General features: G+C 66.3%; 53 protein-coding genes and 2 pseudogenes (2 of these 55 running past the window's edge). 15 read left to right on the top strand and 40 right to left on the bottom strand.

Going from position 1 to position 56,020, the window contains the following annotated elements; translation table 11 throughout:
• The 3 genes in view from KHC24_RS05530 to KHC24_RS05520 are tightly spaced (at most 50 nt apart) and all read right to left on the bottom strand, a layout consistent with a single transcriptional unit that may run on beyond the window.
• On the bottom strand, positions 1–817 hold the 5' portion of the coding sequence (locus KHC24_RS05530; protein WP_213360245.1) for a transporter substrate-binding domain-containing protein. It extends 17 nt beyond the left edge of the window; only the first 817 of its 834 coding nucleotides appear in the window; it begins with the start codon at positions 815–817; the stop codon falls past the left edge of the window.
• 50 nt (positions 818–867) lie between these two features.
• Entirely contained in the window at positions 868–1,509 is a 642-nt protein-coding gene (locus KHC24_RS05525; RefSeq protein ID WP_213360242.1) for an amino acid ABC transporter permease, read from the bottom strand.
• A gap of 7 nt (positions 1,510–1,516) precedes the next feature.
• Positions 1,517–2,185, bottom strand: coding sequence for an amino acid ABC transporter permease (locus KHC24_RS05520; protein ID WP_213360239.1), 669 nt, complete (start codon positions 2,183–2,185; stop codon positions 1,517–1,519).
• Positions 2,186–2,472: 287 nt separating this feature from the next.
• Here KHC24_RS05520 and KHC24_RS05515 point away from each other — a divergent pair, with 287 nt between their 5' ends.
• The gene (locus tag KHC24_RS05515) at positions 2,473–3,066 is read left to right on the top strand and encodes a TetR/AcrR family transcriptional regulator (RefSeq protein WP_271180656.1); all 594 of its coding nucleotides are present in this window, start codon (positions 2,473–2,475) and stop codon (positions 3,064–3,066) included.
• A gap of 46 nt (positions 3,067–3,112) precedes the next feature.
• Here the strand turns inward: KHC24_RS05515 and aroQ are convergent, their stop codons facing one another.
• Genes aroQ through KHC24_RS05495 form a run of 4 tightly spaced genes read right to left on the bottom strand, consistent with a single transcriptional unit; the run spans position 3,113 to position 6,200 of the window.
• Positions 3,113–3,556 carry a type II 3-dehydroquinate dehydratase gene (gene aroQ / locus KHC24_RS05510; protein ID WP_213360229.1) on the bottom strand — a complete coding sequence of 148 codons (444 nt, stop codon included), beginning with the start codon at positions 3,554–3,556 and terminating at the stop codon, positions 3,113–3,115.
• 33 nt (positions 3,557–3,589) lie between these two features.
• Positions 3,590–4,795, bottom strand: a complete 1,206-nt coding sequence (gene pcaF, locus KHC24_RS05505; RefSeq protein WP_213360225.1) for a 3-oxoadipyl-CoA thiolase — start codon at positions 4,793–4,795, stop codon at positions 3,590–3,592.
• A gap of 11 nt (positions 4,796–4,806) precedes the next feature.
• Positions 4,807–5,496 carry a 3-oxoacid CoA-transferase subunit B gene (locus KHC24_RS05500; protein WP_213360222.1) on the bottom strand — a complete coding sequence of 230 codons (690 nt, stop codon included), beginning with the start codon at positions 5,494–5,496 and terminating at the stop codon, positions 4,807–4,809.
• A complete protein-coding gene (locus KHC24_RS05495) occupies positions 5,493–6,200 on the bottom strand; it encodes a 3-oxoacid CoA-transferase subunit A (RefSeq protein ID WP_213360219.1) in 708 nt (235 codons plus the stop codon). The genes KHC24_RS05500 and KHC24_RS05495 overlap by 4 nt, the downstream gene beginning before the upstream one ends.
• A 137-nt stretch (positions 6,201–6,337) precedes the next feature.
• On the opposite strand from KHC24_RS05495, the gene KHC24_RS05490 reads away from it, so the two are divergent.
• Entirely contained in the window at positions 6,338–7,126 is a 789-nt protein-coding gene (locus KHC24_RS05490) for an IclR family transcriptional regulator domain-containing protein (RefSeq protein WP_213360211.1), read from the top strand.
• 10 nt (positions 7,127–7,136) lie between these two features.
• Here the strand turns inward: KHC24_RS05490 and KHC24_RS05485 are convergent, their stop codons facing one another.
• Positions 7,137–8,177 carry an LLM class flavin-dependent oxidoreductase gene (locus KHC24_RS05485; RefSeq protein ID WP_213360196.1) on the bottom strand — a complete coding sequence of 347 codons (1,041 nt, stop codon included), beginning with the start codon at positions 8,175–8,177 and terminating at the stop codon, positions 7,137–7,139.
• Between the two features lie 147 nt (positions 8,178–8,324).
• On the opposite strand from KHC24_RS05485, the gene KHC24_RS05480 reads away from it, so the two are divergent.
• Positions 8,325–8,957 (top strand): TetR/AcrR family transcriptional regulator, encoded by a 633-nt coding sequence (locus tag KHC24_RS05480; protein WP_213360193.1) that lies wholly within the window; start codon positions 8,325–8,327, stop codon positions 8,955–8,957.
• A 49-nt stretch (positions 8,958–9,006) separates the two neighbouring features.
• On the opposite strand, the gene hydA is transcribed toward KHC24_RS05480, so the two are convergent.
• Together hydA and KHC24_RS05470 are read right to left on the bottom strand one after the other, a co-directional pair.
• On the bottom strand, positions 9,007–10,464 hold the full coding sequence (gene hydA, locus KHC24_RS05475; protein WP_213361231.1) for a dihydropyrimidinase: 1,458 nt from the start codon (positions 10,462–10,464) through the stop codon (positions 9,007–9,009).
• 132 nt (positions 10,465–10,596) lie between these two features.
• On the bottom strand, positions 10,597–11,562 hold the full coding sequence (locus tag KHC24_RS05470) for a LysR family transcriptional regulator (protein ID WP_213360185.1): 966 nt from the start codon (positions 11,560–11,562) through the stop codon (positions 10,597–10,599).
• Between the two features lie 523 nt (positions 11,563–12,085).
• On the opposite strand from KHC24_RS05470, the gene KHC24_RS05465 reads away from it, so the two are divergent.
• Complete coding sequence (locus KHC24_RS05465; RefSeq protein ID WP_213360182.1) at positions 12,086–13,201, top strand: NADH:flavin oxidoreductase/NADH oxidase; 1,116 nt, start codon at positions 12,086–12,088, stop codon at positions 13,199–13,201.
• 117 nt (positions 13,202–13,318) lie between these two features.
• Here the strand turns inward: KHC24_RS05465 and KHC24_RS05460 are convergent, their stop codons facing one another.
• From KHC24_RS05460 to KHC24_RS05445, 4 genes are read right to left on the bottom strand one after another with little or no spacing between them, the layout of a single operon-like run.
• Entirely contained in the window at positions 13,319–14,110 is a 792-nt protein-coding gene (locus tag KHC24_RS05460; protein ID WP_213360173.1) for an aldolase/citrate lyase family protein, read from the bottom strand.
• 9 nt (positions 14,111–14,119) lie between these two features.
• A complete protein-coding gene (gene hpaH / locus KHC24_RS05455; protein ID WP_213360171.1) occupies positions 14,120–14,902 on the bottom strand; it encodes a 2-oxo-hept-4-ene-1,7-dioate hydratase in 783 nt (260 codons plus the stop codon).
• 17 nt (positions 14,903–14,919) lie between these two features.
• The gene (locus tag KHC24_RS05450; RefSeq protein ID WP_213360169.1) at positions 14,920–15,756 is read right to left on the bottom strand and encodes a cyclase family protein; all 837 of its coding nucleotides are present in this window, start codon (positions 15,754–15,756) and stop codon (positions 14,920–14,922) included.
• On the bottom strand, positions 15,753–17,015 hold the full coding sequence (locus KHC24_RS05445; protein ID WP_213360167.1) for an MFS transporter: 1,263 nt from the start codon (positions 17,013–17,015) through the stop codon (positions 15,753–15,755). The genes KHC24_RS05450 and KHC24_RS05445 overlap by 4 nt, the downstream gene beginning before the upstream one ends.
• A 240-nt stretch (positions 17,016–17,255) precedes the next feature.
• Here KHC24_RS05445 and KHC24_RS05440 point away from each other — a divergent pair, with 240 nt between their 5' ends.
• The 3 genes from KHC24_RS05440 to KHC24_RS05430 all read left to right on the top strand — a co-directional run bounded on the left by KHC24_RS05440 (position 17,256) and on the right by KHC24_RS05430 (position 20,037).
• On the top strand, positions 17,256–18,188 hold the full coding sequence (locus KHC24_RS05440) for a LysR substrate-binding domain-containing protein (protein ID WP_213360165.1): 933 nt from the start codon (positions 17,256–17,258) through the stop codon (positions 18,186–18,188).
• Positions 18,189–18,359: 171 nt separating this feature from the next.
• On the top strand, positions 18,360–19,442 hold the full coding sequence (locus KHC24_RS05435; RefSeq protein WP_213360162.1) for an SGNH/GDSL hydrolase family protein: 1,083 nt from the start codon (positions 18,360–18,362) through the stop codon (positions 19,440–19,442).
• A gap of 304 nt (positions 19,443–19,746) precedes the next feature.
• The gene (locus KHC24_RS05430) at positions 19,747–20,037 is read left to right on the top strand and encodes a hypothetical protein (protein ID WP_246546162.1); all 291 of its coding nucleotides are present in this window, start codon (positions 19,747–19,749) and stop codon (positions 20,035–20,037) included.
• Positions 20,038–20,043: 6 nt separating this feature from the next.
• On the opposite strand, the gene KHC24_RS05425 is transcribed toward KHC24_RS05430, so the two are convergent.
• Positions 20,044–20,235, bottom strand: coding sequence for a hypothetical protein (locus KHC24_RS05425; RefSeq protein WP_213360158.1), 192 nt, complete (start codon positions 20,233–20,235; stop codon positions 20,044–20,046).
• Between the two features lie 298 nt (positions 20,236–20,533).
• Here KHC24_RS05425 and KHC24_RS05420 point away from each other — a divergent pair, with 298 nt between their 5' ends.
• Together KHC24_RS05420 and KHC24_RS05415 are read left to right on the top strand one after the other, a co-directional pair.
• Entirely contained in the window at positions 20,534–22,456 is a 1,923-nt protein-coding gene (locus KHC24_RS05420; RefSeq protein ID WP_213360155.1) for a M10 family metallopeptidase C-terminal domain-containing protein, read from the top strand.
• 340 nt (positions 22,457–22,796) lie between these two features.
• Positions 22,797–25,943 carry a multicopper oxidase family protein gene (locus KHC24_RS05415; RefSeq protein WP_271180654.1) on the top strand — a complete coding sequence of 1,049 codons (3,147 nt, stop codon included), beginning with the start codon at positions 22,797–22,799 and terminating at the stop codon, positions 25,941–25,943.
• Positions 25,944–26,142: 199 nt separating this feature from the next.
• On the opposite strand, the gene KHC24_RS05410 is transcribed toward KHC24_RS05415, so the two are convergent.
• From KHC24_RS05410 to KHC24_RS05350, 13 genes are all read right to left on the bottom strand, one after another.
• The gene (locus tag KHC24_RS05410; protein ID WP_213360153.1) at positions 26,143–26,949 is read right to left on the bottom strand and encodes a c-type cytochrome; all 807 of its coding nucleotides are present in this window, start codon (positions 26,947–26,949) and stop codon (positions 26,143–26,145) included.
• A gap of 79 nt (positions 26,950–27,028) precedes the next feature.
• Positions 27,029–28,000 (bottom strand): YncE family protein, encoded by a 972-nt coding sequence (locus KHC24_RS05405; RefSeq protein ID WP_338078389.1) that lies wholly within the window; start codon positions 27,998–28,000, stop codon positions 27,029–27,031.
• Positions 27,997–28,524, bottom strand: coding sequence for an SRPBCC family protein (locus KHC24_RS05400; protein ID WP_213360138.1), 528 nt, complete (start codon positions 28,522–28,524; stop codon positions 27,997–27,999). Before KHC24_RS05400 ends, KHC24_RS05405 begins: the two co-directional genes overlap by 4 nt.
• A 16-nt stretch (positions 28,525–28,540) precedes the next feature.
• A complete protein-coding gene (locus KHC24_RS05395; protein WP_213360135.1) occupies positions 28,541–29,518 on the bottom strand; it encodes a vWA domain-containing protein in 978 nt (325 codons plus the stop codon).
• The gene (locus KHC24_RS05390; RefSeq protein ID WP_213360132.1) at positions 29,515–30,087 is read right to left on the bottom strand and encodes a hypothetical protein; all 573 of its coding nucleotides are present in this window, start codon (positions 30,085–30,087) and stop codon (positions 29,515–29,517) included. Before KHC24_RS05390 ends, KHC24_RS05395 begins: the two co-directional genes overlap by 4 nt.
• Positions 30,084–31,157 (bottom strand): vWA domain-containing protein, encoded by a 1,074-nt coding sequence (locus tag KHC24_RS05385; protein ID WP_213360129.1) that lies wholly within the window; start codon positions 31,155–31,157, stop codon positions 30,084–30,086. The genes KHC24_RS05390 and KHC24_RS05385 overlap by 4 nt, the downstream gene beginning before the upstream one ends.
• Positions 31,154–32,095 carry a nonribosomal peptide synthetase MxaA gene (locus KHC24_RS05380; protein WP_246546160.1) on the bottom strand — a complete coding sequence of 314 codons (942 nt, stop codon included), beginning with the start codon at positions 32,093–32,095 and terminating at the stop codon, positions 31,154–31,156. The genes KHC24_RS05385 and KHC24_RS05380 overlap by 4 nt, the downstream gene beginning before the upstream one ends.
• Complete coding sequence (locus tag KHC24_RS05375) at positions 32,096–32,956, bottom strand: DUF58 domain-containing protein (RefSeq protein ID WP_213360126.1); 861 nt, start codon at positions 32,954–32,956, stop codon at positions 32,096–32,098.
• A complete protein-coding gene (locus KHC24_RS05370) occupies positions 32,953–33,984 on the bottom strand; it encodes an AAA family ATPase (protein WP_213360123.1) in 1,032 nt (343 codons plus the stop codon). The genes KHC24_RS05375 and KHC24_RS05370 overlap by 4 nt, the downstream gene beginning before the upstream one ends.
• Positions 33,985–34,209: 225 nt before the next feature.
• The gene (locus KHC24_RS05365; RefSeq protein WP_213360121.1) at positions 34,210–34,527 is read right to left on the bottom strand and encodes a methanol dehydrogenase [cytochrome c] subunit; all 318 of its coding nucleotides are present in this window, start codon (positions 34,525–34,527) and stop codon (positions 34,210–34,212) included.
• 46 nt (positions 34,528–34,573) lie between these two features.
• The gene (gene moxG, locus KHC24_RS05360; RefSeq protein ID WP_213360118.1) at positions 34,574–35,152 is read right to left on the bottom strand and encodes a cytochrome c(L), periplasmic; all 579 of its coding nucleotides are present in this window, start codon (positions 35,150–35,152) and stop codon (positions 34,574–34,576) included.
• A gap of 89 nt (positions 35,153–35,241) precedes the next feature.
• Positions 35,242–36,129, bottom strand: coding sequence for a methanol oxidation system protein MoxJ (moxJ, locus tag KHC24_RS05355; RefSeq protein WP_213360115.1), 888 nt, complete (start codon positions 36,127–36,129; stop codon positions 35,242–35,244).
• Positions 36,130–36,223: 94 nt separating this feature from the next.
• A complete protein-coding gene (locus tag KHC24_RS05350; protein ID WP_213360100.1) occupies positions 36,224–38,128 on the bottom strand; it encodes a methanol/ethanol family PQQ-dependent dehydrogenase in 1,905 nt (634 codons plus the stop codon).
• 451 nt (positions 38,129–38,579) lie between these two features.
• Here KHC24_RS05350 and KHC24_RS05345 point away from each other — a divergent pair, with 451 nt between their 5' ends.
• Genes KHC24_RS05345 through KHC24_RS05335 form a run of 3 tightly spaced genes read left to right on the top strand, consistent with a single transcriptional unit; the run spans position 38,580 to position 41,241 of the window.
• Entirely contained in the window at positions 38,580–39,128 is a 549-nt protein-coding gene (locus KHC24_RS05345) for a hypothetical protein (RefSeq protein ID WP_213360097.1), read from the top strand.
• Positions 39,125–40,576 (top strand): ATP-binding protein, encoded by a 1,452-nt coding sequence (locus KHC24_RS05340; protein WP_213360095.1) that lies wholly within the window; start codon positions 39,125–39,127, stop codon positions 40,574–40,576. The genes KHC24_RS05345 and KHC24_RS05340 overlap by 4 nt, the downstream gene beginning before the upstream one ends.
• Positions 40,573–41,241, top strand: coding sequence for a response regulator transcription factor (locus KHC24_RS05335; RefSeq protein ID WP_213360092.1), 669 nt, complete (start codon positions 40,573–40,575; stop codon positions 41,239–41,241). Before KHC24_RS05340 ends, KHC24_RS05335 begins: the two co-directional genes overlap by 4 nt.
• A gap of 33 nt (positions 41,242–41,274) precedes the next feature.
• On the opposite strand, the gene KHC24_RS05330 is transcribed toward KHC24_RS05335, so the two are convergent.
• The 7 genes and pseudogenes from KHC24_RS05330 to guaB form a co-directional block, all read right to left on the bottom strand.
• On the bottom strand, positions 41,275–41,982 hold the full coding sequence (locus KHC24_RS05330) for a glutathione S-transferase (protein WP_213360089.1): 708 nt from the start codon (positions 41,980–41,982) through the stop codon (positions 41,275–41,277).
• Positions 41,983–42,190: 208 nt separating this feature from the next.
• Entirely contained in the window at positions 42,191–42,709 is a 519-nt protein-coding gene (locus KHC24_RS05325) for a cupin domain-containing protein (protein ID WP_213361194.1), read from the bottom strand.
• Positions 42,710–43,045: 336 nt separating this feature from the next.
• Positions 43,046–44,301: pseudogene (locus KHC24_RS05320) on the bottom strand (tyrosine-type recombinase/integrase).
• Between the two features lie 294 nt (positions 44,302–44,595).
• Positions 44,596–46,170: a glutamine-hydrolyzing GMP synthase gene (guaA, locus tag KHC24_RS05315; protein ID WP_246546157.1), complete on the bottom strand. Its 1,575-nt coding sequence runs from the start codon at positions 46,168–46,170 to the stop codon at positions 44,596–44,598.
• 90 nt (positions 46,171–46,260) lie between these two features.
• Positions 46,261–47,562 (bottom strand): RsmB/NOP family class I SAM-dependent RNA methyltransferase, encoded by a 1,302-nt coding sequence (locus tag KHC24_RS05310; RefSeq protein WP_213360087.1) that lies wholly within the window; start codon positions 47,560–47,562, stop codon positions 46,261–46,263.
• Positions 47,563–47,577: 15 nt separating this feature from the next.
• On the bottom strand, positions 47,578–48,015 hold the full coding sequence (locus tag KHC24_RS05305; RefSeq protein ID WP_213360085.1) for an MAPEG family protein: 438 nt from the start codon (positions 48,013–48,015) through the stop codon (positions 47,578–47,580).
• Positions 48,016–48,076: 61 nt separating this feature from the next.
• Positions 48,077–49,567: an IMP dehydrogenase gene (gene guaB, locus KHC24_RS05300; RefSeq protein WP_213360083.1), complete on the bottom strand. Its 1,491-nt coding sequence runs from the start codon at positions 49,565–49,567 to the stop codon at positions 48,077–48,079.
• Between the two features lie 305 nt (positions 49,568–49,872).
• Here guaB and KHC24_RS05295 point away from each other — a divergent pair, with 305 nt between their 5' ends.
• Entirely contained in the window at positions 49,873–51,309 is a 1,437-nt protein-coding gene (locus KHC24_RS05295; protein ID WP_213360081.1) for an MFS transporter, read from the top strand.
• Between the two features lie 12 nt (positions 51,310–51,321).
• Here the strand turns inward: KHC24_RS05295 and KHC24_RS05290 are convergent, their stop codons facing one another.
• The 5 genes and pseudogenes from KHC24_RS05290 to KHC24_RS05270 form a co-directional block, all read right to left on the bottom strand.
• Entirely contained in the window at positions 51,322–52,038 is a 717-nt protein-coding gene (locus KHC24_RS05290) for an RlmE family RNA methyltransferase (protein ID WP_213360078.1), read from the bottom strand.
• Positions 52,035–53,159 (bottom strand): Ppx/GppA phosphatase family protein, encoded by a 1,125-nt coding sequence (locus KHC24_RS05285; protein WP_213360068.1) that lies wholly within the window; start codon positions 53,157–53,159, stop codon positions 52,035–52,037. The genes KHC24_RS05290 and KHC24_RS05285 overlap by 4 nt, the downstream gene beginning before the upstream one ends.
• A 582-nt stretch (positions 53,160–53,741) precedes the next feature.
• Positions 53,742–53,945 (bottom strand): hypothetical protein, encoded by a 204-nt coding sequence (locus tag KHC24_RS05280; RefSeq protein ID WP_213360066.1) that lies wholly within the window; start codon positions 53,943–53,945, stop codon positions 53,742–53,744.
• Positions 53,897–54,430 (bottom strand): annotated as a pseudogene (locus tag KHC24_RS25615) (autotransporter domain-containing protein); the annotation flags it as partial. The gene KHC24_RS05280 and the pseudogene KHC24_RS25615, both read right to left, overlap by 49 nt.
• 104 nt (positions 54,431–54,534) lie before the next feature.
• On the bottom strand, positions 54,535–54,900 hold the full coding sequence (locus tag KHC24_RS05270; protein WP_213360064.1) for a hypothetical protein: 366 nt from the start codon (positions 54,898–54,900) through the stop codon (positions 54,535–54,537).
• A gap of 626 nt (positions 54,901–55,526) precedes the next feature.
• Here KHC24_RS05270 and KHC24_RS05265 point away from each other — a divergent pair.
• Together KHC24_RS05265 and KHC24_RS05260 are read left to right on the top strand one after the other, a co-directional pair.
• Positions 55,527–55,754, top strand: coding sequence for a hypothetical protein (locus KHC24_RS05265; RefSeq protein WP_213360062.1), 228 nt, complete (start codon positions 55,527–55,529; stop codon positions 55,752–55,754).
• On the top strand, positions 55,751–56,020 hold the 5' portion of the coding sequence (locus KHC24_RS05260) for a hypothetical protein (protein WP_213360059.1). It continues 54 nt past the right edge of the window; only the first 270 of its 324 coding nucleotides appear in the window; the start codon lies at positions 55,751–55,753; its stop codon lies off the right edge, out of view. Before KHC24_RS05265 ends, KHC24_RS05260 begins: the two co-directional genes overlap by 4 nt.

Below are 56,020 nucleotides of genomic sequence, written 5' to 3'. Positions count from 1 at the left end.
GGATGCCTTCGAGACTGTCGGGGAACTGATGCACCGGCACCTTCATCCACTTGTCGTAGAGCTTCTTCAGCTCGCCATTGGCCCTGATCTTGTCGATGAAGGCATTGAGCGAGGCGTTGACTTCCTTCTCGCCGAGGCGGGTGCAGGCGCCGTTGTACAGCTTCTGGAATTCCAGCTTGTTCTCGAACTCACCGGGACGGGCCTGCTCGACGCGCTGGAGATAGAAGATGTTGCCGCCGATCGCCTGCACCTGGCCGGAGACCAGCGCCTGGATGCTCGGTGCATCGCCGTCATAGCGCCGGATGGTGGTACCGGCCGGCGCGTTCTTGGTCACCTGGGTGTCCTGCGCGGCGCCCTTGGCGACGCCGATCGAGACCTTGGCCATGTCGGCATTGGTCTTGATCTCGACCGACTTCGGCGCGATCAGCACGATGGCGTTGGCGACATAGGGCTTGCTGAACTGCACCGCCTTGGCGCGCTCGGGCAGCATCGCCATGGTGGCGAACAGCACGTCGACGCGGCCGGAGGTCAGCGCCGGGATGCGGTTGCTCACCTCGAGCGGCACGAACTCCACTGTGACGCCCAGCTCTTTGGCGTAGAGGCGTGCCATGTCGGCGTCCAGGCCGTCCTGCTTGCCGTCGCTGGTCACGAAGCCCCAGGGCGGATTGTCGCCCTGGATGCCGACGATGATCTTGCCGCGCGCCTTGATCTCCTCGGTGGTGATGGCGGAAGCGGGACGGGTGGCGATTGCCGGCAGGGTCAGCGCCGCGACGACGGCGGCCAGCACGAGACGGCGGGTCGGCGTAAAGCGGGTCATGTTTCTCTCCCTTGATAGTGGCGTTTTCAGTTTCTTGCTTGGCTGCACCGTCACCGCGAGGCGACGGCGAGACGGTTTTCGAGATGCGAGCCGTAAAGCGACAGCGGCCAGCACATCAGGAAGTAGAGAATGCCGACGATCCCGAAGACGAGGAGCGGCTCGAAGATCTGGTTCGAGACGATGTTGCCGGCCCGTGCCAGCTCGGTGAAGCCGACGATGGAGGCGAGCGAGGTGCCCTTGATGAGCTGCACCAGAAAGCCGATGGTCGCCGGCAGCGAGATGCGGATCGCCTGCGGCAACACCACATCCTTCATCCGCGAGGTATATTTCAGGTTCAGCGCGCTGGCGGCCTCGGTCTGGCCGCGCGGCACCGCGTCGATGGAGCCGCGCCAGATCTCGCCGAGATAGGCGCTCGCATGCAGGGTGAAGCCGATGGAGACGGCGACCCAGGCGCTGAGATGCAGGCCGATCAGCGCCAGCCCGTAATAGACCACGAACAGCTGCATCAGCAGTGGCGTGCCCTGGAACAGGGCGATGTATCCCGCCGCCAGTCGCTCCAGCCCCCGCACGCCGGAGGTACGCAGCAGCGCGATGGCGAGCCCGCCGACCGAGCCGCAGACGAAGCCGATCGCCGACAGCGCGACCGTCCATTTCAGCCCGGTGAGAAGGAACAGGAATTCGCCGAGCCCCATTTTTCCCTCACTTCACCGGATAGCTGAAATAGCGGGTCGAGATCGTCGAGAAGAAGCTCATCATCAGCCAGGAAATGCCGAGATAGAGCAGCGTGATGACGCCGAAGACCTCGAAGCTGCGGAAGCTCTCGGACTCGATGCGCTGCGCCACCGAGGTCAGCTCATAGGCCGAGATCGCCGAGGCGACGCTGGTGGTCAGGGTGAGCAGAATGAACTGGCTGGTGAGCGAGGGGAAAACCGCCCGCAGCGCCGGCTTGAGCACGATCAGGCGGAACACCAGGCCCTTGTGCAGGCCCAGCGCCAGCCCGGCCTCGACCTGGCCGCGACTGATCGACTGCGCCCCGCCGCGGATGATCTCGATCGCATAGGCGCCGCCATTGATGCCGAGGGCGAGAATGGCGGTCGGCGTCGGGTCGAGCCGCAGGCCGGCCAGCGGCAGCGCGAAATAGATGAAGTAGATCTGCACCAGGAACGGCGTGTTGCGGATCAGCTCGACAAAGCCCTTCACCGCCCAGCGTATCGGCTTGTGGCGGGAGTCGCGCAGCACCACCCCGCTAATGCCGATGACGATGGCGATCGCCATCCCGCCCAGCGCGAGCAGCAGGGTGCCGAGGCAGCCGGCGAGCAGATCCGGCAGCCCGTCGAGCACGGGCGTGAAATCGAGCACGTAGTTCATGGCGTTTCCTCGACAGCCGACCTTCTGCGGGTCGGTCCGTTTCCCTTATCCGGCGCCTCTGCGGGCGGCTCGGCAGATACCAACGCGTGGCTTGCGCGATGTTTTTGGCGAATGATAAAATGTACCAACTAGTTCATTTGGTCAAGACGAATGGACCAGATGGTACATTTCACCTTGACGCTTTCCGCAGCGCCGCTGCGCGCCTTTTTTGGTGCTTGATGGACAAGACAGACACTCCCCTTCGACCCAACAGGAAATCGCTGTCGTGGACTCAGGATCCCGAAGGCGTGCGGCGCAGCATTCTCGACGCCGCGCGTATCGAATTCGTCGAGCACGGCCTCAGCGGCGCGCGTGTCGACGAGATCGCCGCCAAGACGGCGACCAGCAAGCGGATGATCTATTACTATTTCGGCGACAAGGAGGGCCTGTACCGCGCCGTCATCGAGGAGATGTACGACCGTATCAGGCGCTTCGAACGCAGCCTCGATCTCGCCGCCCTGCCCCCGGACGAGGCGATGGCCAAGCTCACCGGCTTCACTTTCGATTACCACGCCGACAACCCGGATTTCGTGCGGATGGTGATGATCGAGAACATCCACCATGCTCGCCACCTCGCCAGTTCCACCAAGATCGCCACGCTCAACCTGTCGATCATCGATGTGATCCGGGATATCTACCGGCGGGGCGTCGCTGAGGGCCTGTTCCGGCCGGGCATCGAGGCGCTCGACATCCACCTCACCATCAGCGCGCTCAGTTTCTACAACGTGTCGAACCGCGCCAGCATCCGGCAGGTGTTCGGCCATGACATGGGCGCGCCCGACGTGCTGCCGCAGCGCCGCCAGGCCGCCATCGACACGGTGATGCATATGCTGCGTCACTGATCTCGCCTCCCATCGGCCGGGGTGCGCCCGGGTGCCGCGCCTACCCTCAGGCCTTGCCGGCCAAGGCCGCCATCGCCTGGATCGCCAGTTCGTAGCCCCCGGCGCCGAAGCCGATCATCACGCCGGTCACCACCGGCGAGATCAGCGATTTGTGATAGACGCTCTCCCGCGCATGCACGTTCGAGATGTGCAACTCGATCTTCGGGCCGTCGAACATCTTCAGCGCGTCCATGAGCGCGACCGAGGTGAAGGTGTAGCCGGCCGGATTGATGACGATGCCGCACGCCTCGCCACGCGCCTGTTGCACGCTCTCGACCAGCTCGCCCTCGAAATTGGTCTGCCGGAACTCGACCTCGAACCCCAGCGATCCGGCCTTGGCGGCGCAACGTTCCGCGATCTGCGCCAGCGTCGTGGTACCGTAGATCGTCGGTTCGCGCTGGCCGAGCAGATTGAGATTCGGCCCGTTCAACACATAGATGCAGTGCCCCATCGTCCGTCCCCTTCTGGTTTGAACGCCGCGTGCCTAGACACGCTCCAGCGCCATGGCGATCCCCTGCCCGACGCCGATGCACATGGTGGCGAGGGCGAAGCGCCCGCCCGTGAGACTGAGCTCCAGCCCGGCCGTGCCGGCGAGGCGGGCGCCGGACATGCCGAGCGGATGGCCGAGCGCGATCGCCCCGCCATTGCGGTTCACGCGCGGATCGTCGTCGGCAATGCCGAGCAGGCGCAGCGTGGCGAGCCCCTGCGAGGCGAAGGCTTCGTTGAGCTCGATGACGTCGAAGCGCTCCGACGCGAGGCCCAGCCGCGCCATCAATCTCTCGCTCGCCGGTGCCGGGCCGACGCCCATCACCCGCGGCGGTACGCCGGCGATGGCGCCGCCGAGGATACGGGCGATCGGCGTCAGCCCGTGCCGACGCGCCACCGCCTCGGTGGCGACGATCAGAGCCGCCGCGCCGTCGTTCACCCCGGACGCATTGCCGGCGGTGACGGTGGCGCCGGCAATGGCGTTGATCGGCTTCAGCTTTGCCAGCGCCTCGAGGCTGGTGGCGCGCGGATGCTCGTCGCGGTCGACCACGAAAGGGTCGCCCTTTCTCTGCGGAATGCTCACCGGCGTGATCTCCCGCGCCAGCCGGCCATTCGCCTGCGCCGCCGCCGCCTTGGCCTGGCTCGCCGCCGCGAAGGCGTCCTGATCCTCGCGCGAGACGCGATAATCGATGGCGACGTTGTCGCCGGTCTCCGGCATGGAATCGACGCCGTACTGCGCCCGCATCAGCGGATTGACGAAGCGCCAGCCGATTGTGGTGTCGTGGATCTCGGCCTTGCGAGAGAAGGCGTTCTCGGCCTTGGGCAGCACGAAGGGCGCCCGGCTCATGCTCTCGACGCCGCCAGCGAGGACGAGCTCGGCCTCTCCTGCCTTGATGGCGCGGGCGGCGGTGACGACGGCGTCCATGCCGGAGCCGCACAGCCGGTTGATGGTGGTTCCGCCCACCGAGACCGGCAGGCCCGCCAGCAGCCCGCTCATGCGGGCAACGTTGCGGTTGTCCTCGCCGGCCTGGTTGGCGCAGCCGAGGATGACGTCATCCACCGCCTCCCAATCCAGCGACGGGTGCCCGGCCTTCAGCGCCTTGAGCGGGATCGCGCCGAGATCGTCGGCGCGGACGCCCGACAGCGCGCCACCGAAACGGCCGATCGGCGTGCGCAGATAGGCGCAGATGAACGCTTCGGCCATACGCCCGCTCCTCATATGTCCGGCGCGACGAGATCGGCAACCTCGCCGTCGACATGCAGCGTGGCGCCGGTCATCGCCTGCAACTCGGCGAACGCCTGCCCCGGCAGCTTCTCCCGCAGCACGAAGCGCCCATCAGCGATGTCGACCACCGCGTGGCTGGTGTAGACGCGGGTGACGCAGGCGACGCCGGTGAGCGGGAAGGAGCAGGCCTCGACCAGCTTCGGCTCGCCGGCCTTGGTCAGGTGCTCGGTGATGACGAAAACCTGGCGGGCGCCGTGCACCAGATCCATGGCGCCGCCTACCGCCGGCACGCCGGTGCTGCCGACCCGCCAATTGGCGAGATCGCCCTTCTGCGACACCTGGTAGGCGCCGAGGATCGCCACGTCGAGATGGCCGCCGCGCACCATGGCGAAGCTGTCGGCGTGGTGGAAGAACGCGGCGCCCAGCTTCAGCGTCACTGCCTTCTTGCCGGCATTGATTAGGTCCCAATCCTCCTCGCCCGGCGCCGGCGGCTCGCCGAAATTGAGGATGCCGTTCTCGGTATGGAAGATGGCCTCGCGCCCCGGCGGCTGATAGCTCGCTACCATTTCCGGTAAGCCGATGCCGAGATTGACATAGGCGCCGTCGGCGATGTCCTGCGCGGCGCGCCAGGCGATCTGGGCGTTGGAAAGCCTGCTGTTCGGCCGGGTATTTTGTGTCATGCGCAGGCCGCCCCGGCGCGGACGAGATCTTCCTCCTGCTGCGGATGCGGCACCTCGACCACCCGGTCGACGAAGATGCCGGGCGTAACCACGCTCTCGGGATCAATGTCGCCGGCCGCCGCCAGCCGTGACACCTGCACGATGGTGGTCGCCGCCGCCATGCACATCAGCGGGCTGAAATTGCGCGCCGCCTTGTTATAGGTGAGGTTGCCCTGCGGGTCGCCGAGATGCGCCTTCACCAGTGCGAAATCGGCCTTGAGCCAGCGCTCCTGTACGTAACGGCGGCCGTCGAACTCCGCGATGGGCTTGCCCTCGGCGAGTTCGGTTCCATAGGCGGTCGGCGTGTAGAAAGCGGGTATCCCGGCGCCGCCGGCACGAATGCGTTCGGCCAGCGTGCCCTGCGGCACCAGTTCCAGCTCGATCTCCCCGGCGAGGTATTTTTCCGTGAAGGCGCGCGGATCGGAGGAGCGCGGGAAGGAACAGATCATCTTGCGGACCATGCCGGCATCGATCATCGCTGCCAAGCCGACCCGGCCGGTACCGGCATTATTGTTGATAACGGTGAGATCTCTCGGCCGCTTGTCGATCAGCGCATGGATCAACTCGATCGGCGCGCCGGCGCCGCCGAAGCCGCCGATCATCACCCGCGCGCCATTGCCGATCCCGGCGACCGCGTCCGCGACGCTGCCGACCCTCTTGTCCACGACGTCACTCCCTAGGCTGTACCCTCATTGGCTCGGGGCACCTTGAGCAAAGGGATAGAGGCGAGACCGGTCGACAGCAAGAATTTTGTGCGCTATTTGATATTTGTTCATATATCGCACCAATATGGAGAGCGAAGGTGAAACAGACCGACTTCGTCGGCGGTTTTGCAAAGGGATTGCAGGTCATCGAGGCCTTCAACGCCGCGACCCCCAAACTGACCATCACCCATATCTCCGCGACCACCGGCCTCGATAGGGCGACGGCGCGGCGCTGTCTTCTGACGCTGGTCGAGCTCGGCTATGCCCGTCATGACGGCAAGCATTTCGAGCTGACGCCGAAGGTGCTGCGGCTCGGCCATGCCTATCTTGCCGCCACCCCGCTGCCCCGGCTGATCCAGCCGCATCTCGACGCTCTCTCCGAGGAGGTCGGCCAGAGCGCTTCGGCCAGCGTTCTGGAGGGAACGGAAATCGTCTACATCGCCCGCGCGGCGCAGAAGCGGGTGATGTCGATCAGCCTGATGCCGGGCTCGCGGCTTCCGGCCTGGTGTGCCTCGATGGGCCGGGTCCTGCTGGCGGCGCTGCCGGAAGTGGAGGCACGCGCAATCCTGGAGCGCTCGCAGCTGCACGCGCTCACACCGTTCACCCGTACCACCGTGGATGCGGTCATCGACGAATGCCGGCGCGTGCGCGAGCAGGGCTATGCTGTCATCGACCAGGAACTCGAGCTCGGCCTGTGCTCCATCGCCGTGCTGCTGGTCGACGCGCGCGGTCGCGTGGCGGCCGCGCTGAATATCGGCGCTTCGGCATCGCAAATCCCGGCCGCGCAGATGCCGGCGCTCTATCTGCCGGCGCTGCGACGGGTTCAGGCCGCACTGCGCCCGCTGCTGCACCCGGCCGACATACGGTCCGACAGCCCGACCGCGTGACCGAAGGCGCTCAGCGTCCTTCCAGCGCCGGCTCCGGCTCGGCGGCAGCAACCGCCGCCGATTCAGTCTGGATACCGGCGGCCTGGGCGATCAGTTCCACCGAGCGCAGCCGCTGGGCATGGTCGTAGACGTCCGACACCACGATGAGTTCATCGGCCCCAGTCTCGGCGACCAGCGCGGCAAGGCCGGCACGCACCGTCTCCGGCGAACCGATGATGGAGCGGGCGAGCATGCGCATCGCCTGCGCCTTCTCCATCGGCGACCAATAGCTCTCAATGTCGTCGATCGGTGGCCGGCTCAGGCCGCGGGCGCCGCGGAAGATATCGGCGAACGACATTTGCTGCGTCGTCGCCAGCCGGCGCGCTTCGGCATCGGTCGGCGCGGCGATGACGTTGACGCCGACCATGGCATAGGGACGACTCAGCTGCGCCGACGGCTTGAAGCGGCTGCGATAGATGTCGAGCGCCGAAAGCAGCATTTCCGGCGCGAAATGCGAGGCGAAGGCGTAGGGAAGGCCGAGCTCGGCGGCGAGCATCGCCCCGAAATTGCTGGAGCCGAGAATCCACAACGGCACTTCGGTTCCCGCCGCCGGCACCGCCTGGATCCGCTGGCCGGGTCCGGCCGGCGCAAGGAAAGCCTGCAATTCGAGCACGTCCTGGGGGAAGCTCTCGGCGGATTCGTTGGTGCGGCGCAAGGCGCGCAGCGTCGTCTGGTCGGTGCCCGGCGCTCGGCCGAGCCCAAGGTCGATGCGGCCGGGAAACAGCTGCGCCAGCGTGCCGAACTGCTCGGCGATCACATAGGGCGAATGATTGGGCAGCATGATGCCGCCGGCGCCGACCCGTATGCGCGTCGAACCGGCGGCGATATGGGCCAGCACCACCGAGGTCGCGGCGCTGGCGATGCCCGGCATGTTGTGATGCTCGGCCACCCAGATGCGGCCATAGCCCCATTTTTCCGCGTGAGCCGCAAGGTCGCGGGCATTGTCGAGCGCCCCCCGTGCATCGGTATCTTCGGTGATGCGGACGAGTTCGAGAATGGACAGTGCCGTCATCGCTTGCTCCCAGCGCACCGCAATCGGACGGCATGGGCTGATACGCCCCTTGCTGCCGTCAGAAAACGGAGATTGTCTCCACTTATCTCGGTGCTATATGGAGACTGCCTCCATATCTAGTCAACCGGATCAAGCAGCCGAACGCGCATGAGTACCGACGTTGTGAGTGGTGAACCGTCCCGGCTGCGCGCCGATGCGCGGCGCAATCGCGAGCGCATCCTGCGCACCGCCATGCGGCACTTCTCGTTGCATGGCATCAACGCGTCGCTCGAGGAGATCGCCCGCGAGGCGGAGGTCGGGGCCGGCACGCTGTACCGCCATTTCCCTTCACGCGAGGCGTTGCTCGCCGCGGCGCTGGAGGACCAGCAGAAGGAATTGCTGGCATGCGCGCAGCGGGCCGGAAAGCTCGCCGATTCCGGTGCGGCGCTCGGCGCCTGGCTCGGGGCGTTGCAGGATTACCTGCGCAGCTTCAACGGGTTGCCGGCGCCGGTTCTGGCCGCGGTAAAGGAACGGGAATCGCCGCTCTGCCTTTCCTGCAATGCACTGGTGTCGCTGACGGATGAGTTCCTCGTCCGCGCGCAGCAGGACGGGCGCGCCCGTGCGACGGTGACGGCGAACGAGCTGTTCCTCAGTGCCCTTGGCATCGCCTGGGTGCTGAACAGGGCGGAAGCCTGCGGCACGACGCGTCAGGCGCTGGAGAAGGTGCTGGCGCATGGCTACCTCGCGGCTACGGACGAGCCGCCTGCACCGATGATGACCGCGCCCCCTCCGGGGGACTGAGCCGCACGCGCGAGGCGGCCAAGCTGTGCCGCCTGCCCGGCCGCCTCGGCTACACCCCGATCGGCATCAGCGCCGGGTCGCGTGGCACGGCGCGCGGCGCCACCAGCGCCTTCCACGTCGAAAGTGCCCGATTTGCCGATGGGAAGGCCGGCCGCGGGATGAAGCGCCCCCGCCCCGGCCGCGGCGCGTCGTTGCGCCCCTGCGAGAACACCACCTCGCCGCGCGACAGGGTGAAACGCGGCAGGCCACGCACCTCCACTCCCTCGAAAACATTGTAGTCGATGATCGACTTCTGCCCGGCGGCGCGGATGGTCTTTCCCGCCTTGGGGTCCAGCACCACGATGTCCGCATCGGCGCCGGGCACAATGGCGCCCTTGCGCGGATAGAGGTTGAGGATACGGGCGATATTGGTCGAGGTCACCGCGACGAACTCGTTCGGCGTCAGCCGGCCGGTCTCTACACCGCGGGTCCACAGCACCGGCATCCGGTCCTCCAGCCCGCCGGTGCCGTTGGGAATGCGGGTGAAGTCGCCCAGTCCCATGCGCTTCTGCGCGGTGGTGAAGGCGCAATGGTCGGTCGCCACTACCTGCAGCGAGCCGGCCGACAGCCCGGCCCACAGGCTGTCCTGATGCGCCTTGTCGCGGAACGGCGGCGACATCACCCGCTGCGCCGCATAGTTCCAGTCGGGATGCTGATAGACCGCCTCGTCCAGCGTCAGGTGCTGGATCAGTGGCTCGCCATAGACCCGCATGCCCTTCTGCCGCGCCCGGCGGATCGCCTCATGCGCCTGCTCGCAGGACACATGGACGATGTAGACCGGCACCCCGGCGGCATCGGCGATCATGATGGCGCGGTTCACCGCCTCGCCTTCCACTTCCGGCGGGCGGGAATAGGCATGCGCCTCCGGCCCGCGAATGCCCTCGGCGAGGTATTTCTGCTGCAGGGCGGCGACGATGTCGCCGTTCTCGGCGTGCACCAGCGGCAGCGCGCCGAGCGCGGCGCAGCGCTGGAACGAGGCGAACATCTGGTCGTCGTCGACCATCAGCGCGCCCTTATAGGCCATGAAATGCTTGAAGCTGTTGATGCCGCGCCCGACCACCGCCTCCATCGCCGCGAAGATCACCTCCGACCAGCCGGTGACGCACATGTGGAACGAGTAGTCGGCGCTGGCCTGACGGCTGGCGCGCGCGTCCCAGGCGTCGAGCGCCCCGATCAGATCGTCGCTGTCGGGGATGACGAAATCGACCACCATGGTGGTGCCGCCCGACAGCGCCGCGAACGTGCCGCTCTCCCAGGTCTCCGCCGCCGTGGTGCCCATGAACGGCATTTCGAGATGGGTGTGCGGATCGATGCCGCCCGGCATCACATAGGTGCCGCTGGCGTCGAGCACGGTGTCGCCGGAAAGCCCCTCGCCTATCGCGGCAATGGTCTCGCCCTCGATCAGCACGTCGGCCACATAGGAGCGGTCGGCGGCGACGACGGTGCCGCCCTTGATGACGATGGACATCATTTGCTTCTCCTTCACACCACTTCCGCCCCCCGGCCCGCTCAGGGACCGAACACCGGGGTGGCGCGCACGACTTCGTTCATGCAGCAAGCATCGTGCCCGGCGGCCGGCGGTGCCCGGCGCCCCGGCCGGTCACGCGCACGTCTCGGGTTCCGGCAAGGCCTTGGCAGCCATCCCACCGAACTCCTGCCCGGTTTGCAGGCAGCCGCAGGTCTCGAACAGCAGCATGCGTACCCAGCGATGGCCGGGATCGCGATGCGTGCGCTCATGCCAGACCGCCAGCTTGGTGAAACCGGGAATCTCCACCGGCGGCTCCAGCGTGGTGAGACCGTCGACGCACGACACCAGGCGCCGCGGCGCCACGGCGATCAGGTCCGTCGCCCGCAGCACTTCGCCGAGCACCAGGAAGCTGGTCACCGTCAGGACCACCCGCCGCTTGCGGCCGCTTCTGGTCAGGGCGTCGTCGGTCACGCCCCAGAAGCGCTCGCCGGCATAGGAGACCAGCGCATGGTCGAGCGCGCAGAAGCGGTCGAGGGAGATGGACCCCGCCGCCGCATCGGGGTGCGTCGTCCGCAGCGCGCAGACATAGGTCTCGTCGAACAGGCGCCGGGCGTGCAGGTCCGGCGGCGCCGCCTCCGGCGTCATCAGCGCCAGATCGAGTTCCCCCCGCTCGAACTGCATCTGCACCCGGTCGTCCTCGACGGTACGGATGGCAATGCGGATGCCGGGTGCCTGCCGGCGCAGCTTGGCCAGGAACGGCACCACGACGGCCTGAAGCGTGTAGTCCGTGGCGGCGATGTTCAGGGTGAATTCGGCCGTCAGCGGATCGAAGGCCGATGGCTGCAGCAGCGTCTCGACATCGCTCAGAATCTGCTTGATCGGCCCGGCAAGTTCGGTCGCCCGCAAGGTCGGCACGATGCCCCGCTGCGTGCGCACGAACAACGGATCGTCGAAGCTCTCCCGCAGTCGCGTCAGCATGCCGCTCACCGCCGGCTGCGTGAAGCCCAGCCGCTCGGCGGTACGGGTGACGCTGCGCTCGTCGAGCAGCGCGTCGAGCGTGCGCAAGAGATTGAGATCGAGGGCCCTGATATCTTTCATCGTTATGACAGTGATCGCTTCCGGTTATTTGCGCAATGTCTGCCATGCCCGCATGTGAGGGCGAGCGACAGGCACGACAGCGCGCGGCGCGCACCGGACGGAATGACACCATGTATGAGATCCATTGGCCGGAATCCCAAGTCTCCGGCCCCACGCCGAAAGATCGGATGTCGACCGTCGCAGGCGAATGACGGTTCGGATGTCGCCGATATCTGCAGAAGCACTGAAACTTTTCCGGCTATTCACCGACAGCCGGCTGGCCGCTTTTGCGCGTGCCCGGCCAGCGGGATCTCGACGTCGCGGCGGGGTTTCCTGCCCGGCACTCTCCGCGCAGCGGGCGCTCGACAAGCCGCCGCCGCTGCCGCGGAGCGCATGCGGATCACGGCCGTAGCCTGAGGCCGGCCGGGACCATCACCGAGAATTTCACCGCGTGTCCGGCCTGCCCGGACGCGCTCAAGCACCGCCGGTTCAGCGCCACGCCGCCGATCCGGGCAAACTGACGACAAGAGGAGAGCAACTCAGCATGTCCGCCGTTTTCACGCCGTTCCGCCTGAAGGACGTCACCTTGCGCAACCGCATCGCGTTGCCACCCATGTGCCAGTATCGCGCCGTGGACGGGGTGACCAACCAATGGCACCAGATCCATTATCCGGGAATGGCGCGTGGCGGCGCGGGACTGGTCGTCGTCGAGGCCACCGCCGTGTCGCCGGAAGGCCGGATCACGCCGGGCTGCACCGGCCTGTGGAACGACGCGCAGGTGGAAGGACTGGCGCAGATTGCCGCCTCCATCAAGGCCGCCGGCGCCGTGCCCGGCATCCAGATCGCGCATGCCGGCCGCAAGGCCAGCGCCAATCTTCCCTGGGAAGGCGACGACCACATCCCCGACGGCGACCCGCGCGGCTGGCCGACCATCGCCCCCTCCGCCGTCGCGTTCGGCGGCGGCCTGCCCAAGCTTCCGCGGGCGATGACCCTCGACGATATTGCGCGGGTGAAGGCCGACTTCGCCGCCGCCGCCCGGCGCGCCCTCGCGGCCGGCTTCGAGTGGATCGAGTTGCACTTCGCCCATGGCTATCTGGCGCAGAGCTTCTTCTCGCGCGGGGCCAACCAGCGCACGGATCAATATGGCGGCGATTTCGCGGGCCGCAGCCGCTTCCTGCTGGAAACGCTGGCCGCGGTGCGCGAGGTGTGGCCGGAAAACCTGCCGCTGACCGCGCGTTTCGGCGTCATCGAATATGACGGCAACGACGAAGAGACCCTGGCGGAATCCATCGATCTGGCGAAAGCCTTCCGCGATGGCGGGCTGGACCTGCTCAATGTAAGCATCGGCTTCTCGACGATCGACGGCCGGACGCCATGGGCACCGGCATTCCTGGCGCCGGTGGCCGGACGCGTGCGACGCGAAGCGGCGCTTCCCGTCGCTTCGGCCTGGTGCCTCGATGCGCCGCAGGATGTCGAGCGCGCCGTGGCCGACGGACAGATGGACATTGTCATGATCGGCCGGGCGCATCTCGCCAACCCGCATTACCCCTACCAGCTGGCGCTCGCCCTCGGGGAGGAGAAGCCCTCCTGGGTGCTGCCAGCGCCCTACGCACACTGGCTTTCCCGCTATCGCGGGCCGGGCAAGGGGTCGGCGCAGTAAGCGCCGGATCCGGCGAGGTAGTGGACCCGTTCGAACGGTGGCCGTCCATCGCCGAAAATGGCTGCAACGTCAGCCATTCCCGGCTCTCGCGACGGGGCGACCGTACCGGCCCGGCGCTCAGCCGCCGTCGACGGGCCGGAACGCGGCGGCGAGCGCCTCGGTGGCGCGTGCCAGCAGGCCGACATCCACCCCGACAGCGGTGAACACCGATCCAAGCTCCATGCAGCGCCGCGCCAGTGCGGCGTCGGCGGTGAGCACCCCTGCCGGCTTGCCGCTGGCGGCGATGCGGACGATGGCGCCAGTCACCCCCTCCACCACCGCCGGATGGCCGAGCTCGCCGATATGACCCATGCTGGCCGCGAGATCGCCGGGACCGACGAACACGCCGTCCACCCCCTCGACCGCAGCAATGGCGTCGATCGCGCCGAGCGCTTCCTCGGTCTCCACCTGCACCAGCACGCAGATCTCCTCCCCTGCCCGCCGGCCATAGCCGGGCACGCGGCCGAACTGGGTGGCGCGGGTCAATGCCGAGACCCCGCGCAGGCCTTCCGGCGGGTAGCGGGTGGCGGCGACGGCGGCGCGCGCCTCCTCGGCATTCTGCACATAGGGAATGAGCAGCGTCTGCACGCCGATGTCGAGATAGCGCTTGATCAGCACCGGATCGTTGCTCGCCGGCCGCACCACCGGCGCCACCGCATGGCCGGACAACGCCTGTAGCTGCCCGAGCACGGTCAGCACGTCGGCCGGCGAATGTTCGGTGTCGAGGAGCAGCCAGTCGAAGCCGGAACCGGCGACGACCTCGATGCCGAAGGCGCTCGACAGCGTGCACCACAGCCCGAGTTGCTGGCGCCGCTCGCGAATGGCCCGCTTGAAGTGGTTGCGTGGCAGGTCGGCGGTGATGTGTGCCATGGCGGTGCCTCAGGTGAAGGCGACGCTGATCGCGCCGACCGGGCCGTAATCGGCGGTGATGACGTCGCCGGCGGCGATATCGACCGGGCGGGTGAACGAGCCGGCCAGCACGATCTGGCCCTTCTTCAGCCCGGTACCGACGGCGGACAGCTTGTTCACCAGCCAGGCGATGCCCGCCGCCGGATGGCCCATGATGGCGGCGGAGACGCCGGACTCCTCGATGATACCGTTCTTGCTCAGGGTGGCGCCGACCCAGCGAATGTCGATGTCCATCGGCCGGATCACCCGGCCGCCGACGACGATGGCGGCGAAGGCGGCATTGTCGGCGATGGTGTCGACGATGGCCCGCGGCACCTCGGTGCGGTAGTCGATGATCTCCAGCGCCGGCACCACATATTCGGTGGCGCGCATCACGTCGTAGATGCGGCAGCCCGGCCCTTCGAGATCCTCGCCCATGATGAAGGCAAGCTCGACCTCCAGCCGCGGCTTGATGAAGCGGCTGGCCGGGATCTGGGCGCCGTCATTGAACAGCGCGTCGTCAAGGATGCGGCCATAGTCGGGCTCGGTCATCTTAGAGGCCATCTGCATGGCGCGCGAGGTCAGTCCGATCTTGTGGCCCACCATGCGCGCGCCGGCGGCGATGCGCGCCTGCGCCCACAGATCCTGCACCCCGTAAGCGTCCTCGATCTCCATCGCCGGCAAGGTGCGGCTCGGCTGCACGATCGGCTTGCCCTCGCGTTCGGCGCGCAGGATATCGTCCGCCGTCTGGCGGCGTTGCTCTTCGGTCAGCATGCAATGTCTCCTGGAGATCAGACGAGGGCGATCGGCCGGATCGGCGAGCCGGTGGCGCCGCTGATCCGCACCGGCAGGGCGACGAAGGCGAAAGCGCCGGTCGCCGCGCCGCCGAGTTCCTCGAGGTCGAGATTTTCGATGATGTGGATGCCGTTCTGAGCGATCAGGATCATGTGCACTTCGAGGGTGATGTCGTGGTGGTTCATCACCTCGAAGGCGGAGGTGTCGGAGCCGACCGAGAACGGCCGGCGCTCGGCCAGCCAGCGGCCGGCGGCGACGCCCGGCCCCGGCGCGCCGGCGGAATCGAGCCCGAGATAGCGCGGCGAATCCGCCCAGAAGCGCGCCCAGCCGGTGCGCACCAGCGCGATGTCGCCCGGCCGCACTTCGACGCCCGCCGCCTTCTCGGCGGCTTCGAGATCGGCGACGCTGATCTCATAGGCCGGCTCCAGCGCCTCGACGCCGAGCGTCCGCGCCACGTCGAGCAGCACCGCGCGCCGGAAGATCGGGCCGATGGTCTCGGCACCGTGCACCTTGAACAGGCCGGTTCCCTGCTGCTCCTCGGCGGCGATGTGCTTGCCGTAGAGCGCGCCATGCTCGGAGACATGGCACAGCGCGTCGATATGGGTGGAGGAATGGGTACTGGTGACCATCAGCTCGTTGGAGGATGAATGGCCGCAGCAGCGCAGCACGTCGCCATGCCGGTTGTTGAGGGTGATGTGGAAGGGCGGGTGCGCCGGATGGATCGGCATGCCCTTCTGCATCGGATGGCTGAGGTCGATCTGCCGGGCGCCGGCAGCGGCGGCGAGCCACTCTTCCATGCGGAATGGCGGCACGACGCGGGTTTCCATGTTCATTTAAGCTCGGCTCCCTTGGTTTCGGGCAGGAAGACGAGAACGATCAGCCCGGCCAGCAGGAAGAAGCCGGCGGTGAAGGCAAGCGCGCCTCCGAGGCCGAAGCTCGTCGACAGGATGCCGACGGCGGCGGGAGCAAGGGCGCTCACCGCGCGGCCGGCGTTGTAGATGAAGCCTTGGGCGGTCGCCCGGATATTGGTCGGGAACAACTCGGCGAAGGTGGGCGCGAAGCCACTGTAGAAGCCGGTGCCGAAGAAGGCCACCACCGGGCCGACGGCGAGCAGCATCGCCGGCGACGACACCAGCGTGTAGACCGACACCGCCAGCGCCGAGAGCAGGAAATAGATCACGAAGGCGGCCTTGCGCCCCAGCGAGTCGGCGACATAGCCGAAGGAGATGAAGCCGAGCGCGGCACCCACCTGCATGACCACGATCCAGGTCGTCGACTTCACCAGATCGAGACCGGGGCCGCCATTGGCCACCGGGGTGGCGAGCCAGGTCGGGATCCAGGTGAACAGCCCCCAATAGCCGCACATCGCCGCCGCGGTGAAGGCGAAGCCCACCGCCGTGCTGCGGCCGTGGTCGCGCAGCAGCATGCGGATGGTGGCACCAAGCGACAGCCGCTCGGTCTGCTGCTTCCAGATCTCCGGCTCCGGCGTGTGGCGGCGGATCCAGAAGGCGAGCAGCGCCGGGGCGATGCCGAAGAAGAACACGCCGCGCCAGCCGACGATCGGCAGGAACACCGCCGCGACGATCGCCGCCAGCGCATAACCGCTGGCGAAGGCGCTCTGCACCCAGGCCATCACCTTGCCGCGATGGCGGGCCGGCCAGGTTTCGGTGATCAGCGCCGCGCCGGCCGACCATTCGCCGCCGACGCCGAGGCCGACGATGATGCGGAACAGCAGCAGCTGCGTCACATCCTGCGACAGCCCGCACAGCAGCGTGCCGATCGAGTAGCACAGGATCGACAGCACCATGGAGCGGGTGCGGCCGATGCGGTCGGCGAGGAAGCCGAAGATCAGCCCGCCAAAGGCGGTGGCGACCAGGCTGGCGGAGGCGATCATGCCCGCCGTCGAGCGCGACATGCCAAGATCGGCGCTGATGTGGCTGAGCATCATCGCGAACAGCAGCAGGTCCATGATGTCTAGCGCCCAGCCCAGATAGGAGGACCAGAACGCTTGCCATTGGGCCTTGGTCGCGCCGACATACCAAGCTGTCTTCGGCGCGGACGCAGTTGTATTGTTGGCTATCTCGATCGTCACAAAGTCCTCCCAGAGATTTTTATCTTTTTTATTTGATGATCGGCCGCGTAGAACGTTCAGCTCTGCGCGGTCGGTGCGCCCGGCGCGACAGCCGGAACGCGGTAGTTGTTTTCCTGTTTCATAGGCAGCGGAGTGAGGGGTCGCAATTGACCAATTTTCAACCCGGATGTGAGGCGAATTGACAGCGCAACGCTACGGCCGCATCCCTGCGCCTTCCGCTTGGTGTGCCACGGTGCGCTCATGACGCCCCCCTATCGTTCTCTTCCCTCCCTGCAGGCGCTGCGCTGCTTCGAAGCCGCCGGCCGTCTCGGCAGCTTTTCGCTGGCGGCGGAGGAGATGTGCATCACCCACAGCGCCATCAGCCACCAGATACGCGGGCTGGAGGAAGCCATCGGCCAGCCGCTGTTCCTGCGCCAAGGCAACCGCATGGCGCTGACCGAAATCGGCCGGACCCTGGCGGCGGAGACCCGGCGCGCGCTCGACTATCTCAGCCATGCCTATGCGGTTGCCCACGAGACGGCGGTGCCCCGCCCCGCGGTGCTCAATCTCGCGGTGCAGATCGGGCTGATGGAGCACTGGCTGATGCCGCGCCTGTCCGAGCTCACCCGCCGGCTGGATGGCGTCGGGCTGCGCATCCGCAGCCTTGCCGATCTTTCCGAGGCCTGTCCGGACGACGTCGAGGTCGCCCTGGTCTACGGCACCGGCGACGTGCCGGGCATGATCTCCGAGAAAATCGCCGAGGAGGAGGTGTTCCCGGTCTGCAGTCCAGGCTTCCTGGCCCGGCACCCTTCCATCCGCCTCGAACGGATGCACGAGGCGCCGCTGCTGCTGCACTCGCGGGTGACATGGAATCTCTGGCTGGAACGGGCTGGGCTGCCGATCGTCTACCCCCGCCAATCGATCATGCTGGACGATGTCGCGCTGACCGTGCGCGGGGCGCTGGCCGGTCAGGGCATCGCCATGGCGCGGTCGCTGCTGGTGCGGGACTATCTGGCGGATGGCACCTTGGTGCGGCTGTTCGAACTCTCGGTGCCCGGCATTTTCAGCTACCACCTCGCCTGCCGCTCGCGGGAGATCCGCGAGCGCTACCGGGAACCGCTCGACTGGATCTGCGAGACGATCCGCATGGCGTCCCGCACGCCGGCCGATCCATCGTCCGAAGCCATCTCCTGACGTAGAGTTCGCGGTCACCCGCCCCGCCGCCCCGGCTGCCGGTCGCCGGTCCGCAACGGCGCCGCCGGATCGCCGCGGCGCATGCAGCATCGCGGCATGCGTGCAGCTTGAAGGCTGCACTCTTTCTGGTCATGATGGTCGCATCTTCCCAAAGGAAAGCGATGCATCGCCATGAAAATATTAGTGGTCGGCGGGTCGAACTCGGTGATGAAGCCCGGCTATCTCGATCACGTCCACGCATCGCTGAAGCAAAACGGCATCAAAGCTCCCGCATTCAAAAATCTCAGCGTCGGAACCAATAATTGCCTGATCGGGCTTGAAAATATCAGGTTGTTCGATGGCCTCGACAAATTCGACAAGATCATCATCGAATTCGCTGTCAATGATCTGTCGCTGATAGCCTCGGATGCATTCGAAACCTGGCAATGCGCCTATGAGGGACTGCTGCGCCACGTGCTGCGGCAGGCACCCCGCATTCAGGTCTACAACCTCATTCTGGGGCGGCGCCCGGAACGCACGCGCGCGCTGACCGAGCGTATCCGCACCGGCATGCATGAAATCGTCGGCCACTACAAAGACCATTACGACATCAGGATCGTCGATTTCGACCAGCACCTGCGCGATTCCCTGCAGAACGACCAGAAGCGTATCGAGCAACATTATCGCGACGGCGTTCATTACGGCCTGGACACCGGCGCTCCCATTCTCGGCCGCTACCTTGCGCAGCACCTGCTCGCGGAACCCCTGCCGGCGACATCGTCCTGGCCTGCCTCGCTATGCGCGGCGTCTTTCGACAGGGCCGAATTCTGCGTCTTGCCGGAGGTCTCGACCGATCTCGAAACCCATGAATTCAAGAACACCCGGTTCTGCAAGAAAGCTATCGAGATGCGGGTGGGCGAAAGGCTCACCGTCGATCTGCCGGGCCCGCTGATCTGCCTGTCGTTCCTGGCCACCGTGGCGTCCCGGCCGTTGCTGGTCGAGGAGGAGGGAGAAGCTCCCATCCTGCTCTATACCTCCCATGTCGGGCTCGAAAAGACGCCGGAGAAGTTCATCATCAAGAACTTCGCCTTCGAGTGGAAGAAATGGTCGTCGATCGAGCGCAAGGGTCGGCGCACGGTGACGTTTAGCGCCGTGGAGCGGGCCGATATCTCGGGCTTCCAGCCTTATCTGGTTAATCGCTACAACATGGTTCCAGGCTGGGATGAGGGCCGTGGCCCCTACCTCAGCAACCTGCTGTATCTGCCGCAGCAATAATGCTGCCGAGACTGGGGCCGTGCCGCCGCCTCACACCCATCGCCCCCATGACGCCCGACAATGCCCGTATCCCGCGGGTCGGCGCCAACCCGATCGCCTTGAGGATCCGGCAGGCCCGGCATGTTCCGATTATCCTCGACATGTTGACCTCGATCGTCGCCCGCGGCCGGTACCTAACATGGGTGGGCAGCGGGAGAGGCTGTCCCAGCCCCAGGTGGAGCGGGCGATGCTCGCAGCGCACCGCACGCGCCGCCCCGCTCATGGTGTAAGTTGAACAATCGAAGCCGTACCAATGGGAGGGACGATGAAGATGAAACGCAGGAGTATGCTGGCAGCTTTGGCGCTACTCGCGGCGGCTGGCGGGCCGGCTGCCGCGCAGACGGCCAATGATCCGTTCAATGCGCCGGTGCCAAGATCCCTGCAGCCGATCGATCCCGGCCAGCCGGCATATGATCCTTCGGCACCGGATTCGATGACGGGGGAGACTCAGCCGCCGCCAGGGCCGCCTCCCGAGGGGCAGGCGGCGGAAATCAAGCTGCCGGACTGCACGCCGCCCAATTGTGGCGTGCCCGACATCATGGGGCCGCCCAAATAGCTCGGATCAGCTTCCCGCGAGGCGGTCCAGCTCGCGCCGGGCCGCCTGCATCTGTTCCCACGATCGGCGGCTTGCCCGGACGAGCCGCAAGCGCTCATCGGGCGTGAGCACCTTCCGGCGGGCTTTCGCAAGGGCCAAGGCCTGAACATCCAGGGCCGTCTCGAAATCCGACAGCAGTTCGTCGATCGTCTGCATCATGGTCTCCGTCGCCTGGGGCACCCACCTGACGTGGCGCGCCGTTGGGCAAGGTCAATCCCGGTCCTGCCAGCGACACCGCTCCATCCCCCGGCGGCGCACCCAAAAAAACCGCCGATGCGCCACTATGCCGAACCGGATACCCACTGGAGCGCTCTTCTCTTTCAGCATCGTCCAAATTAGGTCGCGCCAGTTGAACGCCTTCGTTCCAACGGCGAACTACTCCTGCTAGCCTTACCGGGTTCGCCGGCTCGCGTGGAGACACGTAACGGCAGGATCTCTGGAATCCGCGAGGACGATCATGCCCAGCGTTGCGACGGTCGATGCCACCGGCAATCCTTATATCGACGGACTGCTGGGCAACACGAAGTGGTCCGGCACGGTCACGTTTACCGTCGGCGACTGGTATGGTTCGAATGACGACCCTGCCATCCTCGACACTTCGGAACAACAACGCCAGGTCATACGGTCATTTCTTACAGGACAAAGTTATTATACCAACGTTGATAACGTTCAAAAATACAACCGTGTTTCTGGCTTCACCAATATAAGTCTTCAGGAAAACCCCTACGAAGGTGGGGATATATTCATCTATAATTCGGAGGCGGCCAATCCGTTCGCAACTACCTCGCCGCCATCCGCGACCGGCAGCGAGGTCGTTTTCGGCACCGCCCTGGAAGGTACGCCGCGGGATCTCGAGAACCCGCGGCTCGGCAACTATGCCTATCTGATCCATCTGCAGATGGTCGGCGGAGCGCTGGGCCTGAAATCGGCCAGCGCGCTCGGCGGCGTCGCCAATGTCGCGGTGCCGGCCGACCGGGATTCGCTCGAATATACGGTGATGAGCCAGCGCTCCTATCCCGGCGGCCCGCAGAGCACCGACTACACCACCGGCGCCTGGGACAATCCGCAGACCTATATGGCGCTCGATATCCTGGCGCTGCAGACGCTCTACGGCGCCGACTACTCCTATTTCGCCACCGACGACATCTATACATGGGATCCCGCCAACGGCCAGATGTCGGTAAACGGCGACGGCAAGGGCATACCGGGCGGCAACAAGGTCTTCATGACCATCTGGGACGGCGGCGGCATCGATACCTACGACTTCTCGAACTATGGCAGCGCGGTATCGGTCGACCTGTCGCCGGGCGGGGCGAGCCTGTTCTCGGCGTCGCGGCGCGCCTCTCTCGGCGACGGCGTCTATGCGCGGGGCAATGTCTATAATTCCTACCTGTTCGAGGATAACCCGGCCTCGCTGATCGAGAACGCCATCGGCGGGTCGGGCGACGACACTCTGCGCGGCAATGCCGCCGACAACGTGCTGAACGGCGGCGCCGGCGCCGACACCATGGCCGGGTTGGTCGGCAATGACAGCTATGTCGTCGACCATCTCGGCGATGCCATCGTCGAGGCGGCAGGCGGAGGCATCGACACCGCCTATGTGCGGGTGAGCGGCTATTTGTTGCCGACCTATGTCGAGCAGGCCAGAAGCGAGGAGGGCTTCGGCAATCTCGAGGTCTGGGGCAATTCCAGCGCCAATCTCATGGGGGGAAATGCCGGCAACGACACCCTGCATGGCGGCGCCGGCGCCGACGAACTCTACGGCAATGCCGGCAATGACAGGCTCGATGGCGGTGCCGGGGCAGATGCCATGATCGGCGGTCTCGGCAACGACACCTATGTCGTCGATACCCTTTCCGATGTCGTGTTCGAGAAGCCGAGCGAGGGCACGGACACGCTGTGGGCCTCGGTCAATCGCGGTCTCGACAACGACTTCGAGAACATCGTGCTGTTCGGCTCCGCCACTGATGCCGGTGGCAACGGCAAGAGCAACATCGTCACCGGCAATGCGCTTGCCAACAACCTCTATGGCGGGGCGGGGTCGGACAGCCTTTACGGTCATAACGGCAGCGACCGGCTGTTCGGCGAGGACGGCAACGACTACATGACCGGCGGCACCGGCCGGGACGCCTATTACGGCGGTGCCGGCTATGACTACGCGATCATCGAGGAAGGCAGCGGGCTTGACTATTTCGTCGATTGGAACGTTGCGCAGGATCGGGTGGCGTTCGACAGCGCCATCTTCACCTCGATCGGAGCGGTGCTGACGGCGGCATTCCAGAGCGGCACCGATGTGGTGATCTGGGACGGCCATGACGGTATCGTGCTGCAAAACGCCAAGCTCACCGAGCTGACCATCAGCAATTTCCTGTTCGTCTGAGGTTCTTGCCCGGATCCGCTTCGATCCGGCGCGGCAAGCACGGCCTCGGCGAGCGGCATCGGGCCCTGCCCGCCTCCACAGGCAAAGCTGAGCCGAAGCCGCGACGACTTGCCCGGCGCATCATCCGGCAGCCTCACGGTCAGGCTGGGGGCGAGCGGCGTTTCGTTCGGGAGAAAGCAGTTTGCCCGACCTGTCCAGTTAGCCAGCTCTGTATCGGGGTGCGTGCCTTCGCCCCTCGTCCGGCACATGCCGGCGCATTCGCACTTCGGAACCGCGATAGTCCTCGACGACGTCTCCGGCGCAAGAGATGATGCCGCCGACGCAATCGGAGCGAAGTCGGGTGATTACAATAAACTGGACCGTCCGCATCGTCGCTCGCGCGATCATGGGAACCATCGTGATCGTGCCGCTCACGGTCGGAGTCGCCCTCTCCCAGACCCCGCCCTATACGCCGCCCGAGTTCCGGGAGCCAGTGACGCTGTCGAGCGTCGACGGGGTGCTCGAGGTCGTGCTCACCGCGCATCAGGGGCAGGTCACGCTCGACACCGCTTCGGTTCCGGTCAAGAACGCGCTCCTCTACGGCTACCGATTGGTTCGGGGCAAGGCCTCGAACGGCGAGATCGCCGCCAGCGACGTCTATCCGGCACCGACGCTGCAAGTATTTCCCGGCGAGCGGCTGGTCGTGCGCATGGAGAACGGCCTGTCGGGACTGACCATCCGCGACTTCTACGATCCGAAATATACCGAAGCCGGCGGCCAGGTTCCGATCTACCCGCCATCGCTGACGGAATCGCCGCTCAACCTCCACACGCATGGCCTGCATGTCAGTCCGAAGGCGAATTCGGACAATGTGCTGATCCACATGCCGGTCGGCACCGCGAACACCTATGTCTACGACATCCCCACCAACATGCCGCAGGGCATGTACTGGTACCACCCGCATCTGCACACGCTGACGGCGGCGCATGTCTATCTCGGCCTTGCCGGCATGCTGTCGATCGGGCGCACCGACGGCAATCTGCCCATCGTCACGCAAAAGGCCATTCCGATCCGCAACATGGCGTTGCAATACAACTTCGTCTTCGACCGCCAGGGCCCCTCTCCGCAATTCAACAATGCCAACTGGCCGCAATTCGTCAGCACCCTCGCGCCGCCGGCGGCCGGCGAACTGGCCAATGGCACTTATCGGCCCGTGCTCGCGCCGGTGAATTTCGGCCAGTCGGACAAAGGCTCGCGCTTCGCCACCGTTTGGTATGCCGGCCCGCTCTCGATCCACAATATGCGCGGGCGCTTCCAGTTCATTCCGAACAACCTGCAAGCCTTCACCGCCATCGCTGGTCGGGAAGGCAGCGTACCGGCGAATCCCGCGCTGCCCGACCATCTGCGCGACATCCAGTTCACGGTGAACGGCCAGTTCCAGCCGGTAGTGCGCAGCAAGCCGGGGCAGACCGAAATCTGGGTCTTGGCCAATATCAGCGACATGGCCTACATCACCGTCCAGCTGACCGAGACAGCCACCGGGCGCCACCCGAAGATCGCCATCATCGGGCAGGACGGCAATCCCTCGACGCTGGTGCGCCACTCCGCCGACGCGAATGGAACCCGGCTGTCCATTCCCCCGGCGTCGCGCTTTGCCATCGCGGTGACCATGCCGGCCGAGGGCGAGCTGATCCTGGAGATGCCGGAGCGGGGCGGCGGAGCACGTACCGAGAACGCGCCGGGCGTCCTCTACACCAACAACGGCAGCGAAAACCTGCCGGCGGTGCTCGGCACGCTCAGCGTGCTGCCCTCGGCCGTCAGCTACAATGACGGCTTCTTCCTGTTCCCGACCCAGCTTCTCGCACGCGCCGTCCCGGCGCAGGGACAGGGCGAGACCACCGCTTTCACCGAGGGCCAGCCGCTCGGTGCCTTCACCTCCTTTGAAGACCTGTCCAAGCTCACGCCCGACCTGACGCGGCATATCCTCATCAATGGCGGCTTTCTCAACAATCTCGCCAGCACCTCCGATCCGAAGAGCTTCATCTATGCCTTCGACAGCGGCGCCTTCCCGAATGTTCCCATCCTGCAGCCCCGGCTGAATTCGGTTGAGGAATGGGTGTTCAGCAACGAGAACAATGACGAGCACCCCATCCATATCCACGTCAACGACTTCCAGATCACCGGCGTTTCCGATCCGACCATCGGCATGAAGCTCGGGGCGGTGATGCAGGGCATCGACAACGCCAACGTCCCGGCGCCCAATCTCGGGCCGGAAGAATCGGTGATCGAGCCGGGCAAGCTCGCGATCCGCACCAAATTCGAGGACTATGCCGGTCTCTTCGTCATGCACTGCCACCGCCTCAATCACGAGGACAACGGCCTCATGGCGCTGGTCAACGTCATCCCGGCCATCTCGTCCTATGCGGTCGCGGTGCCCGGCGCCTCCGGCGGCTCGGCCACCGTGAGGATACTGGATGGCGCCAAGCTGCTCGCGACGGTGACGCCGTTCCCCGGCTTTGCCGGGTCGGTGAGCGTGGCCATGGGCGATGTCGACGATGACGGCATCTTCGATCTCGTCGCCGGCGCGGGAGCCGGCCACGCGGCCGAGATCGTGGTGCTGTCCGGCGCCGCCAAGGATGGCGCGGCCGCCTTTTCCAGGGAGCTGGCGCGCTTCACCGCCTTCGATGCAACGTCGACGAACGGCGTGAGCGTGGCGGTGGCGCAGATCGACGGTGCCAGCACCGGCGACAACATCATCGTCGGCTCGGGACCGGGCGTTCCGAGCGAGGTGAAGATCTTCAGCTCCAGATTGCCTGCCGTCGGCGCCGCGCCGGAGCTGTTCGCCTCGTTCGCCCCCTATCCGGAGGATCGTTCCGGCGTCGCGCTCAGCACCGGCTTCGTCGACTTCACCACCGGCCGGCAGAGCCTCGTCACCGCGCCCGGCCCCGGCGTGCCGTCCACGGTGAAGGTGTTCGTCTTCCCGCTGCTGGCCGCGCTGGAAGGGGCGCCCGCCGCCCATGGCCACGCGTACGGCAAGGCGGAGCCCGCTCAGCCGGTACTGACCACCACGTTCAAGCCCTTCGGCGACGACTACCGCGGCGGCGTCTCGCTCGCCACCGGCTGGCTGGCCGGCGTGCTGGGCGGCGCCGAGCGCATCGTCGTCGGCCAGCTCGATGGCAGTGTCGTGAAGGTGTTCTCCAGCGGTTCGGCACTGGATGGCGGCCCCTCGATGTATCTCCACAGTGCCATCGCTCATCCGCGTGCGAGCTTCACCGAAATGGCCGTATTTGCCCCCTTCGGCGACAAGGCCAGCGGCGTGAACGTGGCGACGACCAGCACGACCGAGGGGGCGGACCTCCTGGTCAGCCCCCTCTCTTCCAATGCCGCCGGCACGGTCCGTCGCTTCGCGTTCAGCCGCGCCACTGCGGCGGCGACTTCGCTCACCGCGAACCTTGTCGGCGAGGTGACAACGGGAAGCGGCGGCCCGATCAGCCTGGGCGGGGATTAGGCCATCCACGCGCGGCATCGGTTGCCGATGCGGCCACGGTCTCGTCATGCAGATGCGTGGCGGGATCGTGAGCCGTCGGCTCCGTGCGGGCAGCGCTAAGGGGCGTCGTGCCTGCATGGACAAACATTGACGGAGACCAAATCTCTATGCCCGTCGCAAGGACTTCAAGCAAGGTTCTGAAAACCCACTTCAAACCCCATCAATTCTCCGGAAGATTCCTCAGCCACACGATGAGGGCCGCGATATCGTCCGGGTGCATCTGCGCATAGGCCTTTGCCTGCATCGGCGCCGCGAGCTTGCGCCCATCCGGAGCCACGCCCTCGACGAGCGAGCGTCGGATATCCGCGTCGCTCCATCCGGCGAGCGCGCGCGGCGTGATATCCGGCGCCACCACCACGCCCCATGGCCCCTCGAAGCTCGCTCCCCCCTTCCCCATTCCGCCGACGAGATCGGGTTCTCCATCGGCTCCCGGCGCCGAGTGGCAGCTGAGGCACCGCGCGAGCGTCGCGAGATAATTGCCGCGTTCGGCATCCTGCCCGGCAGAGCCCGATTGGCCGCGCCCCTCGGGAGCCGGCACGCCTGCGGCCGGCGCCGTCGCAACGGCATAGACGGGGGCGGCGGTCTGGTTCTTCACCGGTGCCAGCATGCGCAGATAGGCGACGATGGCGGCGCGGTCGGCGTCGGTCAGCACGGTATAGAAATTATACGGCATGGCCGTCGACATGCGGCTGCCGTCGGGGCGCAGGCCGTGGGTGATGGCCCGCCCGATCTGCTCGTCGCTCCATGAACCGATGCCCGTCTCGGGATCGGGCGTTATGTTGGAGCCCTGCACCTTGTAGGCCGAATTCTCGATCACGCGCCCGCCGGCGAACGGTTTGTTGCCTGGTCCCGGCGTGGTGTGGCAACGCCCGCAGATGGCGACGGCGTCGACGAGGTAAGCCCCTCGCGCGGCCGCCATTTCCTCTGCATGGCTCGCCACCGGCGCCGACACTGCGGCGACAACCATGATAGCGCTCAAAATTCTCATCGCCCCCTCCCCGATCTTTTTGTTGTCGATCCAGTATATCCCTGTTCGGCCTCCTCCTTTAGGGATCGGGCAGCGCCACGAGGCTGCGCGGACCGGCGCCGACCGGAACCTGCGCCACGACGCGAGACTGGGCGATATCGATGATCATCACCTTGTCCTCGGCCCAGGCAACGGCCGCGGCCCGCCCCTGCGCGAGCGCCACGAGGCCCTCCGGATAGGCACCGATCTTCGGGCTTGCCACGATGGCGTGCGAGGTGGGGTCGACGACAGCAAGCGTGCCGCTTTGCTGATTGCTGACCAGCACTCGCGAGCCATCGGGCGTGACGGCCACGCCATAGGGCATCAAGCCGATTTTGAAGCGGCTCGTCTCCTCCAGCCGGTCGGTGGCAATGACCGACAGATCGCCGCTTTGGACATTGCCGACATAGAGAGCGCCGCCCTCCGGCGACAGCGCGAGCGCGAAGGGGGCCTTGCCGGTCGGCACCGCGGCCACGCGGGTCATTGCGGCAAGATCGACGACGCTCACCTGATTGCTTTCGCGGTCCGCCACATAAGCCCGGCGGTCCGCCGCGTCGACCACCAGCCCGGCCGGCGCGCGGCCGATCCCGACGCGGCCGGTCTCGCGGCCGGTCGCGGCATCAACGCGGATCAGCGCATCGGCGCTCCAGTCGCTGACAAGCAGGGTGCGGCCGGCCTCGGTGACAGCGATGCCGAAGGGCTCGCGCCCGACGCGAAAGCTCGCCTCCACCCGGCGGCTCGCGAGATCGAGACGCGAGACGAGTCCAAGATCGGGATGGGTGACATAGAGCATTCGCCCGTCCGGCGCGGCAGCGAGGCCGGCGGGCACGCGCGGCACCGGAATTTCGGTCACCACCGTCGCCTTCCCGACATCGATCAGCGTCACCACGCCGGCCTGTTGCGACACGACTGCGATCAATGGCTCGGCCTCGCTGCCCCCTGCCATCAGCACGCCGGCAGCAAGGCCGAACGCCGCGAAAAGCCGCCTCGCCATCGCCGCGACGGCGATCACTGTCCGTTGGCCTGGCTCTTAAGGCCCTCCAGCCCCTGTCGGATGAAATCTCCCATGGCGGCGATAGCGGCCGCATCGTCGAGGCCTTCTGGCGGTTCATTGGTGGTGTCGGCCCGGTAGAAGCGCGCATCCCAGACTACCTCACTGCCACTGCCGGACGGCTTCACCTCGATGGTGGCGGTGTAGAAGCTCACCGGAAACGCCTCGACGTTCTCCTTCAGCAGACGATAGGAGAGCCGCCGCGCCGTCGGATCGACCTCGTCCAGCCCCTCGGCAATCTCGCCCTTCTCCAGGGTCAGGACGCGCTCGGCCCCGGCGGCATCGCCACCGGTAACGCTGACCTTCTTCACCAGCGGATTCCAGTCGCCGATTCCGCCGAAGCGGGCGAGCAATGCCCACACCTTGTCCGGCGCGGCCGCGATCGTCACGCGTTCCTCGGCGCGCTGCGGCGTCGGGCCGTGGGCGGCGAGCGGCGCCAGGCCCATGAGGACGAAGGCGAAGGCGAGCATCAGTCTCTCGAACATGTCGGTTTCCTTGGCATCACGCGGGAAGTCGTTCCGGCCGGCGGCCTGTGAGCGCGCCAAGGCCGAAAAGCGCAGTCAGAGCTAGAAGCGCGAGGCCGGCCGGAATGCCGGAAATGTCGACGCGAACCTCGACGGGATGGGCGCGTGTGTCGGCCTCCACCGCCGCGGACAGCGCGGCGGGATCGCGCAACGCCGCGAAGCCGAGCCCGGTCTGCGCCGCGAGGCGGCGCAGGGCCTCCTCGCGCATGGCGCTCAGATGTTCGGTGCCGGTCGCCGGCTCGCCGCCCCAGGGAGCGTTACGCGGGTTCCAGCCGGCCCGCGAGGGAGCATCGGCCGGCGGTGGGCCGCTGCGGTTCTCCTGCGGCACGTCCTGTTCGGCGTAGAAGCCGATCTCCCGCCCGTCCTCATTATATTTCGGGATCGGCGAAGGCTCGGCCGCCCCGACGCCGACCAGCAGCCCGGTGACCTTTCCCGGCTCGCCCTCATAGGCGGGCAGTTCGCCGCCCGCCAGCGGCGGCGCTTCCTGGCCGTCGGTGAGGAACACCAGATCGGCGGGAAGGCTGTCGGCGATGGCGAGCGCCGAATGCAACCCGCGGGCGACATAGCTGTCGCCCTCCCAGGCCATGCGCCAGTCGATCGTGTCGATGGCACCATCCATGGCGGCGAAGTTCTCGCAGACCTCCGCCGGCTCGAACAGCAGGAAGCTGCGCCGCTCGGTGAAGATGGCGAGGCCGAGGCGCGACTGGCAAGGCAGTTCCGCCAACAGCGCCCGCGCGGCCCGCTTCGCCGTGGCGAGGCGCGAGACCGGCTCGCCACCCTCGATGTAGTCGCGCACATTCATGCTGCCGGTGACGTCGATCACCAGCAGCAGGTCGCGGGCCTGCCGGGTCAGCGTGAGGCGTGGCATGACCAGCGCGACCACAAGGGAGAGACCGGCGATGGCGAGCAACCAGAACCGCCAGTCGCGCAGCACGTCGAGGCGCGCGCGCCTCATGGCAGCCCCCTCGGCACGCCGGGCAGATCGATCCACAACCGCTTGGCGGCTTCCGGCGGGATCTCCTCCCCCGATGTCTCGATCTGCGGAAAATCGCGCACCAGTCGCATGGCAATGTCGAGATTGTACTTCGCGTCCCAGAAGCCGGGGTCGAGCGTGAGGGCGCGGCGATAGCCCTCCTTGGCGAGCCGGACCAAAGGTACTGCTGGATCGATCTCGTTGCTTTCCAGATGAGAGAGGGCGACCCGCAGCCTCGCATTGGCGAGATCGTAGAACGCCGCCGCCGCGAGCCGGGGAGCGGCGGAACTGGCGATACGGTTCATCAGCGGCTGTGCTTCATCGAACCGGTCGCGGGTGGTGAGAAACACCAGCCGGGCGAACAGCCGTTCGGGGCGGGCATCGGTGGCGACGACAACATCGTGCCCGGCGGCGAGCGCGGCGATCTCGCCATTGGCCCGCCGGTCGAGGACCAGACGCACCGCGAAGAAACCGACGGCGCACAGGCTGACGGCCAGCAGGGCGCCGGCGGCGAGGAGGATGAAGCGGCCGCGTCTGATGCCGGGTGTCATGCCGCCCTCCGCAGGACAGGCTCCCGCCCGGCCGCAGCGGTAGCGGAAGCCGGTCGCACAAGGGAGCGCTCGGCGAGCTTGGCGAGCAGCAGCAAAGCCAGCGCGGCGGCGGCCACCGCGAAGGCCAGCCGGGCCAGATCGCGCCGTGGCACCCGCTCGACATAGGTGATCGGCCGGGTTTCCTGCCGGTCGATCTCCGCAATGGCCTGCTCCACCGCCTGCGGGCTGGTCGCCTCGAAGGCCCGGTAGGGCACGCCGAGGCTCTGGAAGAACAGATGCAGATGCCGCTCCGGATTGGCCTGCGGCGTGTTCTCGCCGGGCGGCGGCGCCTCGAAGATACCCTTGGCGCCACGCGAGCGCAGGAACAGCCAGTAGAGATGCACCGGCGTGCGGGCCACCGCGTCGCGCAGGGTCTCCTGCACCCGGCGGTCGATCAGCGCGGCGCCGTCGGACACCAGCAGGATCGCCCGCGACGCTTCGTCCGTATCCTCGGCGAAGGAGGAAAGCGCCAGCGCCAGCCCCCGCCCGACATCGGTGAAGGCGAGGCCTGGCCGGTCGATGGCGGCAATGGCGGCACGCACCACCTCATGATGGTCGGTCAGCGGCAGCACCGGCATCGGCGAGGTCGAGAACGCCGCCACCCCGATGCGGTCGCGCGCGCGCCGGGCGACGAAATCGTCGAGCAGGCGCTTGGCAACCACGGATTTCGCTTCCTGGTCGCCGCTTGGCGCGCGGTCCGCGAAGCTGTTGTCCATGCTGGACGAGCGATCGAGCAACAGCACCAGATGCGCGCCGGTGCCCTGTCGCGCGATCACCTGCTCCCGCCTGTGCAGCCCCGCGAGGCCGAGCACGATGGCCAGAATGGCGAGCGCGCCGGCAAGGCGCAGGCCGAGGCTCACCGCACGGGAGACGCCGTCCGCCGGCGCAAGGCCGAGCGTCGGGATACCGCGCCGGACGAAGGCCGACGCGATGAAAGGGAGGATGGCGAGCAGCAGCAGCGCGAGCAGCAGGGGATGATCGAATCCCCAATCCGCCGTCATGCGCCGCCACATCCCGGAGGCTCCGCTCATCGCCCGCCCCGCTCGACGGCCTTCAGGCGCCCAGCGAGGGCGATGAGTTCGGCCGGCGGCAATTCCTGTGTCGCCGCCACGAGGTCGTCGCCGAAGAACAGACGTCGCGAGGCGGCGAACAGGCGGCGTATCTCGGTCTCGACGAGAACGAAGCCCGGATGCGCGGAGAAGAAGCCGGGCAGATCCTCCGCGAACACACCTTTTCCAGCCGTCGCGTCGAAGGCGCGGTGCAGGCTCAGCAGTGCCTGGCGATAGGCGGGCGATGATGGAGCCGTCTTTGGGGAGGGAAGCGCGGCCCGCACCGCGCGTGCGGCCCGGGCGAAAGGACGTCCCCGCCGTTGCGCGAACGGCCCCCAGCCGACATGCCAGGCGAGGACGACCAAGGCAGCGAGCACACACCCCAGCGAAAACAACAGGCCGCGCAGAGTGCCGGAGACGGGAATCGGCGGAGGCGGCGCGTCGGGACGCAGCGCCATGGCCGCGCCCTGCTCGGTGGAGACGATCTCGCGCAAGGGCGAGGTGAGGAAGGACCAGCCCGGAACGACGAACTCCACCCGCCGCTCGCCATCGGTGGCAAGGAGCTGCAGCGGGGGTATGTCGAGCCGTTTCGGCTCCAGCGGCGCGTAGAAAATCTGATAGGTGAGATTAAGCGCGTAGCGCTGCGCGTCGCCGCTTGTTCCGCGATCCGTCAGCCGGACATCGGTCAGCTCCAGCCAGTAGTTGAGCGGACGCGCGCGGGGAAGCGAGGCCGGATCGAGCTGGAACGGGACGTCGAGAACGATGTCGGCGGAAAGCGTAAGCCTGTCGCCGATCACATGGCCGAACGGACGCGGCGCATAGAGCTCCACCGAGCGCAGTTGCGCGCCTGCCGGTATTGGGGCGAGGAGAAGCAGGGCCATCGCCAGGATTAGGGCAAGGCTTCGGGCGGCGGCGTGCATTCAGCCCTCCATGAGCCGCCGCGCCAGCGCGTCGGTGTCGAGCGCGCCCCGCAACTCGAAAGAACGTAGCCCCCGCTCCGCAAAGAGGCGCTGCAGCGCCTGCCAGCGTTCGCGCGCCTGCCGTCGCCAGCGCTCGCGCAAGGTCGGCCGCATGACGACGAGGCGCGGCGCGCCGGTCTCCAGGTCGGCGAGTTCGACCAGTCCCCAGCGGGGCAGCGCGTCTTCAAGCGCGCCGGCACCGACGAGGACCGGAACCACGTCGTGCCGCCACAAGGCGTCGAGCAGCCGCTCGATCTCCGGCATCGGCATCAGGAAATCGGAGACGAGGAAGACGAAGGCGCGGCGCGGCGGCAGCCGTCCGGCCGCCTCGATCAGCCCGGTCGCCGTCATCCCCGATGGACGGGCGCCGACGAGCCGCTGGCGTACCTCCACCTCGATGCCGCGCCGCCGGGCGAAGGGCAGGCTCGCCGCCTCGCGCACCTGCCCGTCGCAACCGAACAGCACGAAGCTGTCGCCCGACCGTGCGGCCGAGAGAGCCAGGAGCGCGCACAAATCCGCGACCCCGCCCGCCACGGTATCGCCGAACCGCATCGAGCCTGACAGATCGACCAGCGCCGCCACCGGCACCGCCCGGCGCGGGGCGAACTGGCGCACATGCAACTCGCCATAGGGATCGCGCAGCGACGCCCGCAGATCTAGCCGGCGCGGATCGGGATGGCGCAGCAGCGGGACATGACGGCGGAACTCGCCCTCGGTGCCTTCGCCATGTCCGGGATGGGCGCCGGGCAGGATGCCCTGCGGACGCCAGCGCAGCCGGTAAGGCAGCGGCTGGAACGCTGCCTCGTGCGCCGAGCCGCTCATGGCGCCGGCACCCGCGCGAAGATGCCGGCGATGAGCTCGCCGACCAGCTTCTCGCGACGCATCTCATAGACCGGATCGACGAAGATGCGGTGCGCCATCACCTCGGGGAACACCGCGCGCACATCCTCCGGCACGATCATGTCGCGGCCCTCGAGCCAGGCGCGCACCCGCGCGGCGCGCACGAGGTAGCTGAGGCCGCGCGGGCTGGCGCCGCCCTGCACGAGCCGCTGCATATCCACGCCTTCGACCACCACGCCGTGGTCCCGCGGGTCGCGCAAGGCGTCCCACAGAGCGAGGACATAGGCCTCCAGGGTCGGGCTGGCGCGAACGCTGATCTGGATCATCCGCGCAACCGTCTCCAGCGCCTGCGGCTCCAGCACCCCAGGTTCCACATTCATCAGCAGCGAGTCCACATTGTGGAAGCGCGGATCGAAGACGAGGCTGCGCCGAGCCTCCTCCCCGTCCGGCGTCGCCACCTGCACCTCCATGAGGAAGCGGTCGCGCGCCGCGGCCGGAAGCTCGAAGGTTTCCTCGCGCTCGACGCGGTTGCGATCGGCGAAGACCTGCACATGGGGGAAATGGTATTCGCGATTGAAGGCCGAAACCGAGCGCTCCGCCATCAGCCGCAGCAGCAGCGAATGCACCTGCGGCCGGGCGCGGTTGATCTCGTTGAAGAAGAACACCGAAAGCCCCTCGCCCTGCTTCAGCAGCGGGCCGGGATCGATGCGCGGCTTGCCGTCCTCGTCGAGATGGGCGTGGTAGATCAGGTCGGCGGGCATCAGGTCGATGGTGCCCTCGATCCGCTCGAAGGCACCCCCGATCGCCCGCGCCAGCGCCCGCAGGATCGTCGTCTTGCCGACGCCGACATCGCCTTCCAGCAGCACATGGCCGCGCGCGAAGGTGGCGATCGTCAGGAGGCGGATGACGCGCGCCTGCCCCAGCACGGACTTGCCGATCTCCGCCTCGAAGCGCAGGGCACGGTCGCGCCAATCCGACAGGATGGAATCGGTCTCGCGGGCGAGACGCATGCGGAAACTCCTCCACCTTGCGGCGAAATGGCCGGCGGTCGGGCCACGCGCCGACCCATGGCCGCAATCGGCCGGCGAAGAGGACACGACCGACGCCCGCGATGATCGCGCGACGCCGGCCGTGCCAGTTGCCCACAACCGACAAGTGCCGGAGGAACGCGGACGGAAAGGAGATAGGCTTCCGACCACACGTGGGTTCGTGAAGGTCTTCGCTCGGGCGAGCTATCAGTTTGCGCTGGGAATCTTGCTCACGTCGTAGACGAACTTCCCGGTCTTCTGGAAATACTCGACGCGCTGGGCATTGCGTGCCTCCATTCCCTTGATGGATTCCGCCTGCTTGTTGACTTCCTTGGGGTCGTGCTTGGGATCGTATTTCGACCCCGCGACCTTGTCGGGATAGCCGGGCTTGGGCTCCCAGCAATTGCCGGGCGCCTTGCAGTTGGTGCCGTCATAGGCCGCCGCCCCCGCCACCATGGCGAGGCCGAGCGCGCCGGCGCCGGCGAGGAGGGCAATGGTCTTCACGCTGTGGTCGATGATGGTCATGCTCGGTCTCCTTGTCGGTTTCCACGTCTGCTTCTTGCCGCCGGCTTCAGCCGGCCGGCCCGCCGCACTTCGGAGGCATCACGTCGGACGGCTCGATGTGCTTGGCGTTGGCGTCGAAAGACTTGAATGCGCTGCGCTGCTCGCTGGTCAGCCAGGTCGCGCCTTTCGGATCGTCCTTGTAGACATGCCGGACCCAGGACATGACGAGCAGCATCTCGTTCATGTTCAGCGCGCCATACATCGGGCCCATCTGGCCCTGCGCGCCGCCGAAGATCGTCTCGAACAGGCCCTGGTCGGTCTCGTTCTTCGGATAGGTCCAGTAGCTGTCGTTCAGCCCCGGCCCGATCTTGCCCTCGGCGTAGTGGCCGTGGCAGCCCGAACACATGGACAGGTAGAGCTCATGGGCCTTGGGCAGGCAGACCGGGTCTTCATTGTAGATATTGGTGCCGGTCTCTAGGAATTTCAGCACGGCCTGGGTGTCGCGCCCCTCCTCCGGTGCCTCGGAGAGTTCGAGCGGCTGGCCGGTCACGGTGTTGGTGAGCATGATCGCCGCGCGCGTGCCGAGCGCGAGGGCACCGAGCGTCACGAGCACGGTGACCGTCCTGATGAGAATTGTCTTTTTCATCGAACCTCGTCGCAGAAGCGTTTCGCGTCATGGGGCGGGCGCCGCACCGGCCGCGCGGCGACTGCCGCCGGTGCCGTTCGCGGACCGCGTCAGGTGTTCGGATCGAGAAGGGGAATGCCTTCGGTGGTCAGGATCTGCTCGATCTGCGGCTTGGCTTTCTCGAGCGCGGCGTCGATCTGGGCGAGCAAGGCGGGATCGTTCTTCCGCACCCCGATCGACTGGTCGTAGTGCATGGGGATCGGCTTGTCGTTCGGCCGGTCGATGCCGGTCGAGATCACCGTCATGCGCAGCGGCGTCGTGGACGCCTTCACATAGCGCGCGACCTCGGGGGCGAAGGCGATGGCGACATCCGCCTCGCCGGTGGCCACCTCGGTGGCCAGCCGGTCGCCGGGCACCTGCGTCCACTGGTTGCGGCGGGAGACGAAATTGACCAGCGAATACATGTAGGCAGCATTGTCCTCGAAGCGGCCGATCCGCTTCAGCATGGTCTCGGCCGGCGAATAGAACCGGACGGCAAAGCGGGTCTGGTCCTTGATCTGCTGGTCCTGCCAGTCGCTGGTGGTGATGTTGCGATCCGCCTTGGTCACCAGCACGTAGCCGGTGCGGTAATAGGGCTTGGAGGTCAGCACCCGCTCGTCGCCGGCATCGACGCCCATCACCACGTCGCAGCTGTTCTTGTCGAGCTGGTCGCGCACCAGATAGATGCCGGGCTTGTCGTTGCGCACGAACACCGGCTTGCGGCCCATCGCCTGCGCCAGCACGACGGCGATGCGATCCTCGAAGCCGGTCGACTCCTTGTTGGAGAACGGCGCTTCGACATTGGAGGCGCAGATGCGCAATTCGTCCGGATTGGCGCCGGCCGCCTTGTCGGCGTCCACCGTGGCGGCACCGGCGGCAGTAGTCAGTAGGGCAGCGAAGCCCGCCGAAAGGGCGAGACGGCTGGCCGTAGCGAGTTTCGACAGCATGAACGTCGACATGGTGGTTCCTCCGTGCGGACGGACGGGTTCGGGACGATCATCGGGAAGGTCGGCCGCCCGGGCGCTGCGAGCGCGGCGGGCGGCCGATGCGGCATCAGTTGCTGGCGCGGATGATCTCGGTGGAATACTCGCCTACCTTCGGGTCGTCATAGGGACCCTTGCCGTCGAGCGAGAACACCATCACGCCGCCGCCCATCTGGGTGTAGTGCTGCAGCTGCTTGAACGCGCCCACCGAGCCGAGGCCGGCGGTCGGGTCGTTGAGGTCGAACACCAGGCCCACCCCCGGCCAGCCGCCGACGCCGTAATAGATGGCGACGTATTGCGTACCGTTATGGGTGTAGGTCATCGGGTGGCCGATGACGCCGGAGGGCAGCTTGAACTTCCACAGCAGTTCGCCGGTGTCGCTGTCGCGCGCCTTGATGAAGCCGTCGAGCGTTCCGTAGAACACCACGCCGCCGGCGGTGGCGAGCGTGCCGCCCCAGGCAGCGAAGCGCTCCATCACTTCCCACTTGTAGCGGTTGTTGATGGCGTCATAGGCCTTCACCTGGCCGAGGCCCTCATATTTCTGCCGGTCGCCCTTGGGGCCGGGATACATGTTCAGCGTCGCACCGACGAAGAACTGGCCCGCCCGGTAGGGCAGCATGAAGGGCTCCCAATCCATGCAGATGTGGTTGATGCCCATGAAGAAGGACTTGCGCTGCGGGTCGTAGCTGTCGTGGCCCTGATTGTGGTAGCCCATCGCCGAGGGGCAGATGTCGCGGCCCTTGTGGTCCATGCGGGTGGCATATTCCGGGTCGCGCTGCGGCAGGCCGGTCTTGAGGTCGACCTGCTTCACCCAGTTCACCGTGTCGTCGATCTTGTCGGCCGAGACCAGGTCGCCATTGGTGCGGTCGAGCGTATAGACGATGCCGTTGCGGTCCGGGTGGGTGAGCAGCTTGCGCATCTTGCCGGACTTGTCCTGCTGCTCGGAGAGCATCATGACGTTGACGCCGGCATAGTCCCATTCGTCGTGAGGGGTCTTCTGGTAGCCGAACTTGGCCATGCCGGTCTCGGCGTCGCGTCCCCAGATGGTCATGGTCCACTTGTTGTCGCCCGGACGCATGGTCTCGTTCCACGGCGCCGGATTGCCCGAGCCGTAATAGAACAGGTTGGTGTCGGGATCGTAGGCGTACCAGCCCCAATTGGTGCCGCCGCCGATCTTCCACGCCTCGCCTTCCCAGGTGGCCTGGCCGAGGCCCTTCTGGCCGTAATGCGGATTGGCGCTGTTGAAGTCGTCGGCGAGGCGCACGTCGCCATCCGGGCCGGTGGCATAGGCGCGCCACTTCTGCGCGCCGGTGGCGATGTCGTAGGCGGTGACATATCCGCGCACGCCGAGCTCGGCGCCCGAGGAGCCGATCAGCACCGTGTCCTTCACCACATAGGGGGCGATGGTCAGGGTCGAGCCGACCTTGATGTCGGAGTTCTCCAGCTTCCAGTATTCCTCGCCGGTATCGGCCTTCAGCGCGACGACGTTGCCGTCGAGCTGGGTCTTGATGATGAGCGGCCCCACATTCGCGTTGCCCGGCCAATAGGCGAGGCCGCGATTGACCACGTCGCAGCAGGCCACCGCGCGGGCGGTCGGGTTCTGCTTCGGCTTGTGCTGCCACAGGATCTTGCCGGGCTCGTCGAGAGCAACCGCGAAGGTGGTGTTGGGGAATGGAGCGTGGATGTACATCACGCCGTCGACCACCAACGGCGTGCCCTCGTGGCCGCTCAGCACGCCGGTGGAGAACGACCAGGCCGCCTTGAGCTGCTTGACGTTCTCCTTGGTGACCTGGTTCGCCTCGCTGTAATTGTTGGCGTTGTAGTTCTTGCCGGTCATCGGCCAGTTATCGGTGTTCTTCGACAGCTCCACGAGCTTGTCATTCGCAACCGCCGGCGCCATGGCGGCGAGGCTGACCGTGGCCGCCATCGCGGCGGCGACGGTCAGCGCTGACACGGAAGAGTGCAGTCGGCTCATTGATCTTCCCTCACGTTTCCATTCCCAGATCGTTCTGCATCCGCTCCGGTTCGATCCGGCAGCGCCGCAAACTCTTGCTTTCTTTGTTGGCCTTAGCGCCCGCAGCATTTCGATTTCAGCCAGCGGGATAGACGTATATTTTCTTATGAACTTCTGATTATTTGTGTCGTCATGTGGCAATCATTCTCTATACAGTTCGTAATTGTCTTTAGGTAATTTGGAAAAATTGGTCGGGAACTAGTTCCCGAGACGCCGGAAAATGCACCATCCCGGCCCGAAAGCCTTGCCGCCTTCCCTAGAAAATGTTTTATTTTCATGATGTTGTAAGGACAGTGACGTTCCCCGCCCAAACGACGGCCGGCGGCAAACAGGGGTGCGGAGGTCGGAACTTCTACAGAAATGACGAGATGTCACACGTCATGGCGCAATGATAAGAAAGTAATAAATAGGCATGGGAAACGGCCTGTTCACATTTTTCCGCACCGTCGGCAGCGCCGGCATTGCCTTTACCCTGGCGGGTTGCCCGAGCGAGCAGCCGTCCGAGCCGCGCGGGCGGGTGGTCGCGTCGTCCAGCCCTGCGGTGGCGGACAAGCAGTGGCTGCAGCCGTCGGATGCGACCGAGCCCGATATCTGGCTGGCCAGCCGCGCGGCCGGCAGCGACGTCACGGCCGGCGATCCGGCGGCGGCCCATTGGCGCGCCGTCCTTGCCGATGCCGACGCGCGTTTCGGCGAGAACACCCGGATGATCGCCAACCGGGCGGTGCAGCTTGAAACCATGCTGCGCGAAATCGGCATCAGGGAAACGGTGCCGGACATCCTCGCCGACTTCGCTCCCTTTGCGGAAAAGGGCTCGCGCAGCGGCTTCAGCGATCTGTGCCAGCACTACTACAATCTGCGTTCGCAGGGACTGACGCGGGAGGCGGCGCTTGCCGTTCTGCGGCAGCAGGCGCCGCCGTCGCGCGCCCCGGCCGATGCCGAGGCAACGGGTGCGCATCCATGACAACCTTCGCCAGCGATTCCGTGGCCGGCGCGGTCGACTACAGTTTCTGGGGGCGGCGTTCGCTGCGCTGGCAGGTGATGGCGGCGGTGATCGTCATCAATCTGTGCGCGGCGCTGGTCGCCTTCGTGGTCGTCATCCTCAACGCACAGCGCGCGACCAGGCTCGAAATGCTCTCCTCCGTCGCCATTGCCGAACGCCTGGTGCAGGAGACCGCCGAGCGTCTTGCCGAAACGGTCGGAGGCTCGGTCTCGCTGACCCAGCTGCCCCTGCACATCACCGGGCTGCGGCATGTGCGCATCCATATCGAGGACCTGAGCGGCAAGATCATCGCCGAGGCCCCGTCCGCGAGCGACGCCGGCGGCGAGGACGAAACCGATGAGGTGCCCGGCTGGTTTGCCGATCTTGTCACCGTCGACCGCGCCGAGACGGCGATTCCGGTCGTCGAGAATGGGAAAACCGTCGGCGTCGTGCGGATCAGCGGCGAGGCGTCAGACGAGATTGCCGAGGTCTGGTCAGACATGTCCGATCTCGCTCTGCTGGCCGCGGCGGTCAACATCACCATTCTGGCCGCGCTCTACCTCGTTCTCGGCAGGTTGCTGCAACCGCTCCAGACGCTGTCGACCGGGCTGCACGAACTGGAGGAAGGCCGTTTCGACCACCGCCTGCCGCTGCCGAGGGTGCGCGAGCTGGCGCGGATCGTCGACAGGTTCAACGCGCTCAGCGCGGCGCTGCGGATGGCCCGCCAGGACAATCTGCGGCTCAACGAGCGGCTGGTGCGCGTACAGGATGACGAACGGCGGCAGATCGCGGCGGATCTGCATGACGAGCTCGGCCCGTGCCTGTTCGGTCTCCGGGCCAATCTCGAATCGATCGGCCGGGTTCTGGGGCGGCTCGAATCGGATCCCGCCCGCCGCATCGGCGAGCGGGTCGCCACCATGAGCGAGATCCTGGACCGGGTTCAGGAAGGCAACCGCAGCCTGCTGCGCCGAATCCGGCCGATGGCGCTCGGCCATGTCCCGCTCGCCGCCGTGATCGCCGAACTGCTCGCCGATTTCGAGCGGCACTCCCCGGACCGGCAGTTCCGCCTCTCGCTCGAGAATGTGGCCGAGCACTATGGCGACAGTATCGAGATCACCGTCTATCGCTGCGTGCAGGAAGCGGTCACCAACGCGCTGCGCCATGGGCAGGCCAGCAGGATCGCCGTCTCGCTGCGCGAGGAGGCGGCCGGCGTCTGCCTGCGCCTCGCCGTCGAGGACGATGGCTTGGGCCTGCAACCGGACAGCACGCCGGGCTTCGGATTGATCGGCATCGAGGAGCGGATCGGCGCGCTGGGAGGCGGCTGGCATCTGGCGCCGGTCGCGCCGCGCGGCATGCGGATCGAAATCACCCTGCCGGTCCGTCCGGATAACGCCGCTCCTGCCTCCAACGAGAGGGCAAAGACCTCATGACCAGCGTTCTGGTGATCGACGATCATCCCATCGTGCTTCAGGGCTGCCGCTGCCTGCTCGAGGATTGGGGTATCGAGCGGGTGCTGGAAGCCAGTTCGGTTCTGTCCGGCTACCGGTTGTTCCGCCGCGAGAAGCCCGACATGGTCATCGTCGATCTCGCCTTGCAGGGCAGCGGCCTGAGCGGCCTGTTGCTGGTCCGCCGTCTGCGGGCACAAGATAGCCGCCTGCCGATCCTCGTCCTGTCCATGCATGGGGATCCGGTCATCGCCAGCCGGGCTCTCGAAGCCGGCGCCGATGGCTATGTGCAGAAAGACACCTCATCCGGCACGCTGTTCGAAGCGTTCGAGCGGGTGCGGCGCGGCCAGCCCTATATCGGCCACGAGCTCGCCATGCAGGTTGCGCTGCTGGGCGCCCGCAAGGACACGCCGCTCGGCGATGTCACCCAGCGCGAATTGCAGATGCTGGCATTGCTGGCGGACGGGCGCGACTACACGCAGATCGCCGACGAGCTAGGCCTCAGCTACAAGACGGTGGCCAATACGTGCTCGCAGCTCAAGGCGAAGCTGGGCGCGACATCCCTGCCGGAGCTGGTGCGGCGCGCCATTCAATATGTCTCGACCTCGCCGGGCACCGGCGCCCGTCTGGGTCGTGGGGGGATGAGTTGAGGCTCTCGCCCGTCGCCTTTTCGATGTCGCCGCCTAGCTCGCGCGCCCGAGCACGCGCCGCAGAGATTTCTCGATCTCACCACCGCAATAAGCCTGCCCGTACTGCTCGAACGATCTCGCCTGCAACGCGGCGAGCGAAGGGGTCGCCTGCATGCGCCGGGTCATGGCCGCCGTCCGTGGTGCGGTTGCCTCCAGCATTGCCTGGATGGACGAAAACCGGTCGCCCATCGTCGACCACAAGGTACTGGTGACGATATCGGCCACGCCGGCTTGCGTCGTGCCGAGCAGGTGGCCGCCATCGTCCGTCATCCCATGACGAGCCGCCGTCGCCTCCCAGATCGCCATCCATTTCCTGAGCCTGGGGAGGAACTGTTCCCACTTGGCCTCGGTCCACATCTGGCGACCGCCATCCAGCGTCAACTCGTCGATCACGTCATTCGCATCGTTGACCACCTTGGCCGTCTTCGCCCTGAGCCCAGGCTCGTTGGCGATGAGGCCGAGGCTGTCGCCGAGATAGATGGCGATCGAGGGCATTTGCGAGAGAGCGAGGCCGGATTGGGTGTCGATCAAAACCGGCGGGCCCATGAAGCCTATCGGCTGGTCGGCGGGTTCGAGGTGCATCAACCGCTCGATCTCGCCAGCGTCGTGCTCCTGCCAACTCTTGCCGGCATAAGCCAGCAGGGCGCGGATGAATTGCCCGCGGAACGGCACCGGCCAGTAGAAAAGCTCATAATCCGCCACGGAAGCCGCTCCTTCTGCCGCGAGGCAACCGCGCCGATCGGCGCGGTCATGGGAAACGCCCGGAACGGCTCCTGGTTTCAGGCCCGCGCGACGTCGCCGATTGAGCAAAAACGGAGAGCCGGACGGCCTGCTTCAGTGCCCGCTGGCCCTCCCAGCAAGCATCCATCTCTGGCAAGCCGCCCGGCTCCGTTCGGGCCAAGCGTTGCGTTCAGTCCGGCGCCTTGTGGATCGGGTCGACCCAATAGACCGCCTCCGGTTTCTCCACCGGGTCGACATCGGTGATGTTCACCACCACCGCCTCATTGTCCGAGCGCACCAGCACGCATTCCAGCGGCTGGTTCGGGTCGGCATTGATCTCCTGGTGCGGCACATAGGGCGGCACGAAGATGAAGTCTCCCGGCTCGGCCTCGGCGACATATTCCAGCCGCTCGCCCCAGCGCATGCGGGCACGCCCGCGCACCACATAGATCACGCTTTCCAGCGCGCCATGATGATGCACGCCGGTCTTGGCGTCAGGCTGGATGGTGACGGTACCGGCCCAGATCTTCTGCGCGCCGACGCGTGCGTGGTTGATCGCCGCCTGGCGGAACATGCCCGGCGTCTGCGCGGTGTTGGAATCGAGCCGATCACCCTTGATCACGCGCACGCCGTCATGCTTCCAGCGATCCTCCGCATGTTCGTGGTGATGGTCGTGATCATGGGCGTGGTCGTGCGAGTGCTCGCTCATCGTCTCGTCCTCTGCTGTCGCCGTCATCTGGCCGCGCTTCCGCGGCCAGCGCTTCCGGCGCACGGGTCGCCTCGAGGCTGGGATGGGCGGAGGTCGCCGCGAACCAGTCTCCGGCGCCCGGATGGCCGGCCCGCCAATCGTAATCGGGAAAGCGCAGGTCGAGATAGCCGAGCGCACAGGCGAGCGTGATGGTCCGATGGTAAGGTCCGATGTCAGGGTCCCCGACCATTCCTCGATCCGTGCCAGCGCCGAGCCGATCTTGTCGAACTTCCGCTCCTGCCACAGCGCCCAGCGATGCACAGCACTCTGACGTCACCAAGCGCAAAACCCGACCGGTCAAAGGGCGGGATCAATCTCCATCAAGGGCATAGCTGGCGGCAGAAGCGTGGGAGCATGCTTCCGACCGTCGACCCAAGCATCAACGGTATCCACCCACTCCCGCATCATATGCCGGCGCTGCATCTCATACTCGGCCTTGTTATAGACGCCGCGCGATGAACGCCCGTCCTCGTGCGCCAGGCACTTTTCGATCCAGTCGCTGTTGAAGCCCAACTCATTGAGCAGCGTCGAGCCCGTTCGCCGCAGATCATGGACCGTGAAAGGCTCCAGCGGCAGCCCCTCCTTCTTGGCCTGTTCGACGACGGTATAGGTGATCCGGTTGAAGGTCGCGCGAGACGTTGGCGCGTCCGCGTCGTACCGGGACGGCAACAGATATCGGGAGTTGCCGGAACAGGTCTTGAGCGCGATCGTGATGTCGAGGGTCTGCCGGCACAGATAGACATTGTGCGGCTTCGACCGCTTCATGCGCTCCTTCGGGATGGTCCAGACGGCGTTGTCGAAATCGATCTCGTCCCACACCGCATCCTGCAGCTCGCTTTTCCGAACCATGGTGAGGAGGTAAAGCTTCATGCCAAGGCGGCTCGTCGGCAGCGTCGCGACATGCTCGAGTTGTTTGAACATGATGCGGATCTCGGCGGGCGAGAGTGCGCGGTCCTTCGGCGTAAAAGTGGCGATCGAGGCCGGGCCGACGTCATCGGCCGGGTTGGCGACCCTCTCACCGTGGAGAATGGCGAAGCCGTAGATCTGCTTCAGGATATCCCTCACGTGGATGGCGGTCGCTGGCGCTCCCCGTTCGACGATCTTGCCGCAGTGAGCGCGCAGGTCGTCAGGTGTGATCTCTGTCAGGAGACGATTCCGCCAGACGGGCATGAGCTCGCGCTCGAAGATCGAGCGACGCATAGCGCGCGTGCTGTCGGCCATGGTCGCATTGGTCAGCCATTTCTCGCCGAATTCGCCGAAGCTCTTTGCTTCCTTGATCCGACGCTTCTCCCGCTGCTTCTCGATGGCGGGGCCCCCCTTCGGCGATCGCACGCCGCGCGTCGATGCATAGCTCGCGAGCTCTGGCGAGCGATATTCCGTCACGGGCATACCTACCGAGATAAACGGTCTCCCGTCTGCCATTCAGCCGATAGTCGAGCCTGAACGAGATGGCGCCCGACGGCGCGACGCGCACATACATGCCGTCACGATCTGATACCTTCTACATTTTGGCTTTTTGGTTTCAAGCACTTGAGTGCTGCATCGGTCAACATTTCGGGTCTCCTCGCGGAAAAGTACCGTCACGCGGTTTTTGGAGGCCGATGGCGTAGAAAACGCTTATACTTCAGCGACTTATATCGAAAAAAGTACCGTCACGAGCCTCATTTCTCCTGACGGTACTTTCGATTTTCCGGTTGATCAATGGGGGCGAGGCCCGTCAGCGAGGCCGCCGAACGCGATCTATGCTCAACGATAGATGTCGATAGGAATAGGAGGAATTTATTTTTGTTTACAGTGTGTTAGGTCGTATCACAGCGTAAAATCGGCGGCGTTCGGATGGGCCTGAATCATTCCCACTCGATCGTCCCAGGCGGCTTCGACGTCACGTCGTAGACCACGCGGTTCACGCCCTTCACCTCGTTGACGATCCGCGTGGCCACCCGGCCGAGGAACGCCATGTCGAACGGATAGAAATCCGCCGTCATGCCATCCACCGATGTCACGGCCCGCAGTCCCACCACATAGTCATAGGTGCGATAGTCACCCATCACGCCAACGGTCTTCACCGGCAGGATCACCGCGAAAGCCTGCCAGATCACGTCGTAAAGCCCGCCGCGGCGGATTTCTTCGAGATAGATCTCGTCGGCAAGACGAAGGATGTCCAGCTTCTCGCGGGTGATCTCGCCCGGGCAGCGAATGGCAAGGCCGGGGCCCGGGAAAGGATGGCGGCCGACGAACACTTCCGGCAGGCCGAGCTCGCGGCCGAGTACGCGCACCTCGTCCTTGAACAGCTCGCGCAGTGGCTCGACGAGCTTCATGTTCATCCGCTCGGGCAAGCCGCCGACATTGTGGTGGCTCTTGATCGTCACCGACGGACCGCCGGTGAAGCTGACGCTCTCGATCACGTCGGGATACAGCGTGCCCTGGGCGAGGAAGGCGGCGCCGCCGATCTTCTTGGCCTCGGCCTCGAAGACGTCGATGAACAGCTTGCCGATGGTCTTGCGTTTGACCTCGGGATCGCTGACGCCCTCCAGCGCCTTGAGGAACATTTCCTCGGCGTCCACATGCACCAGCGGGATGTTGTAGCTGTCGCGGAACAGCGTCACCACCTTCTCCGCCTCGCCGAGGCGCAGCAGGCCGTGATCGACGAACACGCAGGTAAGCTGGTCGCCGATCGCCTCGTGGATCAGCACCGCCGCCACCGAGGAATCGACGCCGCCGGACAGGCCGCAGATCACCTTTTCCGAGCCGACCTGCTCGCGGATCCGCTTGATTGCCTCCTCGCGGAAGGCCGCCATGGTCCAGTCCGTCTTCAGACCGACGATGTTGTGCACGAAATTGGAGAGCAGCTTGCCGCCCTGCGGCGTGTGCACCACCTCGGGGTGGAACATGGTCGTGTAGTAGCGGCGGCTCTCGTCGGCAGCGATGGCGAAGGGAGCATTCTCCGAGGTGGCGATCACCTCGAAGCCCTCGGGCAGCTTCGTCACCCGGTCGCCATGGCTCATCCACACGGGGTAGCGCTTGCCGACTTCCCAGAAGCCCTCGAACAGCGGGCTCGCCGCCTTGATCTCGACATCCGCCCGACCGAACTCGGCGGCATGGCCGCCCTCGACGACGCCGCCGAGCTGGGTGGCGAGCGTCTGCTGGCCGTAGCAGATGCCGAGGATCGGCACGCCGCTGTCGAACACCACCTGCGGCGCGCGCGGGCTACCCTCGCGGATGACCGAATCCGGTCCGCCGGAGAAGATCACGCCCTTGGGCTTCAGCCGCTCGAACGCCTCGGCGGCGTTCTGGAAGGGGTGGATCTCGCAATAGACGCCAGCCTCGCGCACGCGGCGGGCAATGAGCTGAGTGACCTGCGAGCCGAAGTCGATGATCAGCAGGCTATCGTGATGGGAGGGGATGTCAGCGGTGTCTGTCATGGCGGGCTTCTAAACGCTGTCCGGTTTCACGTCCACAGTCTCGGTAAGGCACGAACCGCCGAGCCACGAGGGCCCGGGCGGCAATCGGTCTCAGGCGGCACGCGCAAGCACGCTGACGAAGAAGCCATCGGTGCCGGTGCGGCGCGGGGTCAGCAGCAGTCCTTCCGGGCTCACCAGCGCCGCCTGCTTGAGGCGAATGCCGCGCTCGCCGAGCGCCAGCACGGTATCCTCGACCGGCACGACGTGGAAATCGGGATGGCGGGCGAGGAAGGCACGTATCTGCCCGCCATTCTCCTCATCGAGCAGCGAGCAGGTGACGTAAGCGATGCGCCCGCCCGGCTTGACGAAACGGACGGCGGCGTCGAGCACCTCGATCTGGTCGCGCTGCCGCTCGGCAAGGGCGCCGGGGCGGATGCGCCATTTGGCATCCGGGTTGCGCCGCCAGGTGCCGGTGCCGGTGCAGGGCGCGTCGACCAGCACGAGGTCCATGCGGCCTTCGAGGTCGCCAATCACGTCGGCGGCCTTGCGCGGGGTGCGCACCTGCACATTGCGCACCCCGGCGCGCTGCAGGCGCTCGTGGATCGGCGCAAGTCGGCGCATGTCGCTGTCATAGGCGTAGAGCTGGCCGGCATTGTCCATCAGCGCCGCCAGTTCCAGCGTCTTGCCGCCACCCCCGGCGCACAGGTCCAGCACCTGCCCGCCACGCGGCGGAGCGGCGAGGATGGCGGCGATCTGCGAGCCTTCGTCCTGAATTTCCACCTGCCCCTTGATGAAGGCCGGCTCGGCGGTCAGCGAGTGTGCCTTGCCGTCCGCCTCGAAGCCGATCCGCAGGGCAAGCGGCGACCAGTCGGTCGCCGACGGATTGAGATGAGCCAACGCCTCGGTCGCCTTGGCAGGATCGGCCTTGAGCGTGTTGACGCGCAGGTCGAGCGGCGCCCGCTCGGCCAGCGCCTGCCCCTCGGCGGCGCGCGCCTCGCCGAACACCGCGGCCAGGCCGGTATCGAGCCACTCGGGATAGTCGCCCGCGACATGAGCGGGCGCACCATCGAGGCTGCCCGTCTCCAGCCGCTGCCGCTCGTCCTCGCTCAACGGCGCCGGCGCAAAGCGCGAACCGTCGCAGAGCGCGGCAATCGCCGCGACATCCAGCCCGCGCGCGAGCTTCAGCGCACCGAGCGCCAGCGCCCGCCCCTCCTCCGCGCCCATCAGGAAGGCGGAGGACGCCTTGCGGCGCTCGACATCATAAACCAGCGCGGCGATCGCCGCCCGGTCGCCCGAGCCGGCGAAGCGGTGGCCGCGGCCCCATTCCTTCAGCACCTCGGAAGCCGGGCGCCGATCGGCGGCGATGGCGTTGACGATATCGATGGCAGCGGCGAGCCGCGCGGCAGGGGTCATGTCACGATCCGGAAGTCACGGCATGATCGGCGCGAAGATGATGGAAGCCGCGAATTGCAACCACATCACTATCAGCACGAGCACACCGATGAAAAAGGCGGCGAAGCGCGGACCAATGGCGTTCGGTCCGCAATGAATGCTGGCATGGACCCAGCGGCTGACGACGAAGATCCAGGCGAGGACGATATAGAGAAAATCGGCCTTGCGCGTCACCAGCACCAGCAGGCTCAGCACATAGAACAGAACCGGCATCTCGAACTGGTTGCGCAGGCTCTTGGAAGCCTGCCGCACCTTGATCGGCCAGACGGTCTCATCACCGGTCACCGCGCCCTCGCGGTCAGTGACCAATCCGGCCCTCACCGCCTGCCCACGCAGGTAACCCAGTCGCAGTAGCACCACGAAGGTGAGCAGCACCATCGCGAAGACCGGCATCAGGATCGCGGCGTAGGTCATGCGTCGAAGCCCCGGGCATGAGAGCTCGCCGCCGGGAAGCCGGTTCCCGACGGCGCTTTCGTCAGGTCCGCGAGGGGTAGTTCGGGCTCTCGCGGGTAATGGTCACGTCGTGAACGTGGCTTTCGCGCAGGCTGGCGCCGGAGATGCGCACGAACTGCGCCTTGTCGCGGAATTCGGCGAGCGTGCCGCCGCCGACATAGCCCATGGCAGCGCGCAGGCCGCCAGCAAGCTGATGCAGCACGCCGGATGCCGGCCCCTTGTAGGGAACCTGGCCCTCGATGCCTTCCGGCACCAGCTTCAGCGTATCCTTCACTTCCGCCTGGAAGTAACGGTCCGCCGAGCCGCGCGCCATGGCGCCGACCGAGCCCATGCCGCGATACGACTTATAGGAGCGGCCCTGGTAGAGATAGACCTCGCCGGGGCTCTCGTCGGTGCCGGCGAGCAGCGAGCCGATCATCGCGCATTCGGCACCGGCGGCCAGCGCCTTGGCAAGGTCGCCGGAGAACTTGATACCGCCATCGGCGATCACCGGCGTGTCCAGCCTGCTCGCCTGTTCCACCGCGTCGAGGATGGCGGTGAACTGCGGCACGCCGACGCCGGCGACGATGCGGGTGGTGCAGATGGAGCCGGGGCCGATGCCGACCTTCACCGCGTCGGCACCGGAATCGATGAGCGCGCGGGCGCCCTCACCGGTGGCAACGTTGCCGGCGAGGATCTGCACCTTGTTGGAGAGCTGCTTGATGCGGCTCACCTGGTCCAGCACCTTGCGGGAATGACCATGGGCGGTATCGACCACCACCAGGTCGACGCCGGCATCGACCAGCAGCTCGGTGCGGTAGAAGCCGTCCTCGCCCACCGTGGTGGCGGCGGCGACGCGCAAGCGCCCCTGCTCGTCCTTGGTGGCGTTGGGGTTGGCAACCGCTTTCTCGATGTCCTTGACGGTGATCAGGCCGACGCAGCGGTAATCCTCGTCCACCACCAGCAGCTTCTCGATGCGGTACTGGTGGAGCAGTTTCTTGGCCTCGGCCTGCTCGACACCCTCCTGCACGGTGACGAGCCGGTCCTTGGTCATCAGCTCGGCGACCGGCTGGTCGGGATGGGTGGCGAAGCGCACATCGCGATTGGTCAGGATGCCGACCAGCTTGCCGCCGCGCCCATTCGGCCCGCGCTCGACCACCGGAATGCCGGAGATGGAGTAGAGCTTCATCAGCGCCAGCGCATCGGCCAGCGTCTGGTCCGGGTGGATGGTGACCGGGTTTACGATCATGCCCGATTCGAACTTCTTCACCTGCCGCACATGCTCGGCCTGCACCTCGGGCTCGAGGTTGCGATGGATGACGCCGAGACCACCGGCCTGCGCCATGGCGATGGCCATGCGCGATTCGGTCACGGTATCCATCGCCGAGGACAGGATCGGCAGGTTGAGGTGGATCGAGCGCGTCACCCGCGAGCGCACATCAACCTGACCGGGCATCACATCGGACAGGCCGGGCTTCAGAAGGACGTCGTCGAATGTAAGCGCTTCCCGCGCGAGGCCATCGATGTGCGGCATCGCCAACTCCCGATTTGGGGCAGGCGGGAAGGCCCGCATATGCCCGATGGATGGATGGTCAAAGCGACACGGGCACCACGTCGCCCGCTCTCTCCGAGTTGGCGAGGGCTCATACCATGGGGCCGTCGCCATTCCTAGCGTCGTTGCTCTGTGCCAAACGCATTGCCGATCCGCGTCGGCTCACCCCTTGCAAATTGCAATGACGAAGACGCGAGATGACGGTGCGACACGCTCGCGATGCGGCAATCATGGGGCTATAGAGACCTGCCGATACTCGATCCGACGACCAAGACGGATACTATCCCGTGCGCCCCGAACGTCTCGTCCCGCTCATCGTCGCCTGCGCGTTGTTCATGGAACAGCTTGATTCGACGGTGATTTCCACCTCGCTGCCGGCCATCGCCATCGACCTCCACGAAGACCCGATCTCGCTGAAGCTGGCCCTCACCTCCTATCTGCTCAGCCTCGCGGTGTTCATCCCGGCGAGCGGCTGGTTTGCCGACCGCTTCGGCTCGCGCACAGTGTTCCGCGCCGCCATCGTCGTGTTCACCATCGGCTCGCTGCTCTGCGGCCTCGCCACCTCGCTGACCGATTTCGTGATCTACCGCATCATCCAGGGCATGGGCGGGGCGATGATGGTGCCGGTGGGGCGCCTCGTCATCCTGCGCACCGTACCAAAGGGCGAGATCGTCTCGGCATTGGCCTGGCTGACCGTGCCCGCCTTGCTCGGCCCGGTGCTCGGCCCGCCCATCGGCGGCTTCATCACCACCTATTTCGACTGGCGCCTGATCTTCTTCCTGAACATCCCGATCGGCCTGCTCGGCGTCGTTCTCGCTTCGCTGTTCATCCCGGACATCCGCGAGGAGGATGTGCCCCCGTTTGACCTGCACGGCATGGTGCTGTCGGGCATCGGCCTTGCCGGCCTCGTCTTCGGCTTCGCGCTGCTGGGACAGCACGCCGTGGCACCGTGGATGGCGCTTTCGGTGATCGCAGTCGGCGCCGTTGCGATGTTCTTCTATGTGCGGCACGCGCGGCATACCGATCGTCCGATCCTCGACCTGTCGCTGTTGAAGGTCCCGACCTTTTTCGCCGGCGTCGTCGGCGCTTCGCTGTTCCGCGTCGGCATCGGCGCCCTGCCCTTCCTCCTGCCGCTGATGCTGCAACTCGGCTTCGGCATGACGCCCTTCGCTTCGGGCCTGATCACCTTCGCCTCGGCGGCAGGCGCCATGACGATGAAGTTCACCGCGGCACCGATCATCCGCGCCTTCGGCTTCCGCCGGGTGCTGATCGTGAACTGCTTCATCGCCTCGGTCTTCATCGGCATCGCCGCGTTCTTCCGGCCAGACATGCCGCATCTGATCCTGATCGGCGTTCTGCTGTTCGGCGGCTTCTTCCGCTCGCTGCAGTTCACCAGCACCAATGCGCTGTCCTATGCCGACATCTCCAACGAGGCGATGAGCCGCGCCACCAGCTTCGCCAGCGTGGCGCAGCAGGTCTCGATTTCCACCGGTGTCGCGGTGGCTGCGCTGATCCTCGACGGCATGCGGTCCTGGCGGGGCGACGGCACCATCCAACTGGAGGATTTCAGCGTCGCCTTCACCGTGGTCGCGCTGATCGCGGTGTGCTCGGTGTTCTTCTTCCTGCGCCTGCCGGACGACGCCGGCGCTGAACTCGCGCGCAAGCCCGGCAGCAAGCCGGCGGTGCCAACGGAGGCACCGGGCGAGATGGGCAGCACCGCCTGAGGGCTGTGGGCGTCAGTCCTGACGCCCACGAAAGCCGGTGGCGACCACATATAGCTCGGAGGAGTTCGCCCGGCTCGCCTGCGGCTTGACATGCTTCACTGTCGTGAAGTCGCGCTTAAGCTCGGCGAGGAGGCTATTCTCGGTGCCGCCCTGGAACACTTTGGCGACGAACGCGCCGCCCGGCGCCAGTACCTGCCGCGCGAAGTCGATGGCGAGCTCGACAAGGCCGACGATCCGCAGATGGTCGGTCGCCCTGTGCCCGGTAGCATTGGCCGCCATGTCGGAGAGCACCAGATCGGCCTCGCCGCCCAGCATCTCCTTGAGTTTCGCGGGCGCATCATCCTTGAGAAAATCGAGTTGGGCGAAGTCGACGCCGGCAATGGGATCGATCTCCAGAAGGTCGATCGCCACCACCTTGCCGTGGCCGTCCTCGGCCTTCACTTTCTGCGACGCCACCTGGCTCCAGCCGCCCGGCGCCGCGCCGAGATCGACCACCCGAAGGCCGGGGCGAAGCAGCTTCATCTTCTCGTCGATCTCGATCAGCTTGAAGGCTGCACGCGAACGCCACCCCTCGCGCTTGGCCCGCGCGACATAGGGATCGTTCAGCTGCCGCTGCAGCCATTTCTGCGACGAGGTCGACAGCGAGCGCGCCTTCTTCAACCGCACCTTCAGCGGCCGCGCCTCGCCACGGGTCGCGCCCGGCCCCTTTCCGGGTACCCGTTCGTTCATCGATAGGCTCCGCTACACCAGACGCGATCGGCACGCATCAACTCGACCAGAATGCCTTCGCGCAAGCCACGGTCGGCAACACGAAGACGATCACAAGGGAACGCCCGGCGCACCGCTTCCAGAATCGCGCAGCCGGCGAGCACGAGATCCGCCCGCTCGGCGCCGATACAGGGATTGGCGACACGCTCGGAAAACGGCATGGCAAGCAACCGGTCCACCACGCAGCCAACCTGCAGCGCATCAAGCCAGGTGCCATCGACCTGCGACCGGTCGTAGCGCGGCAGGTCGAGGTGAACGCCGGCGATGGTGGTGACGGTGCCGGATGTGCCGAGCAGATGCAGCCGACCGCAATCATGCGGCCCGACGGCCTTCACGAAGCCGTCGAGATGCGGACGGAACTCGTTCACCATCGCCTCGAAGCCATCGCGCGTCACCATCACGCCGCCGTGGCGTTCGGCCACCGTGACGACGCCGAGCGGCACCGATACCCAGGCGCGGATGATCGCCGCCGGCGGTCCCCCGTCGCGGGTCTCCACGCGATCGAGCCAGACCACCTCGGTCGAACCGCCGCCGATATCGAACAGCAACGCGCCATCGGAAGACGGATCGACCAGCGGCGTGCAACCGGCGGCGGCGAGGCGTGCCTCGGTCTCGCGATCGACGATTTCCAGTTTGAGGCCGGTTTCCGCCTCGACGCGGGCGATGAAGGCATCGCCATTGGCGGCCGAACGGCAGGCTTCGGTGGCGATGAGGCGCTGGCCGGCGATCCGTCGCACCGACAGTTTGGAGGCGCAGACGCTCAGCGCCTCGACCGCGCGGGTCATCGCGGTCTCGCCAAGGCGGCCGGATCCGATCAGTCCCTCGCCCAGACGTACGATTCGCGAGAAGGCGTCGACGACGCGGAAACCGCCGGATGTCGGGCGGGCGACCAGCAGGCGGCAATTATTGGTGCCGAGATCGAGCGCGGCGTAACACGAATCGCTGGATTGCCGGTCGGCAACGGTGCCGTCACTGCGCCGCCCATGCCAATGGCGCGACCGATGACGCGCATGCGGCGGCTCTTCCCTGCACGGCACCCCCGCCGGCCGGAGATCTGCCGGTTTGTGGGTCTCGTCGACCATTATTTTATCCCCGGCCGAAGCCGAACGAGCCGGCCGCCGGCACGAAGCGGCTGCACGGCTGAGTTTCATGAGTTGCATGAAATGTAGCATCGACGCAGGCTTGTGCAATGAGCTTGATATCACCGCCGCCTCATTCGGCGCGGCAAAGCCCTGTTCAGCCGCCCATTTCCACAAGGCGCAGGAGTGTAGAGGTCTAGCAGGAGGGGGTATTTTATATAGGAGCCGAGCGGGCCAGTACGTTCAGATAGGAATCATGTGGCCGCAAATGGGCGAGTATGGGTGTGGTGAGAACTGTCCTCCACCTGTTCCCTGTTTCCCCGGAAATCCGGCGATTTCCAGCGCAGCTAGGCCGCGCTCTCCGACGCCAAACGGCTGAAATAACGCCCATTCCAGCAATGTCCACTCGCTCGACCCGTATGATCGAATGCCGTGTCAGCGTACAAAGAACAGGGAACTGTTTTCAGCAAAACAGCGAATTCGGTAGAAGGCTTAGCCCATCTTACCCGAAGCGGACATTTTGACAGTCCGAGGAGGATCAAAAAGCCGTCCAGGCCTTTCGACCGGCTCACCCTGCCGCACCGCTCAGAAGTGATAGGCGAAGCGCAGGCTGGCCCGCTGCCCAACAAACGAGTCGCCGGCCGACAGGGCATATTCCCCCTTCGCCTTAAAACCGTTCTCCGCATAGAAGGTGAGACCGGCCGTGAAATTGCCGACGACCTCGGGCGAGTTCAGACAGGTCAGAAAGGTGCCGTCGGAGGCTCCTGCGCCGACGAAGCTCGATTCCAACACACGCGTGGGAATTGAAGCTCGCCCCGGCGCTCAGGAACGGGCGCAGGATGGCATCGTCGAGGGTGACGCGGCTGCCGATCTCCACTGCGGGCGAGACGATCACGCTGGTATGGTCGCTGCCGTGCACGTCCAGCGCATAATCTGCGCTGCCCTGTTCCCGGTAGCCCGGCGCGTTGGCGTAGACTTAGGTCGAGATCGACCTGGGGGCGGATGTCCCAGCTGGGGAAGGCGAATTCGTAACTGGCCCGCAGCCGGCCGGCGATGAAGGTCATGCTGCTGTCGCTATCGAGCCCCCCCACATCCAGGCCGGTGCCAGGCGGTTGCACCAGACGGCTGTTGTCGTAGCTGCCATACGCAATTGCGAAGGCGCCGGCGAGCAGCCACGGTCCCTCTACGCGCTTCAGCGAGACGCTGCCGTCGATGGAGTAGCCGTCGCCGCTGGAGCCGTTGTCGGTCGACGACCAGCTCCGGCCGGCGCCAAACGAGCCGCCGAGAGGCGTGACTCAAACTAAATGGCCTCCGGTGAAGTCGGGGCGGTTCAACCTCTTCGAGGATCGGCAGGCGCAGCTCGGCCTTCCCGCCCTAATTAATCGACCATGCCGAACGCTACCGCGACATTCGCGAGAAGGCGATGCGCGCCTCGGGGCTTGTCGAGGCCGACTGTGCCCGGCGTGTGCAGACACCCTAGGCGGCCTTCGATCGTTTCCGCGCTGCGGTCGAGAACCTGAAAATCGCCATCGGCAACAAGCTGATGCCGATCGTCACGCAAACCGTCGATACGATGACGACGCTGCTCAAAGGTGGCGAAGAGGGCAAGATCTCGATCTTCCAGAAGATCGGAGCTGCGATCGAAGGTCTTTCCAAGAGGGCTTGGCTTCGCAGGTTTGTCGAACCTTTCTGCGGCGCTTGGCTCGATCGTCGAAATCGTCAGCGGTCTGTCGGAAAACCTCATGGCCGATACAATCGTGATGCAGAATGCCTGCGATCGGCTCGCGAGATGGGAGCTTTGGTTCGGGACTTCGCTGCGGCGTTGAACGAGGTCACGCAGCCGATCCTCACCTTCCTGGGCACGGATTGGGGGCAGATCGGGTCGATCGCCGTGACGATCGGCGGCGCGGCGGTCGGCATCTCGCTCTTCGCGAAGGCCGTGCGCACCGTCGCCTCGGCGCTCTACTTCTTATCGGGCGCGCGGGCGGGTGTGGCGGTCCTGAGCGCCCTTGGCGTCATCAGCGGCAGCGCCGCCGGCGCCGGGGCTGCGGCGGGCGCGGCTGGTGTCGCCGGTGTAGTAGGCAGGAACGGGCTCGGCAAGCTCGCACTCTCGCGCTTCGGGTTGCCGGGCATGGTCGGCGCCGGCCTGTGGGCTGGTGGCGATTGGCTAGGCGACAAGGCTACATGCCGGAGTGGATGCAGAAGACGCCGGGTCGGCTCTAGGAAGAGTCGACTCGGGGCTCGGGCGAGCCGCCGACGGTCTCTACGCCACCGCTCGAACGGAAGCCGGTCAACCTCGATCCGGCTGATTACGAGCGGGCGCAGGAGGAATTCAGGCAGGACCCCGAGGGCGCGCGCGGTCGGGCTCTGATGGACCTGCAATGCCAGTCCGATGCGACCAAGTCCTCGCTCGATGCGGTGAACGCGACGCCGGTGGCACCGCCGGTAGACACCAGCGGGATCGACGAGGCGCAGGCAAAGGTCGATCGCCTCCTCAGCACGGTCATGCGGCTCAACTCGATGGGGATCACCATCCATGCTCCGATCGATTTGGCTCCGAACCTGCGCGCGCTCCACTTTGATTGGGGAGCCGGATGATGCCCCCGCGCCGCCACCCGCGTCGTCATCTTACGCACCCGGATGAGATTGTGCTTCGCCACGTTCATGAAGCCGGGGTGCGATCCGCCTTCCGGGCAGGCGAGCAAGCTGGACGAAGCGACGTCATCGCCGAGGAGCGCGAGCGCGCCCTCGACATCTTCGCGGCCATGCGCAGCCCTGAACTAATGCCGATGGCGCTGAAGATGCCCGAGACCAGCCTGCCGGCAGCGAAGGTGATCGACATTCTCCGCATCGCGGGCAACCCC

It is taken from the genome of Ancylobacter defluvii (assembly GCF_018390605.1).
GTDB classification, from domain to species: domain Bacteria; phylum Pseudomonadota; class Alphaproteobacteria; order Rhizobiales; family Xanthobacteraceae; genus Ancylobacter; species Ancylobacter defluvii.
The sequence above is the reverse complement of the archived record's forward strand: the minus strand, read 5'-3'. Positions and strand labels throughout refer to the sequence as shown.

Excerpts from the sequence above, each read along its gene's own strand:
- KHC24_RS05525 (WP_213360242.1), bottom strand. The coding sequence starts at position 1,509 with ATGGGGCTCGGCGAATTCCTGTTCCTTCTCACCGGGCTGAAATGGACG.
- KHC24_RS05520 (WP_213360239.1), bottom strand. The coding sequence starts at position 2,185 with ATGAACTACGTGCTCGATTTCACGCCCGTGCTCGACGGGCTGCCGGAT.
- aroQ (WP_213360229.1), bottom strand. The coding sequence starts at position 3,556 with ATGGGGCACTGCATCTATGTGTTGAACGGGCCGAATCTCAATCTGCTC.
- pcaF (WP_213360225.1), bottom strand. The coding sequence starts at position 4,795 with ATGGCCGAAGCGTTCATCTGCGCCTATCTGCGCACGCCGATCGGCCGT.
- KHC24_RS05500 (WP_213360222.1), bottom strand. The coding sequence starts at position 5,496 with ATGACACAAAATACCCGGCCGAACAGCAGGCTTTCCAACGCCCAGATC.
- KHC24_RS05485 (WP_213360196.1), bottom strand. The coding sequence starts at position 8,177 with ATGACGGCACTGTCCATTCTCGAACTCGTCCGCATCACCGAAGATACC.
- KHC24_RS05480 (WP_213360193.1), top strand. The coding sequence starts at position 8,325 with ATGAGTACCGACGTTGTGAGTGGTGAACCGTCCCGGCTGCGCGCCGAT.
- hydA (WP_213361231.1), bottom strand. The coding sequence starts at position 10,464 with ATGTCCATCGTCATCAAGGGCGGCACCGTCGTCGCCGCCGACCGCTCC.
- KHC24_RS05470 (WP_213360185.1), bottom strand. The coding sequence starts at position 11,562 with ATGAAAGATATCAGGGCCCTCGATCTCAATCTCTTGCGCACGCTCGAC.
- KHC24_RS05465 (WP_213360182.1), top strand. The coding sequence starts at position 12,086 with ATGTCCGCCGTTTTCACGCCGTTCCGCCTGAAGGACGTCACCTTGCGC.
- KHC24_RS05460 (WP_213360173.1), bottom strand. The coding sequence starts at position 14,110 with ATGGCACACATCACCGCCGACCTGCCACGCAACCACTTCAAGCGGGCC.
- hpaH (WP_213360171.1), bottom strand. The coding sequence starts at position 14,902 with ATGCTGACCGAAGAGCAACGCCGCCAGACGGCGGACGATATCCTGCGC.
- KHC24_RS05450 (WP_213360169.1), bottom strand. The coding sequence starts at position 15,756 with ATGAACATGGAAACCCGCGTCGTGCCGCCATTCCGCATGGAAGAGTGG.
- KHC24_RS05440 (WP_213360165.1), top strand. The coding sequence starts at position 17,256 with ATGACGCCCCCCTATCGTTCTCTTCCCTCCCTGCAGGCGCTGCGCTGC.
- KHC24_RS05435 (WP_213360162.1), top strand. The coding sequence starts at position 18,360 with ATGAAAATATTAGTGGTCGGCGGGTCGAACTCGGTGATGAAGCCCGGC.
- KHC24_RS05430 (WP_246546162.1), top strand. The coding sequence starts at position 19,747 with ATGAAGATGAAACGCAGGAGTATGCTGGCAGCTTTGGCGCTACTCGCG.
- KHC24_RS05425 (WP_213360158.1), bottom strand. The coding sequence starts at position 20,235 with ATGATGCAGACGATCGACGAACTGCTGTCGGATTTCGAGACGGCCCTG.
- KHC24_RS05420 (WP_213360155.1), top strand. The coding sequence starts at position 20,534 with ATGCCCAGCGTTGCGACGGTCGATGCCACCGGCAATCCTTATATCGAC.
- KHC24_RS05410 (WP_213360153.1), bottom strand. The coding sequence starts at position 26,949 with ATGGTTGTCGCCGCAGTGTCGGCGCCGGTGGCGAGCCATGCAGAGGAA.
- KHC24_RS05400 (WP_213360138.1), bottom strand. The coding sequence starts at position 28,524 with ATGTTCGAGAGACTGATGCTCGCCTTCGCCTTCGTCCTCATGGGCCTG.
- KHC24_RS05395 (WP_213360135.1), bottom strand. The coding sequence starts at position 29,518 with ATGAGGCGCGCGCGCCTCGACGTGCTGCGCGACTGGCGGTTCTGGTTG.
- KHC24_RS05390 (WP_213360132.1), bottom strand. The coding sequence starts at position 30,087 with ATGACACCCGGCATCAGACGCGGCCGCTTCATCCTCCTCGCCGCCGGC.
- KHC24_RS05385 (WP_213360129.1), bottom strand. The coding sequence starts at position 31,157 with ATGAGCGGAGCCTCCGGGATGTGGCGGCGCATGACGGCGGATTGGGGA.
- KHC24_RS05380 (WP_246546160.1), bottom strand. The coding sequence starts at position 32,095 with ATGCACGCCGCCGCCCGAAGCCTTGCCCTAATCCTGGCGATGGCCCTG.
- KHC24_RS05375 (WP_213360126.1), bottom strand. The coding sequence starts at position 32,956 with ATGAGCGGCTCGGCGCACGAGGCAGCGTTCCAGCCGCTGCCTTACCGG.
- KHC24_RS05370 (WP_213360123.1), bottom strand. The coding sequence starts at position 33,984 with ATGCGTCTCGCCCGCGAGACCGATTCCATCCTGTCGGATTGGCGCGAC.
- KHC24_RS05365 (WP_213360121.1), bottom strand. The coding sequence starts at position 34,527 with ATGACCATCATCGACCACAGCGTGAAGACCATTGCCCTCCTCGCCGGC.
- moxG (WP_213360118.1), bottom strand. The coding sequence starts at position 35,152 with ATGAAAAAGACAATTCTCATCAGGACGGTCACCGTGCTCGTGACGCTC.
- moxJ (WP_213360115.1), bottom strand. The coding sequence starts at position 36,129 with ATGTCGACGTTCATGCTGTCGAAACTCGCTACGGCCAGCCGTCTCGCC.
- KHC24_RS05350 (WP_213360100.1), bottom strand. The coding sequence starts at position 38,128 with ATGAGCCGACTGCACTCTTCCGTGTCAGCGCTGACCGTCGCCGCCGCG.
- KHC24_RS05345 (WP_213360097.1), top strand. The coding sequence starts at position 38,580 with ATGGGAAACGGCCTGTTCACATTTTTCCGCACCGTCGGCAGCGCCGGC.
- KHC24_RS05340 (WP_213360095.1), top strand. The coding sequence starts at position 39,125 with ATGACAACCTTCGCCAGCGATTCCGTGGCCGGCGCGGTCGACTACAGT.
- KHC24_RS05335 (WP_213360092.1), top strand. The coding sequence starts at position 40,573 with ATGACCAGCGTTCTGGTGATCGACGATCATCCCATCGTGCTTCAGGGC.
- KHC24_RS05325 (WP_213361194.1), bottom strand. The coding sequence starts at position 42,709 with ATGAGCGAGCACTCGCACGACCACGCCCATGATCACGACCATCACCAC.
- guaA (WP_246546157.1), bottom strand. The coding sequence starts at position 46,170 with ATGACAGACACCGCTGACATCCCCTCCCATCACGATAGCCTGCTGATC.
- KHC24_RS05310 (WP_213360087.1), bottom strand. The coding sequence starts at position 47,562 with ATGACCCCTGCCGCGCGGCTCGCCGCTGCCATCGATATCGTCAACGCC.
- KHC24_RS05305 (WP_213360085.1), bottom strand. The coding sequence starts at position 48,015 with ATGACCTACGCCGCGATCCTGATGCCGGTCTTCGCGATGGTGCTGCTC.
- guaB (WP_213360083.1), bottom strand. The coding sequence starts at position 49,567 with ATGCCGCACATCGATGGCCTCGCGCGGGAAGCGCTTACATTCGACGAC.
- KHC24_RS05290 (WP_213360078.1), bottom strand. The coding sequence starts at position 52,038 with ATGAACGAACGGGTACCCGGAAAGGGGCCGGGCGCGACCCGTGGCGAG.
- KHC24_RS05285 (WP_213360068.1), bottom strand. The coding sequence starts at position 53,159 with ATGGTCGACGAGACCCACAAACCGGCAGATCTCCGGCCGGCGGGGGTG.
- KHC24_RS05270 (WP_213360064.1), bottom strand. The coding sequence starts at position 54,900 with ATGAGGTTTTCCGACAGACCGCTGACGATTTCGACGATCGAGCCAAGC.
- KHC24_RS05265 (WP_213360062.1), top strand. The coding sequence starts at position 55,527 with ATGGACCTGCAATGCCAGTCCGATGCGACCAAGTCCTCGCTCGATGCG.